The sequence below is a fragment of the Mesorhizobium argentiipisi (SeqCode) genome, assembly GCF_037179585.1.
Lineage (GTDB): Bacteria > Pseudomonadota > Alphaproteobacteria > Rhizobiales > Rhizobiaceae > Mesorhizobium > Mesorhizobium argentiipisi.
The window spans coordinates 1-57,671 of sequence record NZ_JAPYKO010000027.1 but is presented as its reverse complement, the minus strand read 5'-3'; the positions used below and the strand labels follow the sequence as shown (position 1 = coordinate 57,671).

The following is a 57,671-nucleotide window of genomic DNA, read 5'->3' as shown; positions in this document are numbered from 1 at the left end:
CGCCGGTGTCGGCCGCGGCGCCGGCTCCGGCGCAATCCGTCATGCCGCCACCGACGCCCGACAACGACGCCGGCCGTCCGGGGCTGTTCGGCTCGCTGGCCTCGGCGGTTCGTTATTTCGTGCGACGCGAGCCGGCTGAAACGGTTGATCTGGACTCTGTCCCGCCCGAAAGCGCCTGGCGCGCGCCTGACCGTGAAGAGCGCCATGCCGGGGCTGAGACACAGGCGCGGGAGAATTTCCGGCCGCCTTACGAGCAAGGCTATTCCTATTCGTATCGGCCGGACCATGGCCGGACCGATCCGTACGAGGATCATCGTTCGGCATCGCCCGCCTCTTACGACCCGCAGTCTCCTGCCAGCGGCCAGATTCCACGGCCACCTGCCGACCAGCAAGGCGAGATCGACGAGATCCGCGCCAGCCTGCGCGAATTCCGCGAGGCGGTGCGCGAGCTGACCGAAAGCCGGGCGCGCCGCTATTTCTAAGGCGCCCGCATTTCCAGATCGCCGTATTTCTAAGCCGCTTGCGGTTCGATAAAAGCAGCCGGTTTCGGGTTTACGGCATCCGACGACGCTTTGACGGGATTGCCTTGTCGAATTTTCGTGAAAATGCCGCGCTGCATTTCGGCCGACTTCGCCCTGCGTCGGCGGATCGGGATGCGGGAGTGAGGCATGGGGCATGCATCGATGCGGCCTCAAAACGGAGAGTTCGTGATGACCGAAGTGATCGACGGAAAGCGTGTCGCCGAGGATGTGGTTTCGAAGGTCAAGGCGCTGACGTCGGAGCTTTCGGCCAAAGGCGCCACCAAGCCCGGCCTTGCGGTGGTGATCGTCGGCGAGGATCCGGCAAGCCAGGTCTATGTCGCCTCGAAATCGCGCACCGCTAAGGAATGCGGCTTCCATTCGCTCCAGCATACGCTGCCGGCCGACACCACCGAGGAACAATTGCTGAAGATCATCGGCGACTTGAATGCCGATAGCTCGATCCACGGCATCCTCGTGCAACTGCCGCTCCCCGGCCACATCGACGCCGGCAAGGTGATCCAGACAATCGCGCCGGAAAAGGATGTCGACGGCTTCCACTTCATCAATGTCGGCAAGCTCGGCACCGGCGAGCTCGATACCGCATTCGTGCCCTGCACGCCGGCGGGCTCCATGCTTTTGATCGAGCGCGTGCGCGGCAAGAACCTGTCAGGCCTCAGCGCCGTCGTCGTCGGCCGCTCGAACATCGTCGGCAAGCCGATGGCCAATCTGCTGCTCGCCGCCAACTGCACTGTCACCATTGCGCACAGCCGCACCAGGGATCTGCCGGCGCTTGCCCGCACCGCCGACATCCTGGTTGCCGCCGTCGGTCGCCCGGAAATGGTGAAGGGTGACTGGGTAAAGCCCGGCGCGACCGTCATCGACGTTGGCATCAACCGTATCCCGGCGCCCGAGAAAGGCGAAGGCAAGAGCCGCCTGGTCGGCGACGTCGCCTATGCCGAGGCGGCCAAGGCGGCGGGCGCCATCACGCCGGTGCCGGGCGGCGTCGGGCCGATGACCATTGCCATGCTGATGGCGAACACTGTAGCTTCCGCCTACCTCGCGGCCGGACTGAAGCGGCCGTCCTTCTGATTTTGAGAAAGCCTTGCGTTGCCGAACCTGACTGTTCCCCAGCATTTTGCAGCCAAGTGGAACCACTTGGCGTTGCACAAATGCGGCTGAAATAAAGGGACAGAGCAGGATGCCCCACTCGACCCAGTCGCATCCCGCTCTCGAGCGGCCGATCACGAGCGATCCCGTTCAGGGCGGCCGTCAGTTCGGCTTCCTGCTGGTCGACAAATTCTCGATGTTCTCGCTGGCCGCTGCCATCGACTGCTTCCGTTCGGCGAACCGACTACTCGGCCACGATTTCTATGGCTGGACGACGATCTCGGCCGACGGCGACTCGGTCATGGCCTCGAACGGCTTGCCGTTGAAAATCGACTATTCGGTCGCCGACATGCCGCCAGTCGATATCCTGTTCGTCTCGGTCGGCCTCTCCATCGAATTTCCCGGCAAGAGCAAGGTGCTGGCGGCGCTGCGCAGCTGGGGCCGGCGCGGCAATGCGCTCGGCGCCCTGTCGGTCGGCTCTTATCTCCTGGCCGAAGCCGGGCAGCTCGACGGCTATCGCTGCACCATCCATTGGGAGAACCGCGCCGGCTTCATGGAGCGTTTTCCCGACATCAACTGCACCGGCAATGTCTTCGAGATCGACCGCAAGCGTTACACCTGCGCCGGCGGCACCACCTCGATCGACCTGATGCTGGAGATCGTGCGCGGCGATTTCGGCTCCAACCTTGCCAACGGCGTCGCCAACCAGTTCCAGCACGAGCGCATCCGCTCGGCAGGCGACCGCCAGCGCGTCGGACCGGAGCGGGACCTCACCGGCAAGTCGGAAAAGCTCAGGCGCATCGTCGAATTGATGGCTGACCATCTCGACGAGCCGCTGTCGGCGGTGCAACTCGCCAAATCGGCCGGCCTTTCGGTGCGCCAGGTCGAGCGCCTGTTCCTGCGTCATTTGAGCGTGACGCCCGGCCGCTACTATATGCGGCTGAGGCTCGAACGCGCGCGCGAATTGCTGCGCCAGACCAACATGCCGATCCTCGACGTGGCGATCGCCACCGGCTTCACTTCGCATTCCTATTTCGCCCAGAGCTACCGGCTGCAGTTCGGTCGCCCGCCCTCGGAAGAGCGGCGCACCACCTACTAGAGCGACGTCCTTCATCCTCGGGCGGGCTTGTCTCCGGGCGCCGCGTCAAATAGCTTTCGCAGCGCGGACGAGGGTTGCTCTCAGGAGATTTTCATGGCGGGACTGATGCGGAGCGCCGCTGCGGCGATCCTGCTTTTTTCGATGACCAGCTTCGGCTTTGCCGCCAACAAGGTCATCATCATCCTCGATGCATCGGGCTCGATGTGGGCCCAGATCGACGGCAAGCCGAAGCTGGAGATCGCGCGTGAATCGCTGCGCACGGTGCTGCAGTCGGTTCCGGCCGACGACGAGATCGGCTTCATGGCCTATGGCCATCGCACCAAGGGCAGCTGCGACGACATCGAGTTGATCGTGCCGCCGCAAGCCGGCTCCGCCAGCGCTATTTCGGCGGCGGCCGACAGCATGAAATTCCTGGGCAAGACGCCACTCACGGCCGCGGTGAAGCAGGCCGCCGAGGCGCTGAAGTACACCGAGGATAAGGCAACCGTGGTGCTGATCACCGACGGGCTTGAGACCTGCGGCGGCGATCCCTGCGCGCTCGGCAAGGAGCTGAAGCAAAGCGGCGTCGATTTCACCGCCGATGTCGTCGGCTTCGGGCTGACCGCCGACGAGGGCAAACAGATCGCCTGCCTCGCCGAAAACACCGGCGGCAAATACATCCAGGCCTCCGATGAGAAGGCGCTGCAGGAAGCGCTGGTCGAGACCGTTGCGGCTCCCGCGCCGGCTCCCGAACCGGCGCCGGCTCCCGCGCCCGAGCCGGCCAAGCCTGAATTCAATTTCACGCCGAGCGTGGTCATGGCCGAGGGCGGCGATCCGATCACCGATGGCAATGCCTGGGAGATTTACAAAGCCGCGGCCGACGGCACGCGCGGCGACCAAGTCACGACCGAGTATGGCGTGCTCAAGACCAATCTCGAGCCGGGCGACTACATCGTCGTCGGCCGCGACGACGAGGCAAGGAACGAGCAGAAGATCAAGATAGAGGCTGGCAAGACCTACAGCCCGCTGTTCACGCTGAACGCCGGCACTTTGGTCATCCACCCACATGCTAGCCAGGGCTCGGAGATCAGCGGCGAAGCGCGTGTCGACTTCGCCTATCCGGGCGGCAGTACCACGCACTACGGCGATACCAAGGCCACGGTACCCGCCGGCGAGCAGAAGGTGACGGTGCAGATCGGCGCCGGCACAGTAACCGAGACCGTCCAGCTTGGCGCCGGGCAGACCGTCGAGAAGGACATCGTCGTCGGCGTCGGCCATGCCGTGCTCAACGCCTACTATACCGCCGGCGGCGACAAGGCCGACAATTCCGGCATCGGCTTCGAGATCGTCAAGGCGAAGAAGAAGATCGACGGCTCGCGTGAAAGCGTGGAGCACTCCTACGGTCCGGACAGCAAGTTCTGGCTGCCGCCGGACGATTATGTCGCGCTCACCACGCTCGATCTTGCCGTCGTCGAACAGCCCTTCAGCATCAAGGCCGGCGACAATCAGGACGTGAAGGTGGCTCTCGGCGCCGGCGTGCTGGCGATGTCGGCGCCCGGCGCCTATTCGATCGAGGTGCTCTCGTCAAAGAAGGATATCGGGGGCAAGCGCAAGTCGCTCGGCCTGACCTATGGTGATAGCTGGCAACAGACGATCCCGGCCGGCGACTATGTTGTCGTGCGCCACATGTCCGCTGAAGGCCAGGAGAAGGAAACGCCAGTGACGATCAAAGCCGGCGAGCGGACCGAGATCATCGTTCAGTAGGCCTTACAGTTAGCGAACGAAAAAGGGCGGCTCCGAGCCGCCCTTTTTCGTAAGGCACATTGGGAAGACGTCAGGCGTTGCCAAACGCGGCGGCTCCATGATCGGCCCGCCCGACCAACTGCCGGAAGCCTGCGAACAGCTCGCGGCCGAAGCCGAACTCGTTGCCGATGAGGTCGGCCTCCGCCGTGCGGCGCAGCGCGAACTCGGTTCCCGGCACCAGCACCTCCAGCGTGCCGGCGTCGGCGTCGAGCCGTATGACGTCGCCGTCATGGATCCTGGCGATCGGCCCGTCCTCCACCGCTTCTGGCGTCACATGGATCGCCGCCGGCACCTTGCCGGAAGCGCCCGACATGCGCCCGTCGGTCACCAGCGCCACGCGCTGGCCGCGATCCTGCAGGATGCCGAGCACGGTAGTCAGCTTGTGCAGTTCCGGCATGCCGTTGGCCTTCGGCCCCTGAAAGCGGATTACGGCGACGAAGTCGCCGGTAAGCTGGCCGGCCTTGAAAGCATCATTCAGGCCCTGCTGGCTGTCGAACACCTTGGCCGGCGCCTCGATGACGCGCCGTTCGGGCTTGACCGCAGAGGTCTTGATCACGGCATGGCCGAGATTGCCCGCAAGCACCTTCAGTCCGCCGGTCGGCTGGAACGCTTTCTTGACCGGCGCCAGCACCTTTTCGTCGCCGCTGTTGAGCGGCGCCGCTTCGCGTAGCACGCTGCCGTCCTCGCCAAGCGTCGCCTCGACCGCGTAGGGCCGCAGGCCTTCGCCCCACACCGTCTGCACATCCTCGTGTAACAGGCCTTCGTCGAGCAACTCGCGGATCAGGAAGCCGAGCCCGCCTGCCGCGTGGAAGTGGTTCACGTCGGCAAGCCCGTTTGGGTAGACGCGCGCGAGCAGCGGCACGGCCTCCGACAGGTCGGAAATGTCCTGCCAGGTGAGCGCAATGCCGGCGGCGGCGGCCATGGCGATCAGGTGGATCGTATGGTTGGTCGAGCCGCCGGTGGCGTGCAGGCCGACGACGCCGTTGACGATCGAGCGTTCGTCGATCATGCGCCCGACCGGCGTATAGGCATTGCCGAGCGCGGTGATCGCCAACGCCCGTTTGGCCGCTTCCCTTGTCAGCGCGTCGCGCAGCGGCGTGCCCGGATTGACGAAGGACGCGCCGGGCGTATGCAGGCCCATGATTTCCATCAGCATCTGGTTGGAATTGGCGGTGCCGTAGAAGGTGCAGGTGCCCGGCCCGTGATAAGACTTGGACTCCGCCTCAAGCAGTTCGGCGCGGCCGACCTTGCCTTCGGCATAGAGCTGGCGGATCCTGGCCTTCTCGTCGTTCGCGAGACCGGTCGTCATCGGCCCAGCCGGGATGAAGACAGCAGGCAGGTGCCCGAAGGTGAGTGCCGCGATCACCAGCCCGGGCACGATCTTGTCGCAGACGCCGAGGAAGACGGCCGCGTCGAACATGTTGTGCGACAGGCCGATCGCCGCCGCCATGGCGATCACGTCGCGCGAGAACAGCGAAAGCTCCATGCCGGGCTGGCCTTGGGTGACGCCGTCGCACATCGCCGGCACGCCGCCGGCGACCTGAGCGATGCCGCTCGCTTCGCGCGCGGCTTCCTTGATCAGCGCCGGGAACGTCTCGAAGGGCTGATGCGCCGACAGCATGTCATTGTAGGAGGTAATGATGCCGAGGTTCGGCACGCGGTCGCCGCCGAGCGCAATCTTTTCGGAGGGGCTGCACACGGCAAAGCCATGGGCAAGGTTGCCGCAGCCCAGCACCGCGCGGTTTGCGGTCCGGCTGGAAGCCTCCGCGATACGGCCGAGATAGGCTTCGCGGCCGGCTTTCGAACGGTGGCGGATGCGTTCCGTGATGGCTTCGATATCGCGTCTGGCTGTCATGGTCCGTCCTTTCGAGCCCGGCGACGTCCTCCCTCTGCCACCGGACTGTCCTCATCTGAAATCAGGGTGCCCAGAACACCTCTATCGGTCTCGGCGCCGCCTCGATCACTCTGCGGATTGGCTTTTTCGCGCCGGGACCAATCGCGCCGTTGAACGCGGCGCGCTTGTCCTCGCCTTCGATGTGGAGCGCGACAAAACCAGCGGCGATGATGCGCGCCATCGACAGCGTGAGTCGCGGCTCGCCGCCGCTCTGCGCATGCACCGGCAGCACGATCCGCTGCGAGGCCGAATCGAGCAATTCCTCGAGATTGCCGGCATCCGGGAAGAAGGATGCCGTATGGCCGTCGCCGCCCATGCCGAGGATCACCACGTCGAGCGGCCAGGGCAGCGATCTGAGCGCCTCGCTGTCCGTTGCCGCTGCATCCTCAATGCTTGCCGCCTCATGATAGAGCGGCACGAAGCGCGCCACGGCGGCCTTGTTCTGGAGCAGGTTCGCCGCCACCAGCCCGGCATTCGAGCGCGGCGAGGACGGCGGCACGAAACGCTCGTCGACCAGCGTCACGGTGACCTTGTCCCAGGCGATCGGCGTGGTCGACAGCGCCGCGAACAGCTTTGCCGGCGTGGTGCCGCCGGACACCGCGAGCAGCGCGGAGCCGCGTTCCGCGATGGCGCTGGTCAACCGGTCTCCGATCTCACCGGCAAGCGCCGTCGCCAGGTCCTGGCGGTCGGCAAAGCCGTTCCAGCCGTAGCGGACTTGGCTCAATTGCTCTCGTGCCATGTCCGTCCGTCACGTTCGATAAGAGCGATCGAGGCCGACGGCCCCCAGGTTCCGGCGGTATAGCCCTGAGCTTCCTGCCGGGCGCTTTCCCAGGCGTTCTGGATCGGGTCGATCCATTTCCAGGCAGCCTCGACTTCGTCGCGGCGCATGAACAGCGTCTGGTTGCCGCGCACCACATCCATGATCAGCCGCTCATAAGCGTCCGGCGCACGGCCTTGGAAGGACTGCGCGAAGCTCATGTCGAGCGAGATCTGCCGCAGCCGCATGCCGCCCGGCCCCGGATCCTTGATCATGATGAACTGCTTCACCCCCTCATCCGGCTGCAGGCGGATGACCAACTGGTTGGGGAAGATCGGCCCGGCGCTGTCGCCGAAGATGGAATAGGGGATCGGCTTGAACTCGATGACGATTTCCGAGACGCGGGTGGCGAGCCGCTTGCCGGTCCTCAGATAGAAGGGAACGCCGGCCCAGCGCCAGTTGCCGATCTCGGCCTTTACAGCGACGAAAGTCTCGGTGTTGCTGTCCTTGCCGAGCTCCTCGACGTAGCCCTTGACCGGCCCGCCGGCCGAAGCGCCGGCTCGATACTGGCCGCGCACAGTGTGCTTCGGCGCCTCGTTGCCGTTGATGCGCTTCAGTGCCCTTAGCACCTTCAGTTTCTCGTCGCGCACCGCGTCCGCGTCCATCGACGACGGCGTTTCCATGGCTACCAGGCAGAGCAGCTGCAGGATGTGGTTCTGCACCATATCGCGCAACGCGCCGGCCTTGTCGTAGTAGGTGACGCGATCCTCGAGACCAACGGTCTCGGCGACCGTGATCTGAACATGGTCGATCTGGGCGGAGTTCCACAATGGCTCGTAGAGCGCATTGGCAAAGCGCAGCGCCATCAGGTTCTGCACCGTTTCCTTGCCGAGATAGTGGTCGATGCGGAAGATCTGGCTTTCGTGGAAATCGTCACCGACGGCGTCATTGAGCGCCCGCGCCGAGGTGAGGTCGCGGCCGATCGGCTTTTCCAGCACAATGCGCGAGTTCGGCGTGATCAGCTTGTGCTCCTTGAGCTGGTGCGAAATGTCGCCGAACAGCGCCGGCGCCACCGCAAGGTAAAAGGCGCGGATGCGGTCGCTGTCGCCGATTGCCTTCTTCAACTTATCGAAGCCGGCGCCAGTCGTGGCGTCCGCCGACACGTAGGAGAGCCTTGCCAGGAAAATCTCCAACTCCTTCGGATCGATATCGGCAGGCTTCACATGGTCTGATATCGCCTTCTTGGCGAAGGTCTGGAATTCGGCATCGGTCATTTTGGCGCGCGAGGTGCCGATGATGCGCGTCGGCTCGGAGAACTGGTGGCCGCACTGGCGATAGTAGAGCGACGGCAGGAGTTTGCGTTCCGACAGGTCGCCGGTGCCGCCGAAGATGATGAAATCGAAAGGATCGACAGGGATGATCTGGCTGGTCATGGTCAGTCCGATTTGATGCCGTATATCGGCAGCATAGTTGCTATATTCTAATCGATTTAAATTTTCCAGTGCCATGGTGTCACAGGCAGGACCAATCGCTTGCTGTTGCATCCGTCCACCTGTTTGCCGACACTTGCGCCGCCGACAAGCCTGTCGATAAAGCCATGGCTTCCGGCAACGTTCGCGGCCGCACAATAGAACGCGAATGTGACGAAAGCTAAGGGAGATAGTTGCGGAAATCCAATGAGCGGGAAAACCATGCGTCTGGAAAACAAGGTAGCCATCATCACGGGCGCTGCGTCGGGCTTCGGGGAGGGCATGGCGAAGCGCTTCGCCGAAGAGGGCGCGCGCGTGGTCGTCGCCGACCTCAACGCCAAGGGCGCCGAGCGGGTGGCCGAAGAGATCGGTCCCAACGCGATGTGGACTCAGACCGATGTGTCCCTGCGCTCCGAATTCGACGAGATGATCTATGCCGCCAAGAGCGCCTTCGGCCGCATCGATATCATGGTCAACAATGCGGGTTTCACCCATCGCAACGGCGATATGCTCGGCGTCGACGAGGAAACCTTCGACCTGATCACCGCGGTCAACATGAAGGCGATCTATCACGCGGCGCTTGCCGTCGTGCCGATCATGGACCGGCAGGGTGGCGGCGTCATCCTGACCACGGCCTCGACGGCCGGACTTCGGCCGCGGCCGGGCCTGACTTGGTACAACGCCTCCAAGGGCTGGGCGATCACCGCCACCAAGTCGATGGCGGTCGAACTGGCGCCGAAGAACATCCGCGTCAACTGCCTCTGCCCGGTCGCCGGCGAGACCGGCATGCTGGAGAAGTTCATGGGCGCCGACACGCCTGAAATCCGCGAAAGATTCCGCGCCTCGATCCCGCTCGGCCGGTTCTCGACACCGCTCGACATCGCCAACGCGGCGCTGTGGCTGGCCTCGGATGAAGCCGCCTTCATCACCGGCGTGGCGCTGGAGGTCGACGGCGGCCGCTGCATCTGAGCTGCTTCAGGTGGCGCATGGCCGGTTTATGCGCGGTCAAGCCGAGTCCCATTTGACTTCATGGTCCGTCAAAACGATAACGGGTCGGGGTAGGGGAATTGGCGCGTGGTTAAGGTTAGGCTGCGTGAAATTCGCAATGATCTGGGCTGGCGATTGCGTCGCTATCGGGCAAACCGTGCGCGTGCCCAAAGCAAGGCGGTCTTCATCGGGATAACCGGCAGCTCCGGGAAATCGACGGCAACCAGCTTGCTTGGGCATATCCTGGCCGGTCACGGCACGGTCCATACGCAAGTTCTGGCCAACACGCTCAACGCACTGGTACGCACGCTCTACAAGCGCATGAAACGCGTGGGCGAATTCGACTACGTCGTCTTCGAAGCCGGCGCGTATGAGCCCGGTTCGATCCGAGGCATGGCGCAAATGCTGAAGCCGGACGTCGCGCTCGTGACGATGATCCGGCTGGAGCATGTCGGCAAGTTCAGGACGCTGGAAGCTGTTGCGCAAGAAAAACGGGCGCTAGTCGATGCGTTGGAGCCCGGCGGAATTGCAGTGCTCAATTGCGACGATCCGTACGTGCTTGCCATGGCGGCCGGCGCGAAATGCCGGATTGCGACCTTCGGCCAGTTCGGGAACGCGGATTACCGGGTCACCGATGTTTATGCCGCATATCCCGAACTGCTGCGATTGTCGCTGCATTGGCGCGGTGGCGTGCTGGATATCCGTGCCCCGTTTCCCGGCGAGCAATTCTGGCTGCCCGTCGCCGCGGCGGCCGCCGCGGCGCTGGAGCTTGGCGTCCCGGCGGAGAAGGTCGTGGCAAGGCTGGCGTCGTTCGAGCCGTTGCCGAACCGTTGCAAGGTGCAGAAGACCGACGGCGGTCCGCAATTCCTTGTCGATACGGCCAAGGCGCCCTGGCATTCGATCGACCTCGCCCTGGACATGATGGCCAAAGCGAGGGCTGCCCGCAAGTGCATCGTGCTCGGACAGATTTCCGACTATGTCGGGTCGACGAGAAAATACGGCACCGCTTATGGAATTGCGCGCGATATCGCGGAGGAGGTCATCTACACCGGCGACAATGCCCACCGCTCACGCGCCAGCCAGGCCGACCGCGACAGCGGCCGTTTCGTGGAGCTTCGCACCCCGAAGGAAGTCTCCGATCATATCAAGCAGACCGCCGTTCCCGGAGAACTGATCCTGCTGAAGAGCTCATCCAACCTTCATCTGGAGAGGATCGCGCTGGCCTGGACGCACGACGTCAGGTGCTGGATTCCGGCGTGCGGCAAGAAAGAGGACTGCCAGACTTGCGGCCTCTTCGACGTGCCGTTCCAGGAACACAAGTCCTTCGTCGCGGATCGCAGGCTCGAGCGCAGGAAAGATCGGCTCGGACGGCTGCTCGGCCGGTTAGGTTTCAGGCGCCGGTCTTGACGTAGCTTTTGTAGACCCAGCCGTGCTTGCCGTTATAGATGATCTCGCACCATTTCTTGCAATTCATCACCTGCACTGATGCCTTGGCCGGCACCGTGGTGATTGCGGCGGCGCCTTTCTTCGGGCTTGAGCGCATGGTCACAGCCCTCACGACGCGCCCGTTTGCGGCCGCGCTGGCCTTTTGAGCTTTCGGCTCAGGCTGCGCCGAGCTGTCCGTCGCTGCCGGCTGCGGATCTGAAACCTGCGGCTTGGCTTCGGGAATGGCGGCGGTTTGGGCGCTATCCATCTTGTCGCCCGGCTTCTTCGCTGCTGTCTCGCTGGCGGAACCGGCGACCTGCGACAGCGCGTTCGCGGCGTCGTTCTCGGCATCCGCCTCGGCAAAGGCCGTGTCGGTCGATTGCGCAGGGGCCGTGTCGGCGGCCTGCTTGGATGGAGCTGGCTGGTTCTCGGCCGGGGCAGGCGGCGTCTTGGCGTCGGAAGCCGTCCAGCGAGGGTTGTTTGATGCCAGGGCCGGAATGTTGGCTTCGCGGGCCGCCGTCGTGGGCGTTACCGCATCCCCCTTGCGCGCGGCCTGCGGCGCCGTCGCCACGGTGACCGCCGCTGCCGCCGGAGCGACTTTCGTGGTCTTCACCGGAATTGTCGGAACGATCTGCGCGGCATTTGCCGCAGCCACTTGCCGGTCACTGCCCGGAACGCACAGCCACAGCGCCACCGCGGCCACGCCGAGCAGCGCGGCGGTGCCGACCGCTGCAATGACCAGATGCGCGTTCGACTGCACCTTTTGCCAGAAGGACGGTCGTACGTTATAGCCGAACTGCATTGTAAAGCGCTGCCGTTCCGGCGCGCCGAAACTGAAGGGCTCGTTCACTCAAACCACCTCCAACAAGCGGGCCGACGTTCTATCGATCATTGCCGTAAGGATCGGCATCGGTCCCTAAATCACTGCGGGCAAGGCCCGCTAAGTCCCCGGATTTTCGCCCATGATTGCACCTTTTACTGCTGATTATGGCATGAGTGAGCCAAATTGCGAAATTCTGCGTGCCTGTTAAGGCTTCCACAACCCGCCGCGTGGAAGCCGCCGGCCTCGAATCGGCGGCTTCGGCTGGGCAGCCGGCTTCAAATCCTGTCACGCAGCGCGAACCAGTTGAGCGCAAGAAACAAGAGCGGCGCGCGGAACCGGCGGCCGCCGGGGAAGGCGGGGATTTTCAGATCCTCGATCAGTTTCAGCCGGTCGCGATTGCCGGCAACGGTCTCGGCATAGAGCTTGCCGAAGAAGTTCGACAGCAGGACGCCGTGGCCGGAATAGCCGCCTATCGAAATCACCTTCGGCATCACCTCGCGCACGAACGGCTTTCTCGGCACCGTGATGCCGACATAGCCGCCCCAGCCATGCGTGATCTCTACATCCTTCAGGTCCGGGTAGAGCTCGGCGATCTGCCTGCGGATGTGGATATGGATGTCCTTCGGGTCGTTGACGGCGTAGACCTCGCGGCCGCCGAACAGGAGCCGTCCGTCTTTCGACTTGCGGAAATAGCGCACCACGAAGCGGGAATCGTCGACCGACTCGCCGCCCGGCAGCACTTTGGAGGCCGCGCCGAGCGGCACGGTCGCGCCGATGAAGGAGCCGATGGGCATGATGTGCGCCGCGCTCACCGGCTCCAGATTGCCGCCATAGGCATTGACCCCGATCAAGCATTTGTCGGCCATGATCGTGCCTCTGGGCGTCGTGACCGTCACCTTGCCGCCATTGGAGACGATGCCGGTGGAGGGCGTCTGTTCGAAGAGATGCGCGCCGGCGGCCGCCGCCACTTTCGCCGTGCCGATCACCAGCTTCAGCGGGTGGATGTGCCCAGTGCCGGTGTCGCGGGTGCCGCCGAAATAGCGCGTCGAGCCCAGCCGTTCCGCCGTCTCCGTCGCGTCCATGAAGCTTATATGCGGGTAGCCGAAGCGGCTCGCCATGATCTCGGCGTGGCGCCTGTAGTCGTCGACGTAGCGCCGCTTGTGCGCGACCGAAAGCTGACCCGGCATATAGTCGATGTCGATGGAGTTGGCAGCAGCGAAGTCGAACAGATGCGCCTTGGCTTCTTCGGCCATGTCGAACAGCGCCTTGGCGCGGGAGAGGCCGTACTCGGCCTCCAATTCTTGCGCCCAGGCGCGCTGCCCGGTGCCGAGCTGGCCGCCATTGCGCCCCGACGCGCCGTCGCCGAAACGATAAGCCTCGATAAGGACGACATTCGCGCCTGTCTTCGCCAAGTGCGCGGCTGCCGACAAGCCAGTGAAGCCGCCGCCAATAATGACGACGTCGCATTGGCGATCACCACCTAGCGAAGGGTATTCGGGCCGAGGCCCGGCCGTATCCTCGTACCACGAGCGGCCCGGGGAAATGGGAGACTGGTAGGGCATGATCAGTAGCCCTATACGTTCAACAAGAGATACTCCCGCTCCCACGGGCTGATCACTTCCATGAAGGTCTCGAACTCGGCGCGCTTGATCGCGGTGTAGGTGGCGGCGAAGGATTTGCCGAGTATGGCGCCGAGCTCCTTGTCGTCCTCGAACAGGCCGACGGCCTCCAGAAGGCCGCGCGGCAGGTCGATTTCATCCGCATTGGCGGTCGTCAGGACCGGCGGTTCCGCCTTGATCTTCTTGTTTATGCCGACCAGCCCGCAGGCAAGCGAGGCCGCCAGCGCCAGGTAGGGGTTGGCGTCGGAGGAGGGGATACGATTCTCGACGCGTCGCGCCGCTGGATCCGAGCGCGGCACGCGGAAGGCGGTGGTACGGTTGTCATAGCCCCATTTGTTGTTGACCGGCGCCGACGCCTGCTGCGTCAGCCGGCGATAGGAATTGACGTAAGGCGCAAACATCACCAGTGCGTTCGGCACGTGCTTCTGCATGCCGCCGATAAAGTGGAAGAACGCGTCGGTCTCGGAGCCGTCCTCGGCCGAGAAGATGTTTTTGCCGGTCTTCTTGTCGATCACCGACTGGTGGATGTGCATGGCCGAGCCCGGCTGCCCCTGGATCGGCTTGGCCATGAAGGTTGCGTAGATTTCGTGCTTCAGTGCCGCCTCGCGGATGGTGCGCTTGAACATGAAGACCTGGTCGGCGAGCTCGATCGGATTGCCGTGGCGCAGATTGATCTCGAGCTGGCCGGCGCCTTCCTCATGGATCAGCGTGTCGATCTCCAGGCCCTGCCGTTCCGAGAAGTGGTAGATGTCGTCGATCAGTTCGTCGAATTCGTTGACGCCGGCGATCGAATAGCCGGCACCACCGCCGATCGGCCGGCCCGAACGCCCGACGGGCGGTGTGAGCGGATAGTCCGGATCGGGGTTCTTGCGCACCAGATAGAATTCGATCTCGGGCGCCACCACCGGCTTCAGCCCGCGCTCGTCATAGGCCGCGAGCACGCGCTTCAGCACGTTGCGCGGCGTGAACTCAACCGAGCGACCGTCCTGGTGAACGAGATCGCAGATCACCGCAGCCGTCGGGTCTTCTTCCCAGGGCACGACGGTCAGCGTCGAAAGATCGGGCAGAAGCTTCAGGTCGCCGTCATCCTCGGGATAGTGGAAGCCGTTGCCGTCCTCGGGATAGCCGCCGGAGATCGTCGTCATGAATACGGCCGAAGGCAGCGCCAGCGAGGTGTTGGAGGTGAATTTCTTCGACGGCATCATCTTGCCGCGGGCGACGCCCGCCTGGTCGGGCGTGATGCATTCGATGTCTTCGATGCCGCGCCATTCGAGCCAGGCGCTGGCTTCCTTCCAGTTCTTCACACCGCGTTGGTTCTTCAGGAAGGCAGGCGTGCGGGCGCGTCCCCCCCGGCTCGACGGACGGACTTCCTTTTTCTCAGGCGGCATCATTCACCAGATTGTGTTGCGGATTTCGGACTATAGCCGGGCGCCACGGCGGAAGGGAAGGGGAGGCAAGGCGCACCTCCGTCTTCAGGCTGGCGGCGGGCCGTAACAACGGCTAAACCGGCCGTCCATGAAGAACGGTGTCCGCATATGCCCGCCTCTCACCTGACGACGATAGGCTTCGATGCCGACGACACGCTGTGGCAGAACGAGCAGTTCTTCCGCATGACCGAACAGCGCTTTATCGCCATGCTTGCCGAGCACGGCGAGCCAAGCCTGATTTCCGCGAACCTGCTTGAAGCCGCAAAGCGCAATCTCGGCGTCTACGGCTTCGGCATAAAGAGCTTCACGCTGTCGATGATCGAGACCGCGATCGAGGTTACCGAAGGCCGTGTTCCGGCCTCGACCATCGCGGAAATCCTGGCTGCCGGGCGCGACATGCTCAGCCATCCGATCGAGCCGCTGCCGCATGCGCGTGAGACGGTCGAGAAGCTCGCCGGCAGCTATCGCCTGGTGCTGATCACCAAGGGTGACCTCATGGACCAGGAGCGTAAGCTGGCGCAATCGGGATTGGGTGAGCTTTTCGACGCCGTCGAGATCGTCAGCGACAAGAGCGCCGCTACCTACGCCCGCATCTTCAGCCGCCATGGCGACGGGCCGCAAAAGAGCGTGATGGTCGGCAACTCGCTGAAGTCGGATGTCGTCCCTGCCATCGATGCCGGCGGCTGGGGCATCTATGTCCCGCATGAATTGACCTGGGCGGCCGAGCATGCCGAGGCGCCGGTCGCGGCGGCGCGTTTCCGCCAGATCGCCGACTTGAGCGAATTGCCGGCGCTGATCGAACGCATCGCCACGGCGCGCTGACCGGGTTTTAGGGGCGCCTTAGCCGCGCCCGACCAGGCGATCCACCACCGGTTGCAGTCTCTCGGGCGTGATCGGCTTGGCGACTACCGCATCGACCAGGCTCGACAGGCCGAGGCTCTCCGGCGTGCCATTCCTGGTTGAAAGCAGGATCACCGCCGGCAGCGGCTTGCCGGAGGCGCGCCGCAGCGCGTCGATTGCTGACATCAGCCGGTCGCAATCCTTGTTGTCTGGGCCGCCGTCCAGGATGACGGCGCAGGGCAACTGGCCGGTGAGTGTCTTCTCGGCGGTTTCGGGCGTTTCCGAGATCGGTTTCAGCCCCGATTTCTCGACGATTTTCGATACCACGACCCGGTTGATCGACGATTTTCCGACAACGAGCACCTTGGAAAAATTCGCCGCGATCGTTCCGGTCCGGGCTGCAGGCTTCGGATGTTTTTCGGAGTGGTCGTCACGGTTGGCGGGACACATCGGCGGGCAGGCACTCTGGTTCAATGCAGGGTTGAAACCTGAGGCACAATTGGGTGAGATCGCGGCCGGTGTCAAGCTGAAACGATCGAGGTCGAAAATATAGCAAGAAATTCCGGAATTCAGCGCAAGTCGTACCTCCTGGCGACGAAGGCACTCGAAAAAATGCGATAGTCTCCCGAACGTATAGCGCGCGGAAGACTATCGCCGAGACTGTTGACGTTACGTCAAGTATGACTCTGCTGGGTAACGATCACCGGGATCAAAAGGTCTCCCCAGTTGCCGTCGCCGCCATGGTGCCTGGCCGAACGCACCAACTCCACCGAGACGCCGGCCTCGACTGCCTTCATGACCGACTGGTTTAGCCTGTGCAGATCGTTGGCGAGCATGCGGATCGTCGCCTGCTGGTCGACGCTCATCGCGCTCGATTGCTCTTCTGCCCTTTCCTTGACGCGGCTTATCGATGCCATCGCTCTTCTCCTCGATGTAGATGCCCTGCGGGCGTTTCCTCTGGTTGTTGTCCGTTACTCGGCCGCCGGCCTGAATTGGGCGTGCTCGGTCGATTCATGCATCGCGGTGGTCGACGACTGCCCGCCGGTGATCGCCATCGACACGGCGTCGAAATAGCCGGTACCGACCTCGCGCTGGTGCTTGGTCGCCGTATAGCCGTGGGCCTCGGCCGCGAACTCGGCCTCCTGGAGTTCCGAATAGGCGGCCATCTGGCGATCCTTGTAGCCGCGCGCCAGCTCGAACATGCCGAAGTTCAACTGGTGGAAGCCGGCGAGCGTGATGAACTGGAACTTGTAGCCCATCGCGCCGAGTTCCTTCTGGAACTTCGCGATCGTCGCGTCGTCGAGGTTCTTCTTCCAGTTGAAGGACGGCGAACAATTGTAGGCGAGCAGCTTGCCCGGATGGTGCCTATGCACGCCCTCGGCGAATTTCCTGGCTTGCGCCAGATCCGGCTTCGAGGTCTCGCACCAGATCAGGTCGGCATGCGGCGCGTAGGCCACGGCGCGCGCGATGCAAGGCTCGATGCCGTTCCGCACGTTGTAGAAGCCCTCGACCGTGCGGCCCGCGTCGTAGTCGACGAAGGGCCGGTCGCGCTCGTCGATATCGGAGGTCAACAGCTTCGCCGCCTCGGCATCCGTGCGCGCCACGACCAGCGTCGGCGTACCCATCACGTCGGCCGCAAGGCGCGCCGCGTTGAGGTTGCGGATATGCGCCGCCGTCGGAATCAGCACCTTGCCACCGAGATGGCCGCACTTCTTTTCCGACGCCAGCTGGTCCTCATAGTGGACGCCCGCGGCGCCGGCCTCGATGAAGGCCTTCATGATCTCGAAGGCATTGAGCGGGCCTCCGAAGCCGGCTTCTGCGTCAGCCACGATCGGCGCGAACCAGGTCTCGACCGACAGCACGTCGCCTTCGGACGTCTCGATCTGGTCAGCGCGCTGCAAGGTGCGATTGATGCGCTTGACGAGTTCCGGCGCTGCATTGGCCGGATAAAGCGACTGGTCCGGATACATCGCCGAGGCGGTGTTGGCATCCGCGGCGACCTGCCAGCCGGAGAGATAGATCGCCTTCAGCCCGGCCCGAACCTGCTGCATGGCCTGGTTGCCCGACATGGCGCCCAGCGCGTTGACGAAATCCTCCTCGTGGATGAGCTTCCACAGCCGGTTCGCGCCCATTTCGGCCAGCGTCTGGCGAATTTGCACGGAGCCCCGCAACCGCTTCACATCCTCCGGCGAATAGGGGCGCTCGATGCCGTCGAAACGGCCTTCCGGCGCGGAGGGGACGAGGTTGTAAAAATCGGTCATTGGTCACTCCGAGTCATTTGGCAACTGTGTCAAGCGCTGCGTCGCAAAGGCATATCTTGCGACGTCTGGGTATGACATCGTTTACATTGCAGCGCGAAAGGCACCTAGAAAAACCGGCAAATCCCGCGAAAAATAGAGGAAAAGCTGTGTTGCCATTGACAATCCACCTCTGTAAATTTGTCACGATAGTAAAAGCCGCGAATTGGGCACCGCACTCGACGTTCATGTAAATTATTGTCAAGGATGGCAGGGATGGCCGACCAGAAGATCTTCGCCGGGCCGCGGCTGCGCCGGCTGCGCAACGCCAGGAGCCTGACCCAGACGGCGATGGCCGAGGGGCTGGGCATCTCGCCTTCCTATCTCAACCTGATCGAGCGCAACCAGCGGCCGCTGACGGTGCAGCTCATTCTCAAGCTCGCCTCCGTCTACAAGGTCGATCCGCACGAACTGCAGGGTGAGACAAAAGGCTCGATAGCGGCATTGCGCGAGGCCTTCAGCGATCCGCTTCTTGCCGGCGAGCTGCCCGGCGATCAGGAACTGATCGATCTTGCCGAGACGGCGCCGAATGCCTCGGCGGCGATGGTGAAGCTCTTTCGCGCCTATCGCGAGCAGGCCGAGCGCCTGTCCGACCTCAACCAGCTTCTGGCCAAGGAGGGCAGGGCAACCGCGCTGTCCGGCGCGCGCCTGCCTGCAGACGAAGTCCACGAGGTGTTCGAGCGCCGGCCGAACCACTTCGCTTCTCTGGAGGAGGAGGCGGAGGCTTTCACATCGGTCCTCGAGCCCGGCGACGATCTGTCCGGCGCGCTGAAGGCCTGGCTGAGGCGTGAGCACGGCATCGTCGTCAGGGTGTTGCCGGTAGCCACCATGCCCAACTGGCGCCGCCGTTACGACCGCCATTCGCAGCGTCTGTTCCTGTCCGAGCGGCTGTCGCCTTTCGACCAGCTGCGCGAAGTCGCCATGGAGGCGAGCCTCATGCGCATGTCGGTGGCCATCGCCGGCGAGGTCCAGGCGCTGAAGCTCGGCACTGACGAGGCGCGCCGGCTCGCCCGCTTCGAGCTCGGCCGCTACGCCGCGCATGCGCTGATGATGCCCTATCAGGCTTTCCATGCCGCCGCCGTTCGCGCCCGCTACGACATCGACGTCTTGCGCTCCCGCTTCGGCGTCTCTTTCGAGCAGGCGGCCAACCGGCTGACCATGCTGCAGCGGCAGGGTGCGTCGGGCGTGCCGTTCTTCATGCTGGAACTCGATAATGCCGGCAACCGCTTCCGCAAGGCCGGCAGCCAGGGCTATCCGCAGAGCCGCTTCGGGGGCGGCTGCCCCAAGCTTCCGATCCATGCAGCCTTCTCGCAGCCAGGCCAGATCCTGGTCGAGGCGGTGGAAATGCCCGACGGCGCCGAGTTCCTTTGCATCGCCCGCACGCTGGAAGGCCCGCAGGGCGCTTTCTCCGAACGGCCGCGTCGCACCGCGCTCCTGCTCGGCTGCGACATCGGCTTCCGCGACGAGATCGTCTATGGCGGGGCGCTGCCGGTCGGAGCCGCCGGCAAATCCGGGCAAGGCTCCGCCACGCCGGTAGGCCCCGCCTGCAGGCTCTGCGAGCGGGTCGGCTGCCTTGCGCGCGCCGAGCCGCCGGTGACGCGCCCGCTCGGCCTCGACGAGATGGTGACGGGCCTCAGCGCCTTCGATTTCCAGGGATGACGGCGCCGGATGTGCCCCAAGCTTCGCCGGACGCTGGATCACGCCGGTTTTACGTCTTTGCGCTACGCGATTGAGACGCAGTTCTTTGTCGTCCCTGGTGCATCGTGTCGAACGCAACTCGCTGACAGTCATCCGCCATGACCGGTACCGCCTCGTCGCCCGTCGCCCCGTCCTCGACCGCCTTGCCAGCCGTCTCGCCGCGCGACGAGCGGATCGGCATGCTCCTGGTCTTCCTTTCGGCGCTGACGTGGAGTTTCGGCGGCACCATCGCCCGTTTCATCCATATCGGCGACAGCTGGACCGTGGTGTTCTGGCGTTCGCTATGGGCCGTGGCCTTTCTGATCGCATTCATGCTTTGGCGCGACGGTTGGCGCGGCACCTTGAACCTGTTTCGGCACATGGGACTGCCCGGCCTTGGCGTCGCCTTCTGCTTCGCCACCGCCTCGACCAGCTTCGTGGTGGCGCTTGCCTACACGACGGTCGCCAACATCCTCCTGATGCAGGCCGGCGTGCCGCTCCTGGCGGCTCTCCTTGCCTGGCTCCTGTTTCGCGAACGGGCCGCCCTGGCCACCTGGATCGCGATTGCCGCCGTCATCACCGGCGTCGCCATCATGGTTTCCGAATCCCTGGGCGGCGCCGTCTCGCCGATCGGCGACGGCCTGGCGCTGCTGATCGCGGTGATGTTTTCGCTGGCGACCGTGATCACCCGGCGCTTTGCCCATGTGCGCATGGTGCCGGCCACCTGTCTCGGCGCGCTGCTTGCCGGTGCGTTCGCCGCTTCCCAGGCCTCGGCATTCGCGGTCTCGGGGCGCGACATGGGCTTCCTCTTCGCCTTCGGCGTCATCAATCTTGGCGTCGGCCTCGCCTTTTTCGCCATGGGCGCGCGGCTGGTGCCGGCGGCGATCGCGGCGCTGCTCGGCACCTTCGAGCCGATCCTTGGGCCGATCTGGGTCTGGCTGGTCCATTCCGAAGTGCCGTCGGTGCGCACCATCGTCGGCGGCACGGTCGTGGTCACGGCGCTGCTGATCCATATAGGCCTGGAGTTCAAGCGCCAGACGCGGCCGACTCGTCCCGGCGTCACCGGCCTGCCGTCGCCCAATTGACGACAGGCAGCCTTCCCCCATTGACAACCCAGTTGCCGGGCGGGCAGGCTGCAACTACGGCAACAACAAGACAGGCCTATCTTGCCAAGTGTCTCCGCCGGCCCGCTCAGGACCGGACTGCATCGTCATAGCTCTCACTACGCCACGGTGAATGCCGTTGACGCCGCCCGGGTGCCTCGCCGGGGAGGCCAAAATGTCTCGAACCCTGATGTTCACGCTTGTCGCTCTCCGGAAAGCTCAATACTCTCAAACCAAAGCCGCCCCGCCATATCGCGACGAACCGGCAAGGGAACACCCACCAAAGGAGAACACCATGATCCGCAAAGCGCTTTGGCTTTCGGCGACGTCGGCATTTCTGACGCTTTTCACAATAAGCGGCCACGCCTTAGACCGCGTCGTCAACGTCTACAACTGGTCGGACTATATCGACAGCTCGATCATCGACGATTTTACCAAGAAGACCGGCATCAAGGTCGTTTATGACACCTTCGACTCAAACGAGATTCTGGAGACGAAACTGCTTGCCGGCGGCAGTGGTTATGACGTCGTCGTGCCGAGCGCCAACTTCCTGGCGCGCCAAATCCAGGCAGGCGTGTTCCAGAAGCTCGATAAGTCGAAGCTGCCCAACATCTCCAACATGTGGGACGTCATTTCCGAGCGTACCGCCAAATACGATCCGGGCAATGAATATTCGGTCAACTACATGTGGGGCACGGTCGGCCTCGGCTATAACGTCAAGAAGGTGCAGGCCGCGCTCGGCACCGACAAGATCGACAGCTGGGACGTCTTTTTCAATCCCGACAAGCTGGCCAAGCTGAAGGATTGCGGCGTCTATGTGCTGGACTCTCCCACCGACGTCCTTCCAGCGGCGCTTAAATATCTCGGCCTCGATCCCAACAGCACCTCTCCCGATGACATCTCCAAGGCCGAGGAGGCGTTGCTGAAGGTGCGGCCCTATGTCCGCAAGTTCCATTCGTCCGAATACATCAACGCCTTGGCCAATGGCGACATCTGCCTGGCGATCGGCTGGTCGGGCGACGTCTTCCAGGCGCGCAACCGCGCCGTGGAAGCCAAGCAGGGCGTCGAGATCGGCTATTCGGTGCCCAAGGAAGGCGCCGAGATGTGGTTCGACCAGATGGCGATCCCCGCGGACGCGCCGCATGTCGCCGACGCGCTCGAATTCATCAACTATATGATGACGCCCGAAGTCATCGCCAAATCATCGAATTACGTGCTCTACGCCAACGGCAACAAAGCCTCGCAGCAATTCGTCGATAAGGCGATCCTGGAAGATCCTTCGGTCTATCCAGACGAAGAGACGATGAAAAAGCTGTATACCATTGCGCCATACGATCCCAAGACACAGCGCATCATCACGCGCACCTGGACCAAGATAGTCACTGGCCAGTGAGAATTGCGACGCGGCCCCGGCAGCCAACTGCCGGGGTCGCTTTCTTTTGGTGATTTTTTAAGAAAGTAACGGAGTGGGGATCATGAAATCGCTTGGCAGCATCCGCAGGGATTTCGCGCCATGGAACGACCCGAATGCCAAGCCATATATCCAGTTCGACAAGGTCACCAAGAAGTTCAGTGATTTCATCGCCGTCAACAATCTGTCGCTGACCATCTTCGAGCGTGAATTCTTCGCCCTGCTCGGCGCTTCGGGCTGCGGCAAGTCGACCCTGCTCAGGATGCTCGCCGGCTTCGAGGAGCCGTCCGCGGGCCGCATCCTGCTCGACGGGCAGGACCTGCGCGGCATTCCGCCCTACAAGCGGCCGGTCAACATGATGTTCCAGTCTTACGCGCTGTTCCCGCATATGACGGTGGAGAAGAACATCGCCTTCGGCCTGAAGCAGGAAGGCATGCCCGGACCCGATATCGAAAAACGCGTCGCCGAGATGCTGAGGCTCGTCAAGCTCGAGCAGTTCGCCAAGCGCAAGCCGCACCAGCTCTCGGGCGGCCAGCGCCAGCGCGTCGCGCTTGCCCGCTCGGTCGCCAAGCGGCCCAAGGTTCTGCTGCTCGACGAACCGCTCGGCGCTTTGGACAAGAAGCTGCGCGAGGAAACCCAGTTCGAACTGATGGACCTGCAGCAGGAACTCGGCCTTACCTTCGTCGTCGTCACCCACGACCAGGAGGAGGCCATGACCATGGCCGACCGCATCGCCATCATGGACAAGGGCGAGGTGATGCAGGTCGCGACACCTGCCGAGATTTACGAGGCGCCGACCTCGCGCTTCGTGGCGCATTTCGTCGGCAATGTGAACATGTTTGAAGGCAAGGTTGCCGAGCGCACGACAAGCACGACCCGCATCACCGGCGCGACCGGAGCGCAGATCGTCGTCGACAATGGCGGCGCCGCCGCTGCCGGCTCCGACATCATCTTCGCGATCCGGCCGGAGAAGATCAAGGTTTCCTCGAAAAAACCGGCCGATGCCGTCAACGCACTCGAAGGCGAGGTCTATGACGTCGCCTATCTCGGCGACATGACCGTCTATCATATCAAGCTCGACGACGGGCAGATCGTGCGGGCGAGCGCATTGAACGCCTCGCGGGTCACCGAGGATCCGCTCACCTGGAACGACCGCGCCTGGGTCTCCTTCCGGCCAGACGCCGGCGTCGTTTTGACGAGGTAGAAGCGGGTCATGACCAATATCGCCGCCACCACATCCTCGTCGACCGAAACCGCCGCAGCCCCGCCGACGACATTGGCGAAGGGCTTCGTCAACCGCCTCGTCATCATCATTCCCTATCTCTGGCTGCTGTTCTTCTTTCTCGTTCCCTTCATCATCGTCTTCAAGATTTCGCTGTCGCAGACGGCGATCTCGATGCCGCCCTATACGCCAGTGCTCGACTTCAAGGACGGCGTCGCCGGGTTCTTTGCCGGCTTCCGTGAGCTCAACTTCGACAACTACACCTGGCTCACCCAGGATGCGCTCTACTTCAACGCCTATGTGACGAGCCTGATCATCGCGGGAATCTCGACGATACTCACGCTGATCGTCGGCTATCCGATCGCCTATGGCATGGCCCGCGCGCCGGCCACGATCCGCCCGACCTTGCTGATGCTGGTGATCCTGCCTTTCTGGACCTCGTTCCTGATCCGCGTCTATGCCTGGATCGGCATCCTGAAGCCCGAGGGGCTGCTCAACCAGGTTCTGCTCGCCACCGGCCTGATCAGCCAGCCGCTGGTCATCCTCAACACCTACACCGCGATCTTCATCGGCATCGTCTATTCCTACCTGCCCTTCATGGTGCTGCCGCTCTATTCCTCGCTGGAGAAGATGGATTATTCGCTGATCGAGGCCGCGCAGGACCTCGGCTGCCCGCCGGCCGGCGCCTTCTGGAAGATCACCTTCCCGCTGTCGCTGCCCGGCGTCGTCGCCGGCTGCCTGCTGGTGTTCATCCCGGCCGTGGGCGAGTTCGTCATCCCCGACCTTCTCGGCGGCTCGCAGACGCTGATGATCGGCAAGACGCTTTGGAACGAGTTCTTCTCGAACCGCGATTGGCCGGTGTCGTCGGCAGTGGCCGTCATCCTGCTTCTGGTGCTGACCATTCCGATCATGTTCTTCCAGCAGGCGCAGGCGAAGGCACAGGAGCAGGGCAGATGAACTCGACCTGGAGCCGCTTCAACATCACCTCAATCGTGCTGGGCTTTGCCTTCCTCTATCTGCCGATCGTGCTTCTGATCGTCTTTTCCTTCAATGAATCCAAGCTCGTCACCGTTTGGGGCGGCTTCTCGACCAAATGGTACGTGTCGCTGTTCCACAACCAGGGCCTGATGGACGCGACCTGGGTGACGGCGCGCGTCGGCGTCATCTCGGCAACGGTCGCGACCGTGCTCGGCACGCTCGCCGCCATCACGCTGACCCGCTACACGCGTTTTAAGGGGCGGATGCTCTTCTCGGGCATGGTCTTTGCCCCGCTGGTCATGCCGGAAGTCATCACCGGCCTCTCGCTGCTCTTGCTCTTCGTCGCCGTCGGGCTCGACCGCGGCTTCGTCACAGTGACGCTCGCGCATATTACCTTCACCATGTGCTTCGTCGCCGTCGTCGTGCAGTCGCGGCTGGTCTCCTTCGACCGCTCGCTGGAGGAGGCGGCGATGGACCTCGGCGCGCCGCCGGTGAAGACATTCTTCCAGATCACCTTGCCGGTGATCCTGCCGGCGATCATCTCCGGCTGGATGCTGGCTTTCACGCTTTCGCTGGACGATCTGGTGATCGCGAGCTTTACCTCGGGCCCCGGCGCCACCACCCTGCCGATGAAGATCTACAGCCAGGTGCGTCTCGGCGTGACCCCGGAAATCAACGCCGCCTGCACCATCCTGATCGCGGTGGTGACGATCGGCGTTATCATAGCCTCGATCGCCAACAAGCGCCGCGAGATACAACGCCAACTCGACGAGCAGGCCGCGCAGCGGGGTTGAGCGACGGGGGCGGGCGCCCCCCGCATTTACTGGCCTGAAACGCCGGGAGCGATCGGCGAGATGAACGGTGCGCTCCAGTTGCCGCCGACGAAGAATAGCGATTGGTTCGGCGGAGGGGGAGCCGGACTGGCCGCCTGGCCGTTGGCCTGCTGAGGCTGCTGCGCCGGCTGTCCGCTGGGCACCACTCCGCCCGAGAGCGCCAGCCCGCGTCCGACATAGGAGGCAATGCCCGACAGCCAGATCTTGTATTTCTGGGCATTGATCTCGGCCTTGTCCAGGCGGGCCACGCCCTTGGAAATGCTCGCCTTGATCTCGGCCCCGTCGATCGGCAGCGAACCGTTGGCGACGTCGTCAAGCGCGAAGAAGCCGCCTTGCTGGTTGCGCTTGAGGAAGGCCGGCAGATCGAGCCCTTTGAGCATGCCCGGCCCGAACGTCGCCGAGAACGATCCGTCGGCATTCTCGAAGATGGAATTCCAGGCCTTGCCCGGCCCCTTGAGGATGACCGATACCGTGCCCGTTCCGGCCGGCACCAGCCGCGTCATTCCGGCTGCCGTGGCAAAGGCCCCCGTATCCACATCCGACGCCAGGAGCCGCATCTCGACCTGCGTCCCTTCCGGCTTGCGGTCGAAGCGCAGGCTGCTCTGGATGGTGCCGTTGAAAGCCGACGCGTCGGATATGTCGAACACGGCAAGGCCGTTCTTGACCTGCGCGGTGGCAGCGACGTCGGCAAGTTGGACTGTTCCCACCGTGGCATGGGCCGCCGACAGCCTGAGGTCGAGGTTGATGCGATCGGCGAAGCTGGTGTCGATGTCGCCGGGGCCGGCCTCGCCGGCGGGCGCGATAGGCGTGAAAGCCGACAGGAAAGATCTCAGATCCAGCGTATCGAAGGCGAGCGTGCCGGCAATCACCGGGCGCCCCTCGGCAAAGGAGAAATCCAGCGCTCCCATGCCCGGATTGTTGTTGAGCGTGACGGTGGTGTTCTCGAATTTCGCGCGCCCCGACGAGGCGTTCACCTTGCTGCTGACTGAGACGGCGCCGATCGCAGCACCCGGCGCGATGCCCGCCTGCGACCACTCCAGCACGCGCCGCAGCGACGGCGCGGCGAACTTCGCCTGGCCGTCCAGATAGGCATTCTCCGACATCGAGGCCGTTCCGTCGAAGGAGAATGCCGCGGGCGCCGCCTTGAAGGAGAGGGTGACGGGAGCTGCCCCTCCGGCAAACAGCACCAGCGGTTTCGCCGAGGAGAAATCGAGCTGCACGCTTTCGCCGCGCCAGATCCCGGTCGCGGTCAGTGATGCATCGCTGTTCATCGCTTCCCAATTAACCTGGCCGTTCAGGCTGCTCAGGATTTCGGCCTCCTTGCCGTCAACTGAAGTCACCACGCGGCCATCGCGGAATTCGACGGTGCCGAACGGATCGGACGGCAATTTGCCGAGATCCGGCTTCTGCGGGTTTGTGGTGAGGACACCGCGCGCGGTGTCGATCGAGCGCGTGATGCGCCCCCCGGTCGGAAGCGGCGGCAGATAGAAGCCGCTCGCCGTGCGCTGCACCCTGATCGTCGGGCGCACCAGCCTTGCGGTCGAGAAGGCGACGTTACCCTGCAAGGCCGCCATGGCGGAGAGATCGACTTCCACGCGGTCGGCCTCAACCACGGGCGGCGTTTCGGTCTCGGTCCACTGCGACAGCGTCACGTCGCTGAGGATCGCCCTGAATTTCGGCCACACCTCGATGCGCGGCGAGCCGTCGATCGTGACCCTGAAGCCGCTCCAGGCACTCAATTCCCAGGCGATGCGGTCGCGCACGATGCGGGTCGAGGCAATCAGCGGCAGCGCCGCGACCGCGAGCGCGATGACGAGCACGGCAACGCCGATCGCCCACACCCCGCGCCGGATCAGAGATGATCGCATTTCGCCCCGTATGCTTTCGTTGCCGACAAATCGCCCGACGGGTGTAACCGAGCGCCGACGCTTTTCAAGTCTTTATGGCCTTGCGATGGCATTTGCGCAGCGACAGCCATGGGTCGCTCGAACAAAATCTTGCTCTGCTGCGCTGCAATATGCATAAGCGGGCTGCACGATCCCGATCCGCAATCGCGCGCCGTTTCTGGGACGATGGCATAGGCGACGATGAGCTTAACTGGCTCGAACGCGACGCTTTGGGAGGAGCGATGATGGCAGCCGACACACCTTTGTGGACCCCGACGCAGGAGCGCATCGACGCAGCGCCTCTAACGGCGTTCATGAAGGCCGCGGAAGCGAAGGCTGCGCTTTCTTTCTCCGGCTATGCCGAACTCCATCGCTGGTCGATCGACAACCGCGAAGCCTTCTGGAGCCTGGTCTGGGATTTCTGCGGGCTTGTCGGCGACAAGGGCGAGCGGCACCTCGTCGACGGCGAGCGGATGCCCGGCGCCAGCTTCTTCCCCGACGCCAGGCTCAATTTCGCCGAGAATCTTTTGCAAAAGACCGGCGGCGGCCCGGCTATCGTCTTTCGCGGTGAGGATAAGGTCGAGCGCCGGCTCTCCTGGAACGAGCTCCATGCGCTGACCTCGCGGCTGCAGCAGCTCTTCCTGACGCTCGGCGTCAAGGCTGGCGACCGCATCGCCGCCATGATGCCGAATATGCCAGAAACCATTGCCGCGATGCTGGCGGCAAGCTCGATCGGCGCGGTCTGGTCGTCATGCTCTCCCGATTTCGGCGAGCAGGGCGTACTCGACCGCTTCGGCCAGATCGAGCCGGTCGTCTTCATCGCGCCCGACGGCTATTGGTACAATGGCAAGGCGATCGAGGTGGCCGACAAGATCCGCGCGGTCGCGGCAAAGCTTGGCACGCTGCGCAAGGTGCTGATTGTCGACTATCTCGGCACCTCTCAGGACGTCGCCGCCACCATCGACAGGGCGGCCGCGCTCGAAGATGCGCTCTCGCCCTTTGCCGCAAAGACCGTCAGCTTCGAGCGGCTGCCCTTCGCGCATCCGCTCTACATCCTGTTTTCCTCGGGCACGACCGGCATCCCGAAATGCATCGTTCATTCGGCAGGCGGCACGCTGATCCAGCACGTCAAGGAGCATCGGCTGCATGCCGGCCTGATCGAGGGCGATCGCCTGTTCTACTTCACCACCTGCGGCTGGATGATGTGGAACTGGCTGGTCTCGGGCCTAGCCTCCGGTGCGACGCTGCTGCTCTATGACGGCTCGCCTTTCTACCCCGACGGCAATGTGCTGTTCGATTTCGCCGATGCCGAGAAGATGACCTATTTCGGCACCTCGGCCAAATTCATCGATTCGGTGCGCAAGGCCGGCCTGAAGCCGATCGCGAGCCACGATCTGTCGAGCGTGCGCACCATCTCCTCCACCGGCTCGCCGCTGTCGCCGGAGGACTTCCGTTTCGTCTATGACGGCATCAAGAAGGACGTGCATCTGGCCTCGATCTCGGGTGGCACCGACATCGTCTCATGCTTCGTGCTCGGAGTACCCACCGAGCCGGTCTGGACCGGCGAGATCCAGGGGCCTGGCCTTGGCCTGGCGGTCGACGTCTGGGACGATGACGGCAAGTCTGTCCGGCAGGAGAAGGGCGAGCTTGTCTGCACCAAGGCCTTCCCGTCGATGCCGATCGGCTTCTGGAACGACCCGGAAGGCAAGAAATATCACGCGGCCTATTTCGAGCGTTTCGATAATGTCTGGTGCCATGGCGACTTCGCTGAATGGACAGAACATGGCGGCATGATCATCCACGGCCGCTCCGATGCCACGCTCAATCCGGGCGGGGTCCGGATCGGCACGGCCGAAATCTACAACCAGGTCGAGCAGATGCCGGAAATCCTCGAGGCGCTCTGCATCGGCCAGGATTTCGACAATGATGTCCGTGTCGTGCTGTTCGTGCGGCTGGCCGCCGGCGTTACCCTGGATGAGGATCTGGAAAAGCGCATCCGCGCCAGGATCCGCTCCGGCGCCAGCCCGCGTCACGTGCCGGCCAGGATTGTCGCTGTCGCTGACATCCCGCGCACCAAGTCGGGCAAGATCACCGAGCTCGCCGTGCGCGACGTGGTCCACGGCCGCACGGTCAAGAACAAGGAAGCGCTAGCCAATCCCGAGGCGCTGGAGCTGTTCCGAGACCTGCCGCAATTGGCAAGCTGACTGATGTAGTTAACGAAATCTATCCGGCGAATTTACCTAGATTTCACGGGTGGTACACATTCGTAAATTTTTTCGCGGCCCGGTAAGGAGTTGTTAAGGGGACGACCCCGATAGTCGCTTGTAACTTGAGGGAGAAATCCCGTTCCTCATCCCCTGAGGTTCAGCTCAAGCCCCCGTTGTGACAGCATCCCATTTCTCAAGGCGTCCTCTTGGACGCCTTTTTCTTTTGGCCGCCGCTGTCCCGTGCAATGTTATTCGGCGAGCACGCGCGTCGAGGGGAAGCCGACCTCGACCAGGGTTCCTTCGCCTGGCGTCGAGGTGATGGCGAAGCGGGCGCGGTTCGCCTCAACCATCGCCTTGGTGAGAGGCAGGCCGAGGCCGGTGCCGTCGCCGCGTCCGCGCTTCAACGCATTGATCTGCTTGAACGGCTTCAGCGCCTGCTCGATCTCGGCCTGGGTCATGCCGATGCCGGTGTCGCGCACGCGCATGACGACATCGCCGGAGGCTTCGTAAGCGGTCGAGACGATCACCTGGCCGCCGGCCTGGGTGTAGCGGATGGCGTTGGACAGGATGTTGAGGGCGATCTGGCGCACGCTTCTCAGATCCGCCACCACTTCCGGCAGCCGCGAGGCAAAGCTGGAGCGGATGATGACGCGTTCGCGATTGGCCTGCGGCTGCATCATCGCCACCGTCTCGGCCAGCGTATCGTTGAGCGACACCGCTTCGTAATCCATCTCCTGCTGGCCGGCCTCGATCTTGGAGATGTCCAGCAGGTCGTTGACGAGGTCGAGCACATGATTGCCCGAGCGGTTGATGTCGCGCAGATAGTCGCGATAGCGGTCGTTCGTGATCGGACCGAATTTCTCGTCCACCATCAGCTCGGAAAAGCCGATGATGGCGTTGAGTGGCGTGCGGATCTCGTGGCTGATGCGGGCCAGGAAATCCGTCTTCTGCGAGGAGGCGCGCTCGGCCACCGCGCGTGCTTGCGTCAGGTCTTCCTCGGCCCGCTTCCATTGCGTGATGTCGCGCACGACGGCGCAGAAGCCGCTGTCGTTGGGCAGCCTGCCGATGGTCATGAACAGCGGGATGAAACGCCCCTGCGCCTCGCGGCCGATGACTTCGCGGCCGTCATTCAAGACGCTCGCAACGCCCGGCTCCGAAAGGCCGGCGAGATAGTCGCGCGCCGCGCGCTGGCTTTCTATGGCAAACAGCGAGGCGAAGGGCTTGCCCGCGACCTCGTCGCTGTCGAAACCGAACAGCGCTTCCGCCGGCCGGCTGATTGAGCGGATGTTGCCGTCGCGGCCGATCAGCACGACGCCGTCCGTAGCGGTGTCGATGATGGTGCGCATCTCGGCGATGCGCGATTTCAGTTCCGGCACGTCCGGCTGCAGCGCCGGTTCGTCATTGGCGGCGGTGAAATGCGCCGCGTCGTCCTCGCCGGAGCGCCGCACCACCAGCATCAGCGCCTTGCCGCCGCGCCACGGCACCGAGCGCAGCAGCGCGTCGATCGGAAATTCCACGCCCTGGCGGGTCTTGAGCTTCAGCGAGTGGTCGCTTTCGTCCGTCGCGGTGTCCTCGGCATAGGGATCGGCAAAGAGCGCGCCCAGGCCCCCCGCGTCCGCTAGGTCGTCCAGCGCGTCGTAGCCGGTGAGTTCGAGGAAGGCGTCATTGGCATAATGCAACACGTCGCCCGAATGGATGAGCAGCGGCACCGGCAGCCTGGCGAGGATGGATGTATCGGGTGCCTTGGCTTCCTCTCCGGTCGAAAACGCGGACGGCACAAAACCCGACGGTTTGAGCGGCGGCACGTCGAGGCGCGGCCGCGCGGGCGCCGCTTCCGGCTGTTCTTCCGCGGCCGTGGCGGCATCCGCGTCGGAGCCTGCCCAATCCTCATTGTCCTGCGCATCGCGGAAATCGTCGGCGGTCATGCTGTCGTCGTCGGCCGTCGCCTCGGAGGCGGGCTGCCCGGTAGCGGTCGGCTGCTGCGGCTCCACGGCAGCCTGCCGGGCGTCCTCTGCCTGTTCGGGCTGGGAAACCGGCGCCCCTCCAATTTCCTCGGCAGAGTTTTCCTCATCGGCATAGTTGAGCAGCGAGCCGGAACCGGCCGAGGTCCCGGTCTGGCCGGCGGCGTTCGTCTCGGCGGCGTCATCGATGCCGTCGAGCCGCGCCAGGTCTTCCTGGTCTTCCGCCTCGGTCTGCGCCTCCGCGGTCTTCGCATCGGCCTTCGCGTCATCGGCTTCCAAGGCTTCCGGTGCGGATGCCGGGCTCGCTTGCCGCGCGGAATCGTCGTGCTTCGCCGCGTCGGGCGGAAGCGGCTGGTTTGCGTCGGCCCTCGCTTCGTTGGCCGCTTTCTTCACCGCCGCCGTGTCCTCGCCGGTGGCCGCCGCATCGGGTTGCTTGTCGGCCTCGTGGGCACTCGGCTCGGCAGGGGCAGAGCTGTCTTTGCGCAGCCGCTCGCCGATCTCGCGGAAGGCACTACGCTCGAGAACCGACAGGCTCCGCTGATTTGCCGGCGTGTCGCTTCCCGGCTGCTTGTCGCTGGCCGGATGGCGATGCTCGGCCAGCCTTATCACCTTGTCGGCGAAGCGCCGCTCCGGCTTCGGCACGATGCTCAGCGCCGGCACTTCGCCCTGGAACGGATCTTGGGGCTTCGGCTGTTCCGGCGGCGTCCGCTCCGCCGGCTGCTCGGCTGACGGTTCGGTCCCGCCGGAGGTGACCTCAGTCGGGGCGCCATTCGGCACCAGAGCCATCCCAAGCGCTTCGGGATCGACCACGGCGTCAGCACTGCGCGCGACGCCAAAACCGCGAAAACCTTCGAAGGCGCGGCTGCGGCCATAGACGGGCAGCGCCGCCAGATCGACGGGGATCTTCAGACCGGTTCCGGCCACTGGCCACAGCACCGAGCGGCCGGACCAGGTATCGCGCCGGTCGAGCAGGCCGGCGATCTCGCCCGAGGCGTCGAGACCGAAAGTGGCGGCGACATCCCTGAAGCGGCGGCCGATCACATCGGCGGCAGGTTGGCCGACGATGTCGGCGAATTCCGGCGACAGCGCGCTGAACCTGCCTTCGGCGTCGGTGCGCCAGACGAAGCGCAGCGGCGGCGCGGAGCGGTCGATGTCGCGCGGCGGGGCCGGCCGGGCTGATTTGGCGGGTTCGCCTCCGGCGGCTTCGGCGCCATCCTGTCCTTGGCCTTCGGCCGTGGCGGCGCCTTCCGATTCGTCCTTCGCCGGCGCTGCCGGTTGAGCATGCCCGGCGCCGTCGTCGCCGGCATTGAAATACCACTGGTCGTGCTGGCCGGCTCCGGCATCGGCGGGTTCCCGGCTGGAGTCGGTGGCGTCGGCCTGACGGCCAGGCTGAATGGGCCGCTGCTCGGCCAAGCTACGGCTTTCAGCGTCTGGCCGTGCGTCTGGGGGCGGCTCGGCCTTTTCACCGGCCGCCGCGGCCGGCGCAGGGCTGTCCGGGGCGGACTGGGACTCGGGCGCAACCTTTAGATCGCTGGTCTGATCGCCCTGGTCGGTGGCCGATCGATCTCCTTGCTCGCCATCCAAGTCGTCGAGCTGGTCCTCGTCGATCACCACCAGCAGATGGCGCGTGTCGGTGAGCCGCGCAAAACCGGCCGGGTAGGCGGTGTCGGCGCCAGGCACGAGACGCTTGACGACGCGGTCGCCGCTGCTTGCCACATCCGCAACCAGGGCCGCCAGCGTCCGCGGCTCGATGCCGAGCGCCGCGAAGCCGTCCGAGGCTGCTTCGACCTCGCCTTGCGCGTCGACGAAGGCGATGAAATGCCCGGCCTCGGTGAAACCGCCGATGGCGCGGCCGGCGATCTCGCCGGCGCTGCGCGAGCTGGTCTGCGCCGCCGGTACCGCGAGCAGGATTGCCTTCTCGCCGTCCGGCATCATTACGGCGCTGGCCAGGAAGCCGACGGCGCGGCTCACCATGCCGGTGGCCAGCCTCACCGTGATGGCGCGGTCGCTGCCGATATCCGGAAAACCGCTGGTCGCCATGATCTGCCGCCGGGCGACCAGCGGCAGCTGCGCCGACGTGCCGATGATCGCTTCGATATCCGGATAACCGAACACCGACGCCCCCGGACCATTCGCCCAGATCACCTGTTCGAGATCGGCCGAAAAAATGGCCAAGGCATCGCCCGCGGCAAAGCGCTGGCGCACCGCGTCGAGCACGGCGACGTCGAGGAAGGAGTAGTTTTCAGGCGGCATGCGCTGGCCGACCCTCCGGAGCGGGCATTTTCAGTTAACGCTTTGTTAATAAAAGCCCGTGGCCCGGAGGTCCACAAGCCTAGGCTTGCATTGGTCGAAATCTCTGGGCTCGTGGTTAACGGCCCTTACGGCTGACGTATGGGAAGATTTTTATGGTGCAGTGCAACAATGATGTTGCAACGCACAAAAAAACCTTTATATTGCCACCATACATGAACGAGACGGCTTTCTGTCAAAGCCGCTATCCCGAAAAGGTTGGAAAATGTCCAAGACCACTGCCAAGACCGCAGAGACCATCGAAAACATCGAATTCCCGAGCTTCGACGCTTCCAAGGCCACCGACCAGATCCGCGCCTTCGCCGAGAAGGGCGTCGAGCAGTCGAAGGAAGCCTACGCCAAGCTGAAGACCGGCGCAGAGGAGACCCAGAAGGTTCTGGAGTCGACCTACGAGACCGCCAAAACCGTTTCCGGCGACGTTTCGCTGAAGGCCATCGCCGCGCTGCGCGCCAATGCCGAGGCCAACTTCTCGCACCTCGAAGCCCTTGTCGGCGCCAAGACCCTTTCGGAAGTCGTCGAACTGCAGACCTCCTTCCTGCGCAAGCGCGTCGAAATGGCCGTCGAGCAGGCCAAGGAGTTCCAGACCGTTGCCACCAAGGCGGTCGAGGATGTCTCCAAGCCGGTCAAGACCGCCTTCGAGAAGGCGATAAAGGACGTCAAGGCTGCCTGATTTCGGCGCGCAACCTTGCGATGCATCAAAACGTCGCATTTCGTCAGACAAATAGTCGTGCGATAGGTTGAATAACCAGATACCCGGGGATGGAACCTCCTCCCTCCGTCTCCGGGGTGACCAGCCAGCACCTCCTCCCGCTGGCTCGTAACAGGAAAAGGCCGGCACCTCCTCCCGCCGGCCTTTTCTTTGCCTTGACGTAGGCGGATGAGGAAACCGTCCTTTACCTCATCAAGGCCCTTGAATTAGAATCCGATAGCCCGTATTTGACGCATCGCCGAACGACAGGGCGGATCACGGAGAAAAGACGCTTTCACCTCGATCCAGCTCAGGCACGCGTGCCGTTGTAGCTCAGTTGGTTAGAGCACCAGATTGTGGATCTGGGGGTCGCTGGTTCGAGCCCAGCCAACGGTACCATCGGATTTTTCCGTAAATATCTGATTTTATGACCCGGGGCTCGATCCTTGCGGCCTTTTGCTGTCTTGTGCAAGGAGGTCCGCGACCTCGACCGGCGTGGTGAGTTCGTTCGGCGCGCCCTCGGCACCACTGACCGAAGAAAGGCGCGTACCGCCCGAGATCTCAACGAGGCAGCCGACAATGCCTCACGATTTCGCCTTTCTCGCAACTAACATCCTGTTCATGCGTCCCAACTGCCTATGTGGGAACGAGAAAGAGGCGCGTGTTCCAATGTTGGGAACTGCGAAAATCTGAAACGCGTAGCCGGGCGCGTCATTTCGCGCAAATAGGTCGATCCGTGCTACGGCCCCGGGTCCTACGGGAGAGCGAGAGTGGACCGAGTTTTCCGTGACAGGTTGAGAGCCGTAGGAGAGGCCTCCGGTGCCCGTCGCGGAGAATCGCGATGTCTAGCCACAGCAATCGAGTACGCGCCGGCGCGGATCGGACGAAGGCCTTTTTCAACGGCGTCAAATTAGTGTGGGGAAAGATGGTAGCGGGAGAGCGCTACCGCCTTTCCCCCCCGCGCGGAGAGCGTACGATACTTTCTACATTGTCGGGCGTGATGGCCTGTCTCGGTGCTGCAAAGACCGGTAGAGAGAGTCTGACACGAAAGCTATCCACGATGCGAACGGCAGTTTTGCGCCCCCATCACGTTCGTTGGAGCGAAACTTTGCACCGCCTGGAAGCAGGCGTCGTCTGCTAAGATTCGGACCGCCGGGAAATTTTCAGGCCACGTCCCGCCGAATTGGCTTGCGATCGTCAGTCGCGAACACCGCGCTCGCCTCGCTGACGATTGAGACATGGTCCCTGGCGGCCTTGCCCGCAGCCACGCTGTCCCCGCGCATGATTGCGGTGACGATCAGGTCGTGTTCCTGCCAGGATTTGGCCAGCCGTCCGGGCAGCATGAACTGGGCGCGGCGGAAGGGTGCCAATCGGCTGCGGGTCATCACGGTGAGTTCGTGGATATGCGCGTTGTGAGCGCCACGATAAAGCCGGCTATGGAACTCGGTGTTGAAATATTCGTAGTCCTCCTCGGCACCCGCCTGCACCATCCGCGCCGAAGCCTGGTGCTCGATCTCGAGCCCGCGACGCTCGCTGCTGGTCATGCGCTCGGCCGAGAAGCGCGCGCAGATCGCTTCCAGCTCGGCCATGCTCTCGAACATCGAGGCGAGATGCTCCTGCGTCACGACGGCAACGATAGCGCCCCTGTTGGGTCGCCTCTCGACCAGGCCCATGGCGCTGAGCTGGCCGAGCGCCTCTCTGACAGGGGTGCGTGATACGTCGAAGCGAGCGGCGAGCGAGATCTCGTCCAGCTTTTCGCCGGGACGCAGGTAGCCGGTGACGATCCGGTCGCCGATCGCCCTGACCATCTGATCCACGGTCGTGCCCGACCTGATCAAGCTGCGCTTCCCCGGCAATTTTCCTCCGTCGCGTCTTCTCGTGGAGTCGACCGACTCGTTGGCCTTCGACTCGGATACGCCCTCTATGCCTTTATTTTAATCTGCCTGTCAAATTGGCTACTTTCAAGGCAAAAAGTGCATGCAATTGCTTCTGGCGTAGGCATAAGCCTCGATCTGATCATTGATTTCATTAGATAAATTTCAATTTGCAAATTGGCACAGTGATTGCATGCACTTTCTTCGACGGCATGTTAACCGACCCGAAAAAGGGTCCTAAAGGGGAGCATTCACTATGACCGACAGATTCATGCTTAACCGCCGCCAACTGCTCAAGACCTCCGCCGCCGGAGCCGCACTCGGCCTGGCCTCGGCATCCTTTCCCATCAGCCGCGCCTTCGCCGCCGCCGCCACTGTCGGCTTCATCTATGTCGGCCCGAAGGACGACTATGGCTACAACCAGGCGCATGCCGAGGGGGCGGCCGCGCTGAAGGGCATCGAAGGCATCTCCATCGTCGAGGAGGAGAACGTTCCCGAGACGGTCGACGTCCAGAAGACGATGGAATCGATGATCAATCTCGACGGCGCCTCGCTTATCTTCCCAACCTCCTTCGGCTATTTCGATCCGCACATGCTGGCCATGTGCGCGAAATTCCCCGACGTGCAGTTTCGCCATTGCGGCGGCATGTGGGACAAAGCCAAGCACCCGATGAATGCCGGCTCCTATTTCGGCTATATCGGCATGGGCCAGTACCTGAACGGCGTCGTTGCCGGCCACACCTCGAAGTCCAAGAAGCTCGGTTTCGTCGCCGCCAAGCCCATTCCGCAGGTGCTGCTCAACATCAATTCCTTCCTGCTCGGCGCGCGCTCGGTCGATCCGTCGATCACCTGCCAGGTCATCTTCACCGGCGAATGGTCGCTGGCGGTGAAGGAAGCGGAGGCCACCAACGCGCTGGTCGACCAAGGCGCCGACGTCATCACCTGCCATGTCGACAGCCCGAAAGTGGTGGTCGAGACGGCCGCGGGCCGCGGCGCCTTCGTCTGTGGCTACCACGCCAACCAGAGCCCGCTGGCGCCGGAAAAATACCTCACCGGCGCCGAGTGGAACTGGGCCAAGGTCTACAAGATGTTCGTCGACGACCTCATCGCCGGCACGCCGCTGCCCAATTTCACCCGCGGCGGACTGGCCGACGGCTTCGTCAAGATGAGCCCGCTCGGTCCCGCCGTCGGCGAGCCGGCCCGCAAACAATTCGACGCCACCCTGGCCGAAATGATGAAGGGCGGCTTCTCTGTCATCAAGGGCCCGCTGAAGAGCAACAAGGGCGCCGTCGTGGCGACGGAAGGTCAGGCCTTCATCGAGACAGCCATCGAGCTCGAAAGCATGGACTATCTCGTCGAGGGCGTGGTCGGCTCGACCGCCTGAAGCCGAGCTGAGACGGGTATGACGGACACGGTCAGCAGTGCGGAGGCGCCGGTCATGCTCGGCGCCAAGGGATATCCGGCGGCGCTGGAATGGATCGCGCGGCGGGCGGAGGCTTTCGTCATTCCGCTCACGGCAATTGTCGTCGGCATGGCGCTGTTCAGCCTGTTCATCGCCCTGGTCGGCAAGTCGCCGATCCTGCTCTACGAGACCATGTGGCGGGGCGGCTTCGGCTCGTGGTTCTCCATCCAGAATTCGCTGTCGCGGGCCGCACCGCTGCTGCTGGCGGCGCTGTGCGTGGCGCTGCCGGCGCGGCTCGGCCTCGTCGTCATCGGCGGCGAGGGCGCGATCGTGCTCGGTGGCGTCAGTGCCGCTGCCATAGGCGTGGCGCTGAGCGGCGCGCCTTCCTTCATCGTCATTCTTGCCATGGGCGTGGCGGGCCTGGCCGCCGGCGGCATCTGGATTGGTGCCGTCGGCGCGCTCCGCCACTACCGGGTCGTCAACGAGACCATTTCCAGCCTGCTGATGGCCTACATTGCCATCGCCCTGATGAACCAGTTGGTGGAAGGGCCGCTGCGCGACCCGGCCTCGCTCAACAAGCCCTCGACGCAGCCGCTCGCCGACATCTACCGCATCGGCAACATTCCGGGCATGGAGGTGCATTGGGGGCTTGCCGTCGGCGTCGTCGCCTGCGTGCTCTCCTGGGTGCTGATCGAAAAGACCCGCTGGGGCTTTGCCGCCCGCATTGCCGGCGGCAATGTCAGGGCAGCGCAGGTGCAGGGGCTGGCCGTCGGACCGCTCATCGTCGGCTTTACCGCGCTTGCGGGCGGCTTTGCCGGTCTTGCCGGCATGCTGGAAGTCGCAGCCGTGCAAGGCAGCGCCAATGGCTCGCTCGCCGCCGGCTATGGCTACACCGGCATCCTCGTCGCCTTCCTCGCCCGCCACAACCCACTGGCCATCATCCCGGTCGCCATCCTGCTTGGCGGCATCGACGCGTCCGGCGGGCTGATCCAGCGCCGCATGGACCTGCCCGACGCCACTGTGCTGGTGCTGCAAGGCATGCTGTTCATCGTCATCCTGCTCAGCGAAACCTTGTACGGCCGTTTCAAGGCCTTCAATCCCGATTTGTGGCAGAGGGCCTCGTGATGGATGCAACCGAGATCGGCCTCTGGGGCGTGCCGCTCGCCATCCTTGGCGGCGCCATCCGCGTGTCGACGCCCTTCATTTTCGTTTCGCTGGGCGAGGCCATCACCGAGCGCTCCGGCCGCATCAACCTAGGGCTAGAAGGCACGCTCGTCTTCGGCGCCATGACCGCATATGCAGTCGCGGTCATGACCAACTCGCCATGGCTCGGCCTGCTGGCCGCCGCGGCCGCCGGCCTTTGCTTCGGCCTGTTCCATGGCTGGATCTGCAAATTCCCGAAAGTCAACGACATCGCCATCGGCATCGCGCTGATGCTGTTCGGTTCGGGGCTCGCCTTCTTCTTCGGCAAGCCGTTCATCAAGCCGAAAGCGCCCAACCTTCCGGCCATTCCCTTCGGCGCCTGGTCCGACATTCCGCAGGTGCAGGCGGCACTCGACGTCAACGTCCTGTTCTTGATCGGGGCAGCACTTTCGCTGGTCCTGTGGTGGGCCTTCCGCAACACCCGCGCCGGCCTCATCGTGCGCGTCGTCGGCGACAGTTCCGACGCCGCGCGCGCCATGGGCCTCAACCCGAACACAGTGCGCCTCATCGCTACCGCCGTCGGCGGCGCGCTGGCCGGCATCGGCGGCGCCTATCTGTCGCTCTACTATCCCGGCAGCTGGACCGAGCGCATCTCGTCCGGTCAGGGGCTGATGGCGGTGGCGCTGGTCATCTTCGCGCGCTGGAATCCGCTCGGCTGCTTTGCCGCCGCGCTTCTGTTCGGCGGCGCCGGAGCGCTCGGACCGGCGCTGCAGTCGGTCGGCGTCACGCAAGGCTACTATTTGTTCTACGCCGCACCCTACATCCTCACCCTCATCATCATGATCGCCACCTCGTCGCCGACACGCTCGCTAGCGGGTGCGCCGGGCGAATTGTCGATCACCAAATAGCTGGAGTTTTTGCCATGAACGCCAGAGCCGAAATCACCCAGCGCTATATCGACGCCGACCCGTATCCATGGCCCTATAATGGCGAGCTTCGCCCCGACAATACGGCGTTGATCGTCATCGACATGCAGACCGATTTCTGCGGACCGGGCGGCTATGTCGATCATATGGGATACGACCTGTCTCTGGTGCGCGCGCCGATCGAGCCGATCAAGTCCGTGCTGTCGGCCATGCGCGCGAAAGGCTACACCATAATCCACACCCGAGAGGGCCACCGCCCCGACCTCGCCGACCTGCCCGCCAACAAGCGTTGGCGCTCGCGCCGCATCAATGCCGGCATTGGCGACCCCGGCCCCTGCGGGCGCATCCTGGTGCGCGGCGAGCCGGGCTGGGACATCATTCCCGACCTCTACCCGGTCGAGGGCGAGCCGATCATCGACAAGCCCGGCAAGGGCTCGTTCTGCGCCACCGACCTGGAGCTGATCCTCAACCAGCGCGGCATCGAAAACATTGTGCTGACCGGCATCACCACCGATGTCTGCGTGCACACCACCATGCGCGAGGCCAACGACCGCGGCTTCGAATGCGTGATGCTGGAGGATTGCTGCGGGGCGACCGACTACGGCAACCATCTCGCCGCGATCAAGATGATCAAGATGCAGGGCGGCGTCTTCGGCGCGGTGTCGAACTCGGCGTCCTTCGTCGCCCAGCTGCCGTGAGGAAACCAGGATGAGCGCGATCACCGGCAATAAGGCCGTCGGCGTCGAGACCATCGGCATGACCATGCGTTTCGGCGCCTTCACGGCGTTGGGCGACGTCTCCGTCAAGGTGCCGGCCGGATCGTTCCACGCGCTGCTTGGCGAAAACGGCGCCGGCAAGTCGACGCTGGTCAAATGCATGATGGGTTTTTATCACCCGACCGCCGGCGACATGCTCGTCGACGGCCGCGAGGTGGCGATCGCCAGCCCCAGGGACGCCTCGGCGCTCGGCCTCGGCATGGTCTACCAGCATTTCACGCTTGTCCCGTCGCTCACCGGTGCCGAGAATCTGGTCATTTCGCGTGAGAAGGTTCCCGGCGTGATCGACTGGCGCAAGGAGCGCGGCGAGCTTGCCGTGTTCATGGATCGAATGCCGTTCAAACTGCCGCTCGACGTCAAGGTGGCCGAGCTCGCTGCCGGCGAGAAGCAGAAGCTGGAAATCATCAAGCAGCTTTATCTCGGCCGCTCCTTCCTGGTGCTGGACGAGCCGACCTCCGTGCTCACCCCCGGCGAGGCGCAGGAAGTGCTTGGCCTGGTGCGCGCCATGACCAGGGCTGGCGATCTGACCGTGCTGATGATCTCGCACAAATTCCATGAGGTGACGGCATTCGCCGACGACGTCAGCGTGCTGCGCAAGGGCAGGCTGACCGGCACCGGCCGCGTCGTCGACCTCGACCGCAAAGCCATGGCGGCGATGATGATCGGCGACCAGCCGATCGCGGCGCTCGACGGCCGCGCCGAGCCCAGGCCGGACGCCGAGATCGTGCTCAAGGTCAAGGCCCTGAAGGCGCCGGACCGCACCGGGCTGAAGTCGATCCGGATCGAGGATCTCGGCGTGCGCTCCGGCGAAATCGTCGGCATCGCAGGCATTTCGGGCAACGGCCAGAAGGAATTCCTCGAAGTGCTGGCCGGGCAGCGCCCCCGCGATGCCGGCGAAGTCATGGTGCGCGGCGCCGCCTATGCGGCAACGCGGGCCGAGGCGCGCGCTCTCAATGTGCGGCTCATTCCCGAGGAGCCGCTGAAGAATGCCTGCGCGCCGAAAATGACAGTGGCCGAAAACATTTCTTTCCGCACCTTCGACATCGACAGCAACGGCAAACCGGTGAGTTGGATCAGTGCCGGCGCCATCAGGGCATTCAGCGCCAGGCTGGTCGAGCAGTTCAAGGTCAAGACCGCATCGCTTGCCTCGCCGATCGCCTCGCTGTCGGGCGGCAATGTGCAGCGCGCCGTGCTTGCCCGTGAGCTCACCGGCAAGGTCGACCTTCTGATCGTCTCCAATCCGTGCTTCGGCCTCGACTTCTCGGCCGTGGCCGAAATCCGCGCCCGCGTCATGAAGGCGCGCAATGCCGGTGCCGCCGTGCTTCTGATGTCGGAGGATCTCGACGAACTGCTCGAGCTCTCGGACCGCATCTTCGTCATGTCGGACGGCGCGCTGGTCTACGAGACGCCGATCGCGCAGGCGAGCGTGCAGACCATCGGCGAGCATATGGCGGGACATCACTGATGGCGGAAATCGCAGCGCAGCCATTTCCGTTCGCCTTCAAGCCGCGGACCATGGCGCTGGTCGTCATCGATATGCAACGCGACTTCGCCGAGCCCGGCGGCTTCGGGGCCAGCCTCGGCAACGACGTCAGCCGGGTGACTGCGATCGTGCCGACGGTGAAGAGATTGATCGACGGCTTTCGCGCCGTCGGCCTTCCGGTGATCCACACGATGGAGTGCCACCGGCCCGACCTTTCCGACCTGCCGCCGGCCAAGCGCAATCGCGGCAATCCGTCGGTTCGTATCGGCGATGCCGGGCCAATGGGTCGCGTGCTGATCGCCGGCGAGCCGGGCACCGCGATCCTCGGCGAGCTTGCGCCGCTGCCCGGCGAGATCGTCATCGAGAAGCCGGGCAAGGGCGCCTTCTATGCAACCTCCTTCGGCGATGACCTGAAAAGGCTCGGCGCCGAGCAGCTCGTCTTTGCCGGCGTCACCACCGAAGTCTGCGTGCAAACGACGATGCGCGAGGCCAACGATCGCGGCTATGAGTGCCTGCTCGCTGAGGACGCCACGGAAAGTTACTTTCCGGAGTTCAAGGCGGCGGCGATCGCCATGATCAGGGCGCAGGGCGCCATCGTCGGCTGGACGGCGACGACCGACCAGGTGCTCGAGGGAATTGCCAATGCCTAATCTTGCCTTTGCCGGCCTGCTCGACGGCGGCTGGCGCGATCTGGCGTTCGAACCTTTCCGCGATGGCATCGGCGTGCACTGGCTGCTGAAGGGCGGGCCGGTCGAGCCGTCGGTCGCGATCCTGAAATACCGGCCCGGCGCCGGCGTGCCGCGCCACCGCCATGTCGGGCTGGAGACCATCGTCGTGCTGGAAGGCACCCAAAGCGACGAGAACGGCGACCATCCTGCCGGCAGCGTGATCCTCAATCCGGTCGGAACCGAGCATTCGGTGTGGACGAAGGACGGCTGTGTCGTGCTGATTCAGTGGGACCTGCCGGTGATCATTCTGGGGGAGACGAAATGAGCGATGTCCACTTCGACATAGCGAGCCTGCACGCGGCTTATCGTGGAGGCGTCGGCGCTGGCGATGTGATCGCGGCGATTTATGCCCGCATCGAGGCAGCTGACGATCCGGGCATCTTCATCCATCTCACCGCCAGGGCGGATCTGCTTGCCGCGGTCGAAGCGCTCGGCCCGTTCGACCCGGTGGCAAAACCGCTGTGGGGCATTCCCTTCGCCGTCAAGGACAACATCGACGTCGCCGGCATGCCGACGACAGCGGCATGCGCGGAATACACCTACTGGCCCGACAAGGACGCCACCGTGGTGGCGCGGCTCAAGGCCGCCGGCGCGCTGGTCGTCGGCAAGACCAATCTCGATCAGTTCGCCACCGGCCTCGTTGGTGTGCGCACGCCCTGGCCGATCCCGCGCAACGCCATCGACGCGGAGCTGGTGCCGGGCGGCTCCTCCTCGGGGTCGGCGGTGGCGACGGCGCGTGGCATCGTCTCCTTCGCGCTTGGCACCGACACGGCCGGTTCCGGCCGCATCCCGGCCGGCCTCAACAACATCGTCGGGCTGAAGCCGACCGTCGGCGCGTTGTCGACGGGCGGCGTCGTTCCGGCCTGCCGCACGCTCGACTGCGTGTCGGTATTCGCGCTGACCGTCGACGACGCCTATGCAGTGTTCTGCATCGCGGCAGCGCGCGATGCGGCCGATCCCTATTCGCGCGACATCGCCGTCCGGCCGCTCGCCGCGCGCCCGCCTGTGCTGAGCGTCGGCATCCCGGCAAAAGCCGATCGGAAATTCTTCGGCGATGCGGCGATGCAGGCCGGCTTCGAGGCCTCGCTCGCCATGCTGTCGCGGCTCGGCTGCCGGCTGGTCGAAATCCCGTTCGGCGACTTCTACGCTACCGCCAACCTCCTCTATGAGGGCGCCTGGGTGGCCGAGCGCTATGCCGCGATCCGCGATTTCATGGAAGCCAACGAAGCCGCCATGCATCCGGTGACGAGCAAGATCATCGGCGGCGCCAGGAAGCTGTCGGCGGCGGACGCCTTCCGCGGCCTCTATGCCTTGCAGGCCTACCGGGCCAAGCTCGCCCCGCTCATCGCCTCGATCGACCTGTTCTGCGTGCCGACCGCGCCGACGCACTACACCACCGCAACCGTGCTCGCCGATCCGGTCGAGACCAACAGCCGGCTTGGCACCTACACCAATTTCGTCAATCTGCTCGACATGTGCGGCATCGCCGTGCCGACCGGCACGCGCGACGACGGCCTGCCGATGAGCGTGACGCTGCTTGCGGCCGCCGGACTGGACGGCCTTGTGGCGTCCGTCGCGCGCGATCTCCATGCCGCGAGCGGTCTCACCCTCGGCGCGACGGGCTGGCGCCAGCCGAGCGCACAGCCTGTCGGCGTATCGGCCGAAGACGATACGATCGAATTGGTGGTGGTCGGCGCTCACCTCTCGGGAATGCCGCTCAATGGCCAGCTCAAGCAGGCCGGTGCCCGGTTCTGCCGGGCGATGAGGACGGCCTCTTCATACAAGCTTTATCAGCTCGCCGGCCAGGCCACGCCCAAGCCCGGACTGGTCCGTGTGGAGAATGGCGGCACTGCGATCGAGGTAGAGGTCTGGCGGCTGCCCGCCGAGGCCTTCGGCCGCTTTGTGGCCGCCATCCCGCCGCCGCTCGGCATTGGCAATATAGAGCTTGACGACGGCAGCAGCGCCAAAGGCTTCCTGGCGGAATCCGTCGGCTTGCTAGGCGCTTCTGACATCTCGTCATTCGGCGGCTGGCGCCGCTTTCTGTCAGATCGCGTTCCCGTTTGAACGCTTCGTCAACGGACTCTGTGAGGCAAGAGTAGCTGCGGTCCCGACCGAGGCAGTTTGAACTTCTGATATCCTTCGTTGCGAAGTCGGCAATGCGCCATTCCGCTTGCGGCCCACTCACGACATTCGCCATGCTGTCACTAAGCGTCTGCAATTGGGCAGCCGCGACGCACATCGGAGTTATATGGCGCCCTTCGCCGGGGGCTGTCGGTCCCGCATCCCGCCTTACGGCGGCGCTATGCGGCGCGAAAAATCATAGCTAGAGATCTCAGGTCGATTCGGCCCGACGAAGCAGAACCTGCGCCGCTGAAAACCAATACGCTCATAAAGCCCGCTTCCCAGATGTGCGACCAACGCACTCCGCCGGGAAATGCATGCAGGTGTCTCCTAGCTTATCGGATTCCGCATGATAATGCTCATCCTCGATGTTCCGCCAGCAGGCATCCGAGGGAAGACGTCACTTATGAAAATCGTCGAAATTGATGGGTATAGAGAAGCCGACCTTCACACGATCCATGATGACCATCGTCTTGAATCCCTTGATGTCCGGATTCTCGTAAAAGAACTTCCGCGTGAAGGCCTCATAGTCTTCCATGCTTCGGGAGGTCACAATGAGGACGAAATCCGATTCCCCTGTTACATAGTATCCGTTCATCACTTCCGGTGTCTGGCGGATTGATTGCTTGAAACGGTCGACAATGTCAGCCCGTTCGCGCTCCAGCGAGACTAGGACCAGCATCGCAACAGGTCGGCCAACCATTTTAGGTTTCACGATCGAGACGTCTGCCTCGATTACACCTCCATCACGAAGCCGCTTGAGACGACGCTGGACGGCTGTTGCAGAGAGTCCCACCATCTGGCCAAGCTCTTCTGTGCTGGAGCGGTTGTGGGTTTGCAAGATGTCGAGCAACCGGGAATCCAGCCGATCGAGTTTCATGGGTCTCCGCATATTTTCCTCTCTTGGGCCTAAACTAAGCAGAAATACTGCGAAATTTTATCCGAATAAGCGGAAAATTCCCGCCGCATGTACATAGCCTTAACCCATGAACGCAGCCGTTAAGAGGGGAAGGCGAATCACTGCAACGAAAGCGCAGGCAGCACTCGGCCAATTCGAAGTCCCGGGCCTCTGGGCTCGGAACGATCGACCTGTCCTGAAGGTCGCGGCCCGGATCTCGGCCATGGCGCACGATGGCAATTTTTTTGCCTGGGCCCTGCCGCATGGGGCAGCCTACGGTTCGCGCCGCCTCTTGTTATAACGGAATCCGAAATTGACGAGATTGTCTCGATCTCCAAGGCAGCCGTAAACGAAGTCGCGCAACCGATCGAAGGCTAAAGGCGCGGAGCAACGGAGGAGTGGTGGAAACGACAAGTATGCAAGACGCCTCCACGATTTCGCCTGTTCTGAAAGTTCACGACCTTCGCAAAGCCTTCGGCGCGACCAGCGTTCTCAACGGGCTGAGCTTCCAGATGGGACAAGGCGAGGTCATCTCCCTCGTTGGTTCTTCCGGCTCAGGAAAGAGCACGGCGCTACGATGCATTAATTTCCTGGAGACCCCGAGCTCGGGCGAAATCGAGGTGATGGGCGACGCGATTTCGGCCGTCCAGAATGAACGCCACGAAACGGAAATCGTCAATGCGGTCAATATCAGGGTCTTTCGCCGCCGCATCGGCATGGTGTTTCAGAGCTTCAATCTGTGGCCCCATCGGACCGTGCTCGGGAATGTGACCGAAGCACTGATTTACGTGATGCAGCAGGACAAGCGGGAAGCGGAAGAAGCAGCGCTTTCCGCGCTCTCGAAGGTGGGCATGGCCGACTTTAGGCACCGATATCCAAGCCAGCTTTCGGGCGGCCAGCAGCAGCGCGTGGCAATCGCGCGCGTCCTGGCGATGCGGCCTAAACTGATGCTTTTTGATGAGCCAACCTCCGCGCTTGATCCCGAACTAGTCGGCGAGGTCTTGAAGGTCATCAGAACGCTTGCCGGCGAGGGGGCGACCATTCTTCTCGTCACGCATGAAATGAGGTTCGCAAGGGAGGTGTCGAACCGAATGATATTCCTGCACAAAGGTACCGTTGAGCAGGATGCCGTGCCGGAAGAACTGTTTTGCAGTCCCGCATCAGAGGCGGTGAAGCGGTTCCTCTCCAGCGTCACTTTAACCGCCGCCTAATGGCGGCCATCAACCAAAAACAAAAGGGGAAATTACATGCTAGCAAAGAACACATATCGTCTGGTCTGCGCGTCCGGCGTCGTCCTGATCGCTGCAATGAGCACTGCATGGGCAGAGGACGGCGTCTTGCGCGTAGGCACCGAAGGCGACGCGCCGCAGTTCAGTATGGCCGACGCCAACGGCAACGTCACTGGCTTCGACGCCGATATCGCCAACGGCATCTGCGCCGAACTCAAGGTCAAGTGCAAATTCGTGGTTCAGACGTTCAGTTCCCTGGTTCCATCAATGGACAGTGATCGCTTCGATGTCATCATCTCGGGTCTCGGCATCACGAACGAGAGAAAGAAGAAGATCGACTACTCCATCCCTTACGCTACCACTCCCCAGTATTTCGTGGTTCCAAAGGATTCCGCGTTGACTGGGCTGAAAAGCCTTGCGGAAATTGAGAAGGCTTTGGCCGGCAAGACCATAGGCGTCGTGAATGGCACCACATACGCGCAGTTCATCAAGAAACATATTCCAACCGCGGACCTGAAGACCTACGACGCCACGACCCAGCAGAATTCCGATCTTGGGGCAGGCCGGCTCGACGCTGCCTTCGGCGATTCCCCGACCTGGGTCGACTTCCTCAGCACTCCGGAAGGCGCCAACTTTGCCCGCATCGACGTCAAGGTCACCGGCGCGGACGATCACGACACGCTGGGTTATGGGATGGGCGTCGGCCTGCGCAAGGGCAATACCGAGCTAAAGGCCAAGCTGGACGGCGCGCTCTGTGACATGATCAACAGCGGGAAGGTGAAGGCGGCCTCGGAAAACTGGTTCAAGGACGACTACACCATCGCCTGCAACAAGTAGTCCCGACAGGCAACAGATCGTCGCGGCAATGCCGCGGCGGTCTGATGGAATGTTTTTCATGGTGCACGATATCTGGGTGCTGATGATCGATAAGGGTTGGCTGCTTGCGCTGCTCCGCGGCGCTGGCATCACGCTTCTGATCGGTTTTCTAGGCGTGGTCATAGGGTTGGCGGCGGCAATACCGCTCGCCATCCTTCGTTGGCGTCGGGTCCCGGTGCTGTCGCAGCTTGTTGATGCCTACAGCATCGTCATTCGCGGCGTTCCAGGACTGCTTGTCATCTATCTGCTGTTTTTCGGGTCCGTCGACTGGGTGCAGAAAATTGCCTCGGCCTTCGGCTATGCGAATAGCGCCGAGAACGCCTATCCTTTCATTGTCGGCATTTTAGCAATCGCCGCGATCTCCTGCGCGTATTCGATCGAAGTCATACGAGGCGCACTGCAGTCGGTCCCTGTTGGCGTGCTTGAGGCGGCTCGATCGCTTTCGTTGTCGCCACGCGTGACCTTTTTCCACGTGACCCTGCCACTCGCCCTCCGGCTGGCGCTGGGTGGCATCAACAACGTATGGCAGATGACGATCAAGGATACGTCGCTCGTTTCCGTCGTAGGCATGCAGGAGCTGATGCGCGGGGCCGCGGTCGCCGCGGGGATCACTCGCTCGCCGCTTTTGTTCTATTGCCTGGCGGCCGCGATGTTTTTCGCCATGACCGCAGTGAGCCAGGTTCTGTTTAACCGCGCCGAAAGACATTTCAACCGCGGCTTCAGTAGAGGTTAGAATGGACTTCAGCATCGTCGCATATGCGGTCCCATTTCTCCTCGTCGGCGCTAAGACGACCCTGCTGATTGCAGCTTTCGGCGTCGGTCTTGGGTTGCCGTTCGGCATCGTGCTGGCAACAGCCCGCACATCCCAGGTCAGCACGATCCGGAAATGCGCCGACTTCTACTGTGCGGTCTTCAGGGGCACGCCGATGCTCGTACAGATCTTTGTGATCTACTACGGCCTCGCTCAGATCGGTTTCATACGCCACAATCCGGTTTTGTGGTGGCTGATCGGCGACAGTCTGCATGCCGCCATCCTTGCTGTCATTCTCAACACGGGTGCCTATACCGCCGAGATATTCCGGACTGCCCTTTTCTCGCTGCCGCGCGGGCTGATTGAGGCGGCGGAGGCGTGCGGCATGTCGCCTTGGGTGGTCTTCCACCGAATCAAGTTCCCCCTGGCGCTGCGACAGGCCCTGCCTTCCTACAGCACGGAGGTCGCCGTTATCGTCAAGGAATCGAGCCTTGCCTCCACGATAACGGTGCTCGAAATCACAGGCTTCGCCAAACGGCTGATGAGCGAGACTTTCGCCATCATGGAAATCTTCGTCATCACCGCCGTCTTCTATCTTGTCATCAACGTCGTCTGTCTGACTGCTCTGAACGCCATCGAAAGGCGACTGTCTTTCGAGCGGCATTCCGCACGCTGAAAGGGTGCCTCATGTCCAAGCTTACATTTATCGATCAGAACAATCTTCCCGAACCCAGAAGGGGGGAACCGTTGGCTGAACGGCGCGTGGAAGGCGATCCCCGTTTTCTGACCTGGGATATCGCGCGCACCGACGACGGGCAGGTGCAGGCTGGCGTCTGGGAGGTCACGCCAGGAGCCTATCGATCCGTCAAGGGCGGGACCTTTGAGTTTTGCTACATCCTTTCGGGAGTCTCGGAACTCGTCGAGGATGGGTTCGAGCCGCGCCGAATTGCAGCAGGCGATGCGTTCGTCATGCACCCAGGATTCACCGGGGTCTGGCGAGTGATCGAGACCACCCGGAAGCTCTGGGTCTCCCGCGATTGAGCGCGTTGATTGAACCAAAGATGCACGACATGGATAGCATCTCCCCGCGCCCCTTTAAGTCCATGCCGTATTGGTGGGACGACTGCGCTTTTTCTGCTTTGCCGGTGAGGCCGGTAAGCCCTCGATGCGACGTCGCCATCGTTGGCGGCGGCTATGCGGGCCTGTCCGCAGCCATCGAGCTTGCGAGGGCTGGGCGCAGCGTTCAGCTTTTCGACCGGTTGCCGATAGGGCAAGCCGCATCCAGCAGGAACGGCGGCATGGCGAGCGGCAGCATCAGGCCGGGCCGTAATCAGTTGATCAGGAGGTTTGGAGAAGCTCGCGCCAACGGCATCTTGATGGAGGGAAAGGCTGCCCGGGAGGATCTTTGGAGTTTCCTTCAAGAGGAGGAGGTGGACTGTGACTTTTTCCTGTCTGGCCTTTTCGATGGAGCGATAAATCAACACGAATGTGACGAACTGAGCCGGTACGCCGAGTTATTGCAACGTTTTCTGGGGATTGAGGCGTTTTCAGTCCCCCGCGCGGACGTATCGCGTTACATCGGAACGGACTTCTACGCGGGTGGCTTCGTGCGCATGGATATTGGTGGGCTTCACCCCGCCAAGCTGCTTTCCGGCATACTGCGAGTCACACAGATGACAGATGCGGTCATTCATGAGAACACTGCGGTTGTGGGGACGAGTGCGGAGGTGGGTGGCGTGCGTGTCGTCACATCGCGCGGCGAAGTGTTTGCGAAAAAGGTGCTGGTATGCACCAACGCCTACACGGATGGCTTCGATCCCTGGCTTCGCCGTCGTCTCGTGCCGGTGCGTAGTCGCATCGTCGCCACTGAGCCTCTAAACGATGGCATGATGGATCGCCTGATGCCTAAGCGCATGATGTATGGCGACACGAGGCATCTCAGCTACTACTACCGTCCGTCGCCAGACGGCTCGCGCATTCTCTTTGGCGGGCGCGACGGCACCACGGACGGGGACCCACTTGCCCCCACCACACACCTGCGCTCCGAGCTTGGCCGCATATTCCCCGAACTGGCGGGTATTGGTCTTACGCATAGCTGGTTCGGTCAAGTTGCGATGAACCGTGACATGATTCCACGCATATTCACGTCGGGGGATACAGTCTACGCCACTGGCTTCTGCGGCTCTGGCGTGGTTTGGGCGCGCTGGCTCGGCAAAAAGGCAGCCTTCAAACTTCTTGGCGAGACGGAGAAGGCCCAATCGGCCTTCGACTTCGATCCGGGGCCGAAGGCAGTGCCCTTCTACCGAGGCAGGCCTTGGTTCATCCCGATCGTCTATTCGTTCTACGAGTGGAAGGACAAACGCGCCATGTTCCGACGGAATGGAAGGCAAGGGCGGACATGACCTTTGTTCCCCTGCGATCGCAAGAGCGGAGGGATTTTCGCCAAGGCCCGATTTCGACACAAGCCGGTTTTTTTCAGACTAACATTGAACGCCCGAAGACGAGGCACTCGTTTCCAGCCACTCCCATGACACGACCTGAATCAGATCGGGCTTGCTCGCGGCACGGCAGCTTCTGCAAAGAAGCGGCCCGATAGCCGGCTAGGCCGCTTCCGGCACCGTTCCAGCTATTGACGTCGAAAAACACACACAAGGTGCTGGCTGCGACGGTTCGACTTTCCATACTCTCGGCTCAAGGCCCATTTTTCGCTTTTCCAACAATCAGTAAAAGACTTCTTGCGAGCCGGTCATCACATAGACGCCGTTAGTCGTTCCGGCAGACGCCTGCTGACGATCTGGTGTCTTCGAGACGTTCACGGACAGTTAGTAGGTCTCGATTACCTTGCAGGGACCTTTGTTCGTTCTCGGCCAATGCTATTTACTCAGCAGGCCGAACCGGAGGAATTTAGTTTGGCCAACAAATCATCCAGGCGCACCGCCAATGCCACGGATCAGGCCGGCCTGGCCACACTGTCGAAACTGGCCCTAGTGTCCTATGAGAACCTGGAGCGCGAGCTTCGAGCCGCGAACGCGACGCTCGAAGCACAGGCACGGCGCTTCGAGACAGCGATCGACAACATTTCGCAAGGCATCTGTTTTTTCGATGTCGACGAACGGCTGATCCTGTGCAATCGCCGCTACGCGGAAATCTATGGCATCCCGACCGAGAAACTGCATGCGGGCGCGATGCTCAGTGAAATCGTCGAGCTGAGGCTTGCCGCCCAAACGTTACCTATAACTGGCGAGGCCTATCTGGCTTTCGCTCGCTCGATAAATGCGAGCAGCGGTTCGACGACCTGGGCCGCCGAACTCAAGGACGGCCGCACGATTCAGGTGTGCCATCAGCCGATGCCCGACGGCGGCTGGGTGGCGACGCATGAGGACATCACCGAACTCGCCGCCAGCCGCCTGGTCGCCAATGAACGCGTTTCACTGCAGGCGCTGATTGACTGGGTCCCGGACTATATGTGGGTCAAGGATACCGAAAGCCGGTTCGTCGTGGTCAACCGGGCGCTTGCCGCGGACAGCGGCCGGCAGACGGGTGAAATGATCGGTCTGACCGATTTCGACCTGCATGCGCCTGAACTCGCCCGGCAGTTTCGCGCCTGCGAGCAGGATCTTTTGCGCCGCGGCCAGCCGATGGTTGACGAGGAGGAATTCATTGTCGATGCCTCTGGCGCCGGCAAGTGGCTGTCGTCGACCAAGGTGCCGTTGCGCAACGCCCAGAACGAGATTTTCGGCCTGATCGGCATTGCCCGCGACATCACCCAGCGCAAGCAGGCGGACGACCTGCGGAACGGTCAGGCGCAGATCCTGGAAATGATTGCGGCAAGTGCTCCACTCGAGGATGTGCTCGATCGGCTCATGCGCCTCATAGAGTCCCAGTTGAATGGGATATTCGGCTCCGTGCTTTTGCTCGATAAGGATGGCAGCCACTTGCGGCATGGCGCGGCACCGAGCCTGGCAAAGGACTACACAAACGCCATCGACGGCGTCCAGATTGGGCCCAAGGTTGGGTCCTGCGGCACCGCCGCCTTTCGCCGCGAGCGGGTCATCGTGACCGACGTGATGAGTGATCCGCTCTGGGAGGATTATCGCGGCATTGTGGAGCCGTATGGCTACCGCTCGTGCTGGTCGACGCCGATCCTGGCGCATACTGGCGCGGTGCTGGGCGTCTTTGCGATGTATTCGATGACGGTGCGCGCGCCGGTCGAGGCCGAGATCAGCCTTATCGATTTCACGACCCGTATCGCCGGCATTGCCATCGAGCGCAAGCTTGCCGAGGACCGCATCCATTTCATGGCCAATCACGACACGCTGACCGGGCTTCCCAATCGCGCCTTGCTCGGGGACCGTCTTTCGCAGGCGATCCTGTATGCGCAGCGCTATCACCGCTGGGTAAGCGTGGTGTTCATCGATGTCGACAACTTCAAGCTCGTCAATGACACGCTCGGGCATAACGCCGGAGACGTGCTACTGAAGACCATCGCCGGCCGGATGGTCGAATGTGTACGGGCGACCGACACCGTCGTGCGGCTCGGCGGTGATGAATTCGTCGTTGTGATTGTTGACCAGGTTCCGGACGCCGACATCGTTGCCGCGACCGTGCAGAACATCCGTGCGGCGATCGCGGCGCCGGTTCAACTGGGCGAACATCGTCTCAGGATGACAGCCAGCATGGGCGTGGCGAACTACCCCAAGGACGGGGCTAGTGCCGACCTGCTGCTGGCCAATGCCGATGTGGCCATGTACCGGGCCAAGGAACTCGGCCGCGACAATTTCCAGTTCTACGCGCCCGAGTTCAACGCTACGGTCCACGAAAAATTCCTGTTGCAGGAAGAATTGCGAAACGCCCTGGCGCGCTCGGAGTTCACGCTTTTCTACCAGCCGCAGGTTGATCTTCGCTCCGGCCGGGTCTTCGCGGTCGAGGCGCTGATCCGCTGGAAGCACCCGACGCTCGGCCTTATTTCGCCGATGAAGTTCATCCCGATGGCCGAGGAGACGGGGCTGATCGTCCCGATTGGTGACTGGGTGCTGCATGAAGCCTGCCGGCAGAACAAGGCCTGGCAGGATAGCGGTCTGCCGCCGATGATGGTCTGCGTGAACGTCTCGGCACGGCAGTTTAAGGACTCCAACCTGATCAGCCGCGTGGTCAACGCGCTCGCGGACAGTGGTCTTGAAGCGCAATATCTCGAGCTCGAAGTGACCGAAAGCCTGATCATGCAGAATGTCGAGATAGCGGTTGCGACGATGAATGAACTGCAGAGCCTCGGCGTACAGATCTCGATCGACGATTTTGGAACAGGCTATTCCAGCCTTAGCGCACTCAAGACCTTCCCGGTGGTGAGGCTGAAGATCGACAAGTCGTTCATCAACGACCTCGCCACCGACGAGGACGACCAGGCCGTCGCCAGTGCCGTGATTTCACTCGGGCAGAAACTCAATCTAAGGGTGATCGCCGAGGGGGTCGAAACGGACGAGCAGATAGCATTCCTACGCAAGAACAACTGTGATGAAATGCAAGGGTATCATTTCAGCAAGCCGGTCTCTGCCCAGGATATTATGACATTGCTCAACGAAGATCGAGGCGATGACACTTCACCAGGACAGAGAGATCACCATCAGTAACAGAATCCGCTAGCGAGAAGGGTTGCCGCACCTGGCTTCGGCCGGGTTTTTTCAATCCGACGATATCTGGCCTGCGGATCAGGCGGCGATATGCAGGGTGTGGAAGCGATCGAGCAATTGCGGCCGGTGGAGCGGCTTTAGCAGGTAGCCACTGGCACCGGCCCGCTTTGCCCACATGATCGAGCTGACGTCAACCTCGACCAGCGAGATGAGAATTTGCGGCTTGATCGCGCCCTCTATGGCGCGGATTCTTCGGATGGGGGTCCACGGCCTGCATATCGGCAGAGCATCGTCGACAACGATGACATCGGGCATGTCAGCGGCACACATCTCGACCGCGTCGAGTCCGGTGGCCGCAAGATGGGGTATGAGGCAGGCTCGTTCGCCAGGCGCACCACGTCGCCGAGTTCGACCACGTCGCGGGCGCCGGGCAAGGCGTTAGCCACCGGAGTGGCTTTGGATGTCGTAAATCTGATGCGCGATGATGGCGTCCTTATCAGCACAACCGGTGCCAACGAGGATACACTGAAAGTTCGTCCCCCACTTGTTTGCCGTGTCGAGCATGTGGACCGCTTCTTGGACAGTATTAAATGCGCGCTCGAGAAGGCGGTCTTAAGCTCCGCCGTTGGAGATGTTCGGGGTCTTATGGTGACCGGCTGAAGGCAGGACAGTTGCGACCATTGCTCCCGGGACGTCCGGCCAGCCACAAAGCCAACGGAGCTGCCTAGTTCGTCTTCAACTGGCCAACCCGGCCCTCAGCGATCCAGCGCGCGGCGAGCACCAATGCGCCCATGCTGAAATCCTTGCCATGCTTGGCCACCATCTCTTCCGACAGTTTGGCGAGTTGTTCGAAGAACGCGTCCTTGCTCTCTTCCTCGGTGGTGATTTCGGTCTGCACTCTATCCTCCTGTTTCACGCGGACTGCGCCCGCTATTTGAACATCTGCGCCGGGAAGGTGATGATCGCCACGGTGCCGTCGACCATGCCCGCAGCCAGATGCCGCCCGTCGGCGGACCAGGCAAGCGCCGTTACCCCACTACCCAAGGGCCTGACGAGAAGCTCGTCGCGTCCGCCGATCTGGGCGACGGTGATCCGACCGTTGGCGTAACCGGCCGCGACAAGTTTCTTCTGGGGGTGCGCCGCCACCGTCTCGACCAGAACGAGACCGGCGCGACCGGTTTCCAATGCTCCGGCCGTGTCCCCGTCAATTGGCGGCGCGGTCATCGACCAGCCGGCGATCCGGAACGCGCCCGACGCAAGCAGCGCATTCGCAGGCGGGCTCCAGCACACTGTTCGTACCGGCGAGGGAAATCCCGCGACGGTATCGGTCAGACCATCGGCAAGGCCGATCAGCGCAAAACCCCCTGCCTCCAACCCGCAAGCCAGCCATGTGCCGTCACCGCTCCAGCGAATAGATGTCGGGCGCGCCGGAAAGGAAAAGTCCCATATCAGGTTAGCAGGCCCTTCGATCGCCCAGATCGACAGCCCATTGCTTGAGCCGCAGGCTAGGCGGCGTCCGTCCGGCGAGAAGGCCAGTGCACCCGTCAACGATGTCGCAGCGTGTTCCAGTCTCGCCACATCGCCGCAGTTGCTCGACAGGAAGACATCGTGCCCGTCACTGACCGCCATCACGGCCGTCCGGGGACTATGATCGATGGCGACGACGGGCCCTTCGATCTTGATCAGCGTTTCCGCAACGTCGCCGTCAGCTGTCAGATGCACTGCTTCGCCGGCCGCCGTTCCGATAAGGAAGCCTGAGTGCAGGTAGGCGGCGAGGGGGGCATCGCCATCGCCAATGCCGCGGAAGCGATCAACGGCACCGGCGGCTTCTCGCGCGGGCGGATCGTCGTCTGGCCGAGGTCGCCGCTCACCCGGATCCGCGATTCCGGTGGTTCCTGGTCGGCGACCGCGGCAATAGCGACGGTTCCATCCACGGATGTGAAAGCAACGGTCAAACCATCGGCGCTGAAGCAGAGGTCGGCGATCGCCGACGGACGTCGCCAGCTGCGTGCCAGCAGGTCGAACAGGGTCAGGTTTTGCATCGTTTGCTGGTTCATTGTGCCTCTCCCGTCAGTCCTCGTTCACCGTCGCCGCAAGCTCGCGATCGACATCCGCGACCTCGCCTTCGGCAGCGGCGATATGGTCCTCGCACGCCGCGCGCGCGTTCACGATCGCCTCGGCGCTCTCTTCCGCCTCATGCAAATCCTGCACCAGTTGCGCGCTGGTGCCGCTCCTGCCGATCTCGAGTTCCACGCGCAGCAGTTCCATCTCGATGCCGGCGAGTTTCTGATTGAGACGCTGCGCCTCGGCGGTGAGTGCCGAGACATTGCCGACAAGTGCCAGCCGGCGCTCGAGCAGCACCTCGCGCGTAGCGGCTTTCACTGAAGTCGCCATCATTTTTCCTCCGGGGCTGTCGGCCCGGTCGGGTTTTCGAAGGCGGAGAGCAGCTTGGGCAGCGTGTGGGCCTGCGACTGGAATTGCTTCTCGGCCGTTTCGATGTGGCTCTTGAGCTGATCCCAGATATCGACGCGGATCATCGATGTGGTGTCGCCGGTGAGGCGCTCGATCTCGTCGACGTGGAACTGGCGCGTCAGCGAAACGCCGGAAAACACGAAGTCGCGCAGCAGGATCGCATGGTTCTCGATGAACAAATGGATCATCGGATGGGTTTGCGTGGTGACGCCGCCGGCGGCGAGCTCGGCGCGGATGAAGTCCTGAAAATGGCTCTGCAGCCGGTACTGGCTTTCGCCCATGAAGCGCATGACGAAAACCAGGTCGCGCGGCATCAGCCTGACCAGGTCGCCGGTCACCCCGTCGGCCTGGTTGGACATTGGCTGGGCCGGACCCCGGTTGTCCTTGTCGTTCGGCATCATCTTCTCCGGCATTGAACCGTCTAAGGCTTGCCTCATAGATATTAGAGAAGAAAGAGAAAATGAATAGATGTCGGCATATTTTGATTATATTGCGCAAGCTAACAAGTTATATTGCACTGCAAACAAGCTTAAATGTTACAGTCGTAATATACATTTGTAAAATAACGTTACAGTTGCGCCAGCATCTATGGACGGAATGCCCGAAGTTTCGCTTTGAACGGTGGTCGGAGGCTCCGTTTTTCAAACTGGCACGGCGATTGCTTTACCTATTTGCATAAGAAGCCCATCGCGCTTGAAGCGGTGCCAAAAGAACGAAGGACCGGAGGAAGCAGGGGCAGGGTACATTCGCTTCGATACGCCATCGCACATGCGGTCGGCGTCTCGCGGCTCCCTGTCAGACGCCTCGAAAACCTTTGCCGCGATCCACTTGAACGGCCGGACCACGAGTCGCGCCTGAATGCGCAACCCTTTGTCGTGCCGTTCGCAATTTCACTGGCGGTGCCGTGCGCCGCTCCATGCCGGGGTCAAGGGACCCGCGGCTCAAACCTGGTGGAGGCTTATGACGATGACGTCTCTGACGCTCAACAAGATCACCTCGCAACGCGGAATCTCCGTGGGCGAAGCAACCAAGAAGATCGCCG

General features: G+C 63.0%; 49 protein-coding genes and 1 tRNA gene (1 of these 50 running past the window's edge). 31 read left to right on the top strand and 19 right to left on the bottom strand.

Annotation, left to right across the window (positions count from 1 at the left end):
• The 4 genes from O7A05_RS27445 to O7A05_RS27430 all read left to right on the top strand — a co-directional run.
• Window positions 1-482, top strand: the 3' portion of a protein-coding gene (locus tag O7A05_RS27445; protein ID WP_337096174.1) for a GumC family protein. 2,011 nt of this gene lie to the left of the window's left edge; only the last 482 of its 2,493 coding nucleotides appear in the window; the start codon falls outside the window, past its left edge; it ends in the stop codon at window positions 480-482.
• A gap of 228 nt (window positions 483-710) precedes the next feature.
• Window positions 711-1,610 (top strand): bifunctional methylenetetrahydrofolate dehydrogenase/methenyltetrahydrofolate cyclohydrolase FolD, encoded by a 900-nt coding sequence (gene folD / locus O7A05_RS27440; RefSeq protein ID WP_337096172.1) that lies wholly within the window; start codon window positions 711-713, stop codon window positions 1,608-1,610.
• Window positions 1,611-1,719: 109 nt separating this feature from the next.
• A complete protein-coding gene (locus O7A05_RS27435) occupies window positions 1,720-2,727 on the top strand; it encodes a GlxA family transcriptional regulator (RefSeq protein ID WP_337096170.1) in 1,008 nt (335 codons plus the stop codon).
• 93 nt (window positions 2,728-2,820) lie between these two features.
• Window positions 2,821-4,470, top strand: coding sequence for a vWA domain-containing protein (locus O7A05_RS27430; protein WP_337096169.1), 1,650 nt, complete (start codon window positions 2,821-2,823; stop codon window positions 4,468-4,470).
• Window positions 4,471-4,540: 70 nt separating this feature from the next.
• Here the strand turns inward: O7A05_RS27430 and edd are convergent, their stop codons facing one another.
• From edd to zwf, 3 genes are all read right to left on the bottom strand, one after another.
• On the bottom strand, window positions 4,541-6,364 hold the full coding sequence (gene edd / locus O7A05_RS27425) for a phosphogluconate dehydratase (RefSeq protein ID WP_337096168.1): 1,824 nt from the start codon (window positions 6,362-6,364) through the stop codon (window positions 4,541-4,543).
• Window positions 6,365-6,425: 61 nt separating this feature from the next.
• Window positions 6,426-7,142 (bottom strand): 6-phosphogluconolactonase, encoded by a 717-nt coding sequence (gene pgl, locus O7A05_RS27420; RefSeq protein WP_337096166.1) that lies wholly within the window; start codon window positions 7,140-7,142, stop codon window positions 6,426-6,428.
• Complete coding sequence (gene zwf, locus O7A05_RS27415; protein ID WP_224712907.1) at window positions 7,124-8,593, bottom strand: glucose-6-phosphate dehydrogenase; 1,470 nt, start codon at window positions 8,591-8,593, stop codon at window positions 7,124-7,126. The genes pgl and zwf overlap by 19 nt, the downstream gene beginning before the upstream one ends.
• Window positions 8,594-8,851: 258 nt before the next feature.
• Between zwf and O7A05_RS27410 the strand changes: the two genes are divergently transcribed.
• Together O7A05_RS27410 and O7A05_RS27405 are read left to right on the top strand one after the other, a co-directional pair.
• Window positions 8,852-9,598 (top strand): SDR family oxidoreductase, encoded by a 747-nt coding sequence (locus O7A05_RS27410; RefSeq protein ID WP_337096199.1) that lies wholly within the window; start codon window positions 8,852-8,854, stop codon window positions 9,596-9,598.
• A gap of 105 nt (window positions 9,599-9,703) precedes the next feature.
• Window positions 9,704-11,023: a Mur ligase family protein gene (locus O7A05_RS27405; protein ID WP_337096163.1), complete on the top strand. Its 1,320-nt coding sequence runs from the start codon at window positions 9,704-9,706 to the stop codon at window positions 11,021-11,023.
• Here the strand turns inward: O7A05_RS27405 and O7A05_RS27400 are convergent.
• The 3 genes from O7A05_RS27400 to O7A05_RS27390 form a co-directional block, all read right to left on the bottom strand.
• Window positions 11,007-11,891, bottom strand: a complete 885-nt coding sequence (locus O7A05_RS27400) for an SH3 domain-containing protein (protein ID WP_337096161.1) — start codon at window positions 11,889-11,891, stop codon at window positions 11,007-11,009. The genes O7A05_RS27405 and O7A05_RS27400 overlap by 17 nt on opposite strands.
• 248 nt (window positions 11,892-12,139) lie before the next feature.
• Window positions 12,140-13,426, bottom strand: a complete 1,287-nt coding sequence (locus O7A05_RS27395) for an NAD(P)/FAD-dependent oxidoreductase (protein ID WP_337096160.1) — start codon at window positions 13,424-13,426, stop codon at window positions 12,140-12,142.
• A gap of 11 nt (window positions 13,427-13,437) precedes the next feature.
• On the bottom strand, window positions 13,438-14,874 hold the full coding sequence (locus O7A05_RS27390) for a glutamine synthetase family protein (RefSeq protein ID WP_411970618.1): 1,437 nt from the start codon (window positions 14,872-14,874) through the stop codon (window positions 13,438-13,440).
• A 144-nt stretch (window positions 14,875-15,018) separates the two neighbouring features.
• Here O7A05_RS27390 and O7A05_RS27385 point away from each other — a divergent pair, with 144 nt between their 5' ends.
• On the top strand, window positions 15,019-15,732 hold the full coding sequence (locus tag O7A05_RS27385) for an HAD family hydrolase (RefSeq protein WP_337096158.1): 714 nt from the start codon (window positions 15,019-15,021) through the stop codon (window positions 15,730-15,732).
• Window positions 15,733-15,750: 18 nt separating this feature from the next.
• Here O7A05_RS27385 and O7A05_RS27380 read toward each other — a convergent pair whose 3' ends face one another.
• The 3 genes from O7A05_RS27380 to aceA all read right to left on the bottom strand — a co-directional run bounded on the left by O7A05_RS27380 (window position 15,751) and on the right by aceA (window position 18,011).
• Complete coding sequence (locus tag O7A05_RS27380) at window positions 15,751-16,200, bottom strand: response regulator (protein WP_337096157.1); 450 nt, start codon at window positions 16,198-16,200, stop codon at window positions 15,751-15,753.
• Between the two features lie 224 nt (window positions 16,201-16,424).
• Window positions 16,425-16,667: an SMc00767 family acetate metabolism repressor gene (locus O7A05_RS27375; protein ID WP_027168360.1), complete on the bottom strand. Its 243-nt coding sequence runs from the start codon at window positions 16,665-16,667 to the stop codon at window positions 16,425-16,427.
• A 54-nt stretch (window positions 16,668-16,721) separates the two neighbouring features.
• On the bottom strand, window positions 16,722-18,011 hold the full coding sequence (gene aceA, locus O7A05_RS27370) for an isocitrate lyase (protein ID WP_337096156.1): 1,290 nt from the start codon (window positions 18,009-18,011) through the stop codon (window positions 16,722-16,724).
• Window positions 18,012-18,263: 252 nt separating this feature from the next.
• Between aceA and O7A05_RS27365 the strand changes: the two genes are divergently transcribed.
• The 6 genes from O7A05_RS27365 (at window position 18,264) to O7A05_RS27340 (ending at window position 25,232) form a co-directional block, all read left to right on the top strand.
• Complete coding sequence (locus O7A05_RS27365; protein ID WP_337096153.1) at window positions 18,264-19,706, top strand: helix-turn-helix domain-containing protein; 1,443 nt, start codon at window positions 18,264-18,266, stop codon at window positions 19,704-19,706.
• Between the two features lie 137 nt (window positions 19,707-19,843).
• Window positions 19,844-20,809 (top strand): DMT family transporter, encoded by a 966-nt coding sequence (locus O7A05_RS27360; protein ID WP_337096151.1) that lies wholly within the window; start codon window positions 19,844-19,846, stop codon window positions 20,807-20,809.
• Between the two features lie 313 nt (window positions 20,810-21,122).
• Window positions 21,123-22,220: a polyamine ABC transporter substrate-binding protein gene (locus tag O7A05_RS27355; RefSeq protein WP_337096149.1), complete on the top strand. Its 1,098-nt coding sequence runs from the start codon at window positions 21,123-21,125 to the stop codon at window positions 22,218-22,220.
• Between the two features lie 82 nt (window positions 22,221-22,302).
• Window positions 22,303-23,442, top strand: coding sequence for an ABC transporter ATP-binding protein (locus tag O7A05_RS27350; protein ID WP_337096148.1), 1,140 nt, complete (start codon window positions 22,303-22,305; stop codon window positions 23,440-23,442).
• Between the two features lie 9 nt (window positions 23,443-23,451).
• The gene (locus O7A05_RS27345) at window positions 23,452-24,417 is read left to right on the top strand and encodes an ABC transporter permease subunit (protein ID WP_337096147.1); all 966 of its coding nucleotides are present in this window, start codon (window positions 23,452-23,454) and stop codon (window positions 24,415-24,417) included.
• A complete protein-coding gene (locus O7A05_RS27340; RefSeq protein WP_337096146.1) occupies window positions 24,414-25,232 on the top strand; it encodes an ABC transporter permease in 819 nt (272 codons plus the stop codon). The genes O7A05_RS27345 and O7A05_RS27340 overlap by 4 nt, the downstream gene beginning before the upstream one ends.
• Before the next feature lie 26 nt (window positions 25,233-25,258).
• Here the strand turns inward: O7A05_RS27340 and O7A05_RS27335 are convergent, their stop codons facing one another.
• Window positions 25,259-27,139, bottom strand: coding sequence for an AsmA family protein (locus tag O7A05_RS27335; RefSeq protein WP_337096144.1), 1,881 nt, complete (start codon window positions 27,137-27,139; stop codon window positions 25,259-25,261).
• A 263-nt stretch (window positions 27,140-27,402) separates the two neighbouring features.
• Here O7A05_RS27335 and O7A05_RS27330 point away from each other — a divergent pair, with 263 nt between their 5' ends.
• Window positions 27,403-29,361, top strand: coding sequence for an acetoacetate--CoA ligase (locus O7A05_RS27330; RefSeq protein ID WP_337096143.1), 1,959 nt, complete (start codon window positions 27,403-27,405; stop codon window positions 29,359-29,361).
• Between the two features lie 251 nt (window positions 29,362-29,612).
• Here O7A05_RS27330 and O7A05_RS27325 read toward each other — a convergent pair whose 3' ends face one another.
• Window positions 29,613-33,578 (bottom strand): PAS domain S-box protein, encoded by a 3,966-nt coding sequence (locus tag O7A05_RS27325; RefSeq protein ID WP_337096141.1) that lies wholly within the window; start codon window positions 33,576-33,578, stop codon window positions 29,613-29,615.
• Between the two features lie 262 nt (window positions 33,579-33,840).
• On the opposite strand from O7A05_RS27325, the gene O7A05_RS27320 reads away from it, so the two are divergent.
• A complete protein-coding gene (locus O7A05_RS27320) occupies window positions 33,841-34,305 on the top strand; it encodes a phasin (protein ID WP_337096139.1) in 465 nt (154 codons plus the stop codon).
• A 340-nt stretch (window positions 34,306-34,645) separates the two neighbouring features.
• Window positions 34,646-34,722 (top strand) — tRNA-His (locus O7A05_RS27315).
• Between the two features lie 764 nt (window positions 34,723-35,486).
• Here O7A05_RS27315 and O7A05_RS27310 read toward each other — a convergent pair.
• Window positions 35,487-36,161, bottom strand: a complete 675-nt coding sequence (locus tag O7A05_RS27310; RefSeq protein WP_337096137.1) for a GntR family transcriptional regulator — start codon at window positions 36,159-36,161, stop codon at window positions 35,487-35,489.
• A gap of 292 nt (window positions 36,162-36,453) precedes the next feature.
• Here O7A05_RS27310 and O7A05_RS27305 point away from each other — a divergent pair, with 292 nt between their 5' ends.
• From O7A05_RS27305 to atzF, 8 genes are read left to right on the top strand one after another with little or no spacing between them, the layout of a single operon-like run.
• The gene (locus tag O7A05_RS27305; protein ID WP_337096136.1) at window positions 36,454-37,581 is read left to right on the top strand and encodes a BMP family ABC transporter substrate-binding protein; all 1,128 of its coding nucleotides are present in this window, start codon (window positions 36,454-36,456) and stop codon (window positions 37,579-37,581) included.
• Between the two features lie 54 nt (window positions 37,582-37,635).
• Complete coding sequence (locus tag O7A05_RS27300) at window positions 37,636-38,724, top strand: ABC transporter permease (protein WP_337096197.1); 1,089 nt, start codon at window positions 37,636-37,638, stop codon at window positions 38,722-38,724.
• Window positions 38,724-39,650, top strand: coding sequence for an ABC transporter permease (locus tag O7A05_RS27295; RefSeq protein WP_337096195.1), 927 nt, complete (start codon window positions 38,724-38,726; stop codon window positions 39,648-39,650). Before O7A05_RS27300 ends, O7A05_RS27295 begins: the two co-directional genes overlap by 1 nt.
• Before the next feature lie 14 nt (window positions 39,651-39,664).
• Window positions 39,665-40,366 carry a biuret amidohydrolase gene (gene biuH / locus O7A05_RS27290; RefSeq protein WP_337096134.1) on the top strand — a complete coding sequence of 234 codons (702 nt, stop codon included), beginning with the start codon at window positions 39,665-39,667 and terminating at the stop codon, window positions 40,364-40,366.
• Window positions 40,367-40,376: 10 nt separating this feature from the next.
• The gene (locus tag O7A05_RS27285; protein WP_337096132.1) at window positions 40,377-41,909 is read left to right on the top strand and encodes an ABC transporter ATP-binding protein; all 1,533 of its coding nucleotides are present in this window, start codon (window positions 40,377-40,379) and stop codon (window positions 41,907-41,909) included.
• A complete protein-coding gene (locus tag O7A05_RS27280) occupies window positions 41,909-42,577 on the top strand; it encodes a cysteine hydrolase family protein (protein WP_337096130.1) in 669 nt (222 codons plus the stop codon). Before O7A05_RS27285 ends, O7A05_RS27280 begins: the two co-directional genes overlap by 1 nt.
• Window positions 42,570-42,920 carry a cupin domain-containing protein gene (locus O7A05_RS27275; protein ID WP_337096128.1) on the top strand — a complete coding sequence of 117 codons (351 nt, stop codon included), beginning with the start codon at window positions 42,570-42,572 and terminating at the stop codon, window positions 42,918-42,920. The genes O7A05_RS27280 and O7A05_RS27275 overlap by 8 nt, the downstream gene beginning before the upstream one ends.
• Window positions 42,917-44,719 (top strand): allophanate hydrolase, encoded by a 1,803-nt coding sequence (gene atzF, locus O7A05_RS27270; RefSeq protein ID WP_337096127.1) that lies wholly within the window; start codon window positions 42,917-42,919, stop codon window positions 44,717-44,719. Before O7A05_RS27275 ends, atzF begins: the two co-directional genes overlap by 4 nt.
• Window positions 44,720-45,176: 457 nt before the next feature.
• On the opposite strand, the gene O7A05_RS27265 is transcribed toward atzF, so the two are convergent.
• Window positions 45,177-45,656 carry an Lrp/AsnC family transcriptional regulator gene (locus O7A05_RS27265; protein ID WP_224546519.1) on the bottom strand — a complete coding sequence of 160 codons (480 nt, stop codon included), beginning with the start codon at window positions 45,654-45,656 and terminating at the stop codon, window positions 45,177-45,179.
• Window positions 45,657-46,090: 434 nt separating this feature from the next.
• Between O7A05_RS27265 and O7A05_RS27260 the strand changes: the two genes are divergently transcribed.
• From O7A05_RS27260 to O7A05_RS27230, 7 genes are all read left to right on the top strand, one after another.
• Window positions 46,091-46,885 (top strand): amino acid ABC transporter ATP-binding protein, encoded by a 795-nt coding sequence (locus O7A05_RS27260; RefSeq protein ID WP_337096123.1) that lies wholly within the window; start codon window positions 46,091-46,093, stop codon window positions 46,883-46,885.
• A gap of 36 nt (window positions 46,886-46,921) precedes the next feature.
• On the top strand, window positions 46,922-47,740 hold the full coding sequence (locus tag O7A05_RS27255) for a transporter substrate-binding domain-containing protein (RefSeq protein ID WP_337096122.1): 819 nt from the start codon (window positions 46,922-46,924) through the stop codon (window positions 47,738-47,740).
• A 58-nt stretch (window positions 47,741-47,798) separates the two neighbouring features.
• Window positions 47,799-48,512 (top strand): ABC transporter permease subunit, encoded by a 714-nt coding sequence (locus O7A05_RS27250; protein WP_337096121.1) that lies wholly within the window; start codon window positions 47,799-47,801, stop codon window positions 48,510-48,512.
• Window position 48,513: 1 nt separating this feature from the next.
• Entirely contained in the window at window positions 48,514-49,206 is a 693-nt protein-coding gene (locus O7A05_RS27245) for an ABC transporter permease (protein ID WP_337096119.1), read from the top strand.
• An 11-nt stretch (window positions 49,207-49,217) separates the two neighbouring features.
• The gene (locus O7A05_RS27240) at window positions 49,218-49,571 is read left to right on the top strand and encodes a cupin domain-containing protein (protein WP_337096117.1); all 354 of its coding nucleotides are present in this window, start codon (window positions 49,218-49,220) and stop codon (window positions 49,569-49,571) included.
• A gap of 29 nt (window positions 49,572-49,600) precedes the next feature.
• The gene (locus O7A05_RS27235; protein ID WP_337096115.1) at window positions 49,601-50,932 is read left to right on the top strand and encodes an NAD(P)/FAD-dependent oxidoreductase; all 1,332 of its coding nucleotides are present in this window, start codon (window positions 49,601-49,603) and stop codon (window positions 50,930-50,932) included.
• A 507-nt stretch (window positions 50,933-51,439) separates the two neighbouring features.
• Window positions 51,440-54,157 (top strand): sensor domain-containing protein, encoded by a 2,718-nt coding sequence (locus O7A05_RS27230; protein ID WP_337096113.1) that lies wholly within the window; start codon window positions 51,440-51,442, stop codon window positions 54,155-54,157.
• Between the two features lie 78 nt (window positions 54,158-54,235).
• Here O7A05_RS27230 and O7A05_RS27225 read toward each other — a convergent pair whose 3' ends face one another.
• The 6 genes from O7A05_RS27225 to O7A05_RS27195 all read right to left on the bottom strand — a co-directional run bounded on the left by O7A05_RS27225 (window position 54,236) and on the right by O7A05_RS27195 (window position 57,027).
• Complete coding sequence (locus O7A05_RS27225) at window positions 54,236-54,472, bottom strand: PleD family two-component system response regulator (RefSeq protein ID WP_415927062.1); 237 nt, start codon at window positions 54,470-54,472, stop codon at window positions 54,236-54,238.
• Window positions 54,473-54,881: 409 nt separating this feature from the next.
• Window positions 54,882-55,055, bottom strand: a complete 174-nt coding sequence (locus O7A05_RS27215) for a hypothetical protein (RefSeq protein ID WP_181166115.1) — start codon at window positions 55,053-55,055, stop codon at window positions 54,882-54,884.
• Window positions 55,056-55,087: 32 nt separating this feature from the next.
• Window positions 55,088-55,879, bottom strand: a complete 792-nt coding sequence (locus O7A05_RS27210; RefSeq protein WP_337096110.1) for a WD40 repeat domain-containing protein — start codon at window positions 55,877-55,879, stop codon at window positions 55,088-55,090.
• Window positions 55,870-56,214, bottom strand: a complete 345-nt coding sequence (locus O7A05_RS27205) for a hypothetical protein (RefSeq protein ID WP_337096109.1) — start codon at window positions 56,212-56,214, stop codon at window positions 55,870-55,872. Before O7A05_RS27205 ends, O7A05_RS27210 begins: the two co-directional genes overlap by 10 nt.
• A 13-nt stretch (window positions 56,215-56,227) precedes the next feature.
• On the bottom strand, window positions 56,228-56,551 hold the full coding sequence (locus tag O7A05_RS27200; RefSeq protein ID WP_337096108.1) for a hypothetical protein: 324 nt from the start codon (window positions 56,549-56,551) through the stop codon (window positions 56,228-56,230).
• Window positions 56,551-57,027, bottom strand: coding sequence for a hypothetical protein (locus tag O7A05_RS27195; protein WP_337096107.1), 477 nt, complete (start codon window positions 57,025-57,027; stop codon window positions 56,551-56,553). The genes O7A05_RS27200 and O7A05_RS27195 overlap by 1 nt, the downstream gene beginning before the upstream one ends.
• Window positions 57,028-57,671 lie beyond the last annotated feature (644 nt).

Coding starts and splice junctions, on each gene's coding strand:
- aceA (WP_337096156.1), bottom strand. CDS start 18,011: ATGACCGATTTTTACAACCTCGTCCCCTCCGCGCCGGAAGGCCGTTTC.
- O7A05_RS27305 (WP_337096136.1), top strand. CDS start 36,454: ATGACCGACAGATTCATGCTTAACCGCCGCCAACTGCTCAAGACCTCC.
- O7A05_RS27355 (WP_337096149.1), top strand. CDS start 21,123: ATGATCCGCAAAGCGCTTTGGCTTTCGGCGACGTCGGCATTTCTGACG.
- O7A05_RS27225 (WP_415927062.1), bottom strand. CDS start 54,472: ATGCCCGATGTCATCGTTGTCGACGATGCTCTGCCGATATGCAGGCCG.
- O7A05_RS27275 (WP_337096128.1), top strand. CDS start 42,570: ATGCCTAATCTTGCCTTTGCCGGCCTGCTCGACGGCGGCTGGCGCGAT.
- O7A05_RS27430 (WP_337096169.1), top strand. CDS start 2,821: ATGGCGGGACTGATGCGGAGCGCCGCTGCGGCGATCCTGCTTTTTTCG.
- O7A05_RS27385 (WP_337096158.1), top strand. CDS start 15,019: ATGCCCGCCTCTCACCTGACGACGATAGGCTTCGATGCCGACGACACG.
- O7A05_RS27245 (WP_337096119.1), top strand. CDS start 48,514: ATGGACTTCAGCATCGTCGCATATGCGGTCCCATTTCTCCTCGTCGGC.
- O7A05_RS27365 (WP_337096153.1), top strand. CDS start 18,264: ATGGCCGACCAGAAGATCTTCGCCGGGCCGCGGCTGCGCCGGCTGCGC.
- folD (WP_337096172.1), top strand. CDS start 711: ATGACCGAAGTGATCGACGGAAAGCGTGTCGCCGAGGATGTGGTTTCG.
- O7A05_RS27340 (WP_337096146.1), top strand. CDS start 24,414: ATGAACTCGACCTGGAGCCGCTTCAACATCACCTCAATCGTGCTGGGC.
- pgl (WP_337096166.1), bottom strand. CDS start 7,142: ATGGCACGAGAGCAATTGAGCCAAGTCCGCTACGGCTGGAACGGCTTT.
- O7A05_RS27435 (WP_337096170.1), top strand. CDS start 1,720: ATGCCCCACTCGACCCAGTCGCATCCCGCTCTCGAGCGGCCGATCACG.
- O7A05_RS27255 (WP_337096122.1), top strand. CDS start 46,922: ATGCTAGCAAAGAACACATATCGTCTGGTCTGCGCGTCCGGCGTCGTC.
- edd (WP_337096168.1), bottom strand. CDS start 6,364: ATGACAGCCAGACGCGATATCGAAGCCATCACGGAACGCATCCGCCAC.
- O7A05_RS27410 (WP_337096199.1), top strand. CDS start 8,852: ATGCGTCTGGAAAACAAGGTAGCCATCATCACGGGCGCTGCGTCGGGC.
- O7A05_RS27280 (WP_337096130.1), top strand. CDS start 41,909: ATGGCGGAAATCGCAGCGCAGCCATTTCCGTTCGCCTTCAAGCCGCGG.
- O7A05_RS27195 (WP_337096107.1), bottom strand. CDS start 57,027: ATGCCGAACGACAAGGACAACCGGGGTCCGGCCCAGCCAATGTCCAAC.
- O7A05_RS27375 (WP_027168360.1), bottom strand. CDS start 16,667: ATGGCATCGATAAGCCGCGTCAAGGAAAGGGCAGAAGAGCAATCGAGC.
- O7A05_RS27360 (WP_337096151.1), top strand. CDS start 19,844: ATGACCGGTACCGCCTCGTCGCCCGTCGCCCCGTCCTCGACCGCCTTG.
- biuH (WP_337096134.1), top strand. CDS start 39,665: ATGAACGCCAGAGCCGAAATCACCCAGCGCTATATCGACGCCGACCCG.
- O7A05_RS27395 (WP_337096160.1), bottom strand. CDS start 13,426: ATGCCCTACCAGTCTCCCATTTCCCCGGGCCGCTCGTGGTACGAGGAT.
- O7A05_RS27335 (WP_337096144.1), bottom strand. CDS start 27,139: ATGCGATCATCTCTGATCCGGCGCGGGGTGTGGGCGATCGGCGTTGCC.
- O7A05_RS27350 (WP_337096148.1), top strand. CDS start 22,303: ATGAAATCGCTTGGCAGCATCCGCAGGGATTTCGCGCCATGGAACGAC.
- O7A05_RS27260 (WP_337096123.1), top strand. CDS start 46,091: ATGCAAGACGCCTCCACGATTTCGCCTGTTCTGAAAGTTCACGACCTT.
- O7A05_RS27330 (WP_337096143.1), top strand. CDS start 27,403: ATGGCAGCCGACACACCTTTGTGGACCCCGACGCAGGAGCGCATCGAC.
- O7A05_RS27285 (WP_337096132.1), top strand. CDS start 40,377: ATGAGCGCGATCACCGGCAATAAGGCCGTCGGCGTCGAGACCATCGGC.
- O7A05_RS27345 (WP_337096147.1), top strand. CDS start 23,452: ATGACCAATATCGCCGCCACCACATCCTCGTCGACCGAAACCGCCGCA.
- O7A05_RS27300 (WP_337096197.1), top strand. CDS start 37,636: ATGCTCGGCGCCAAGGGATATCCGGCGGCGCTGGAATGGATCGCGCGG.
- O7A05_RS27205 (WP_337096109.1), bottom strand. CDS start 56,214: ATGAACCAGCAAACGATGCAAAACCTGACCCTGTTCGACCTGCTGGCA.
- O7A05_RS27390 (WP_411970618.1), bottom strand. CDS start 14,874: ATGATGCCGCCTGAGAAAAAGGAAGTCCGTCCGTCGAGCCGGGGGGGA.
- O7A05_RS27250 (WP_337096121.1), top strand. CDS start 47,799: ATGGTGCACGATATCTGGGTGCTGATGATCGATAAGGGTTGGCTGCTT.
- O7A05_RS27240 (WP_337096117.1), top strand. CDS start 49,218: ATGTCCAAGCTTACATTTATCGATCAGAACAATCTTCCCGAACCCAGA.
- zwf (WP_224712907.1), bottom strand. CDS start 8,593: ATGACCAGCCAGATCATCCCTGTCGATCCTTTCGATTTCATCATCTTC.
- O7A05_RS27320 (WP_337096139.1), top strand. CDS start 33,841: ATGTCCAAGACCACTGCCAAGACCGCAGAGACCATCGAAAACATCGAA.
- O7A05_RS27295 (WP_337096195.1), top strand. CDS start 38,724: ATGGATGCAACCGAGATCGGCCTCTGGGGCGTGCCGCTCGCCATCCTT.
- O7A05_RS27265 (WP_224546519.1), bottom strand. CDS start 45,656: ATGAAACTCGATCGGCTGGATTCCCGGTTGCTCGACATCTTGCAAACC.
- atzF (WP_337096127.1), top strand. CDS start 42,917: ATGAGCGATGTCCACTTCGACATAGCGAGCCTGCACGCGGCTTATCGT.
- O7A05_RS27200 (WP_337096108.1), bottom strand. CDS start 56,551: ATGGCGACTTCAGTGAAAGCCGCTACGCGCGAGGTGCTGCTCGAGCGC.
- O7A05_RS27235 (WP_337096115.1), top strand. CDS start 49,601: ATGGATAGCATCTCCCCGCGCCCCTTTAAGTCCATGCCGTATTGGTGG.
- O7A05_RS27380 (WP_337096157.1), bottom strand. CDS start 16,200: ATGTGTCCCGCCAACCGTGACGACCACTCCGAAAAACATCCGAAGCCT.
- O7A05_RS27325 (WP_337096141.1), bottom strand. CDS start 33,578: ATGCCGCCTGAAAACTACTCCTTCCTCGACGTCGCCGTGCTCGACGCG.